The 52461-nt window shown below is 65.7% G+C and carries 65 protein-coding genes, 1 tRNA gene and 1 pseudogene (2 of these 67 only partly in view); 44 read left to right on the forward strand and 23 right to left on the reverse strand.

All coding sequences use genetic code 11. The features are described from left to right. Positions 1-554, reverse strand: partial view of a DUF8155 domain-containing protein gene (locus P1K32_RS09390; protein WP_276249475.1) — the 5' portion only. It extends 271 nt beyond the left edge of the window; the window shows 554 of its 825 coding nt (coding positions 1-554); it begins with the start codon at positions 552-554; the stop codon falls past the left edge of the window. 319 nt (positions 555-873) lie between these two features. Between P1K32_RS09390 and P1K32_RS09395 the strand changes: the two genes are divergently transcribed. From P1K32_RS09395 to P1K32_RS09405, 3 genes are all read left to right on the forward strand, one after another. Further along, entirely contained in the window at positions 874-1554 is a 681-nt protein-coding gene (locus P1K32_RS09395) for a lipoate--protein ligase family protein (protein WP_276249476.1), read from the forward strand. Positions 1555-1578: 24 nt separating this feature from the next. Beyond that, positions 1579-2883 carry a dihydroorotase gene (locus P1K32_RS09400; RefSeq protein WP_276249477.1) on the forward strand — a complete coding sequence of 435 codons (1305 nt, stop codon included), beginning with the start codon at positions 1579-1581 and terminating at the stop codon, positions 2881-2883. Between the two features lie 67 nt (positions 2884-2950). Then, positions 2951-3130 (forward strand): hypothetical protein, encoded by a 180-nt coding sequence (locus tag P1K32_RS09405; RefSeq protein ID WP_276249478.1) that lies wholly within the window; start codon positions 2951-2953, stop codon positions 3128-3130. On the opposite strand, the gene P1K32_RS09410 is transcribed toward P1K32_RS09405, so the two are convergent. Together P1K32_RS09410 and P1K32_RS09415 are read right to left on the reverse strand one after the other, a co-directional pair. Further along, on the reverse strand, positions 3127-3540 hold the full coding sequence (locus P1K32_RS09410; RefSeq protein WP_276249479.1) for a hypothetical protein: 414 nt from the start codon (positions 3538-3540) through the stop codon (positions 3127-3129). The genes P1K32_RS09405 and P1K32_RS09410 overlap by 4 nt on opposite strands. Beyond that, positions 3530-4198, reverse strand: coding sequence for a DUF5806 family protein (locus tag P1K32_RS09415; RefSeq protein WP_276249480.1), 669 nt, complete (start codon positions 4196-4198; stop codon positions 3530-3532). The genes P1K32_RS09410 and P1K32_RS09415 overlap by 11 nt, the downstream gene beginning before the upstream one ends. A gap of 147 nt (positions 4199-4345) precedes the next feature. On the opposite strand from P1K32_RS09415, the gene P1K32_RS09420 reads away from it, so the two are divergent. Next, a complete protein-coding gene (locus P1K32_RS09420; RefSeq protein ID WP_276249481.1) occupies positions 4346-4717 on the forward strand; it encodes a universal stress protein in 372 nt (123 codons plus the stop codon). Next, on the forward strand, positions 4714-5235 hold the full coding sequence (locus P1K32_RS09425) for a GNAT family N-acetyltransferase (RefSeq protein WP_276249482.1): 522 nt from the start codon (positions 4714-4716) through the stop codon (positions 5233-5235). The genes P1K32_RS09420 and P1K32_RS09425 overlap by 4 nt, the downstream gene beginning before the upstream one ends. On the opposite strand, the gene P1K32_RS09430 is transcribed toward P1K32_RS09425, so the two are convergent. Beyond that, a complete protein-coding gene (locus P1K32_RS09430; protein WP_276252183.1) occupies positions 5232-5669 on the reverse strand; it encodes a universal stress protein in 438 nt (145 codons plus the stop codon). The genes P1K32_RS09425 and P1K32_RS09430 overlap by 4 nt on opposite strands. Before the next feature lie 105 nt (positions 5670-5774). On the opposite strand from P1K32_RS09430, the gene P1K32_RS09435 reads away from it, so the two are divergent. The 3 genes from P1K32_RS09435 to P1K32_RS09445 all read left to right on the forward strand — a co-directional run bounded on the left by P1K32_RS09435 (position 5775) and on the right by P1K32_RS09445 (position 7987). Further along, positions 5775-6245, forward strand: a complete 471-nt coding sequence (locus P1K32_RS09435) for a universal stress protein (RefSeq protein ID WP_276249483.1) — start codon at positions 5775-5777, stop codon at positions 6243-6245. Positions 6246-6408: 163 nt separating this feature from the next. Further along, positions 6409-7500, forward strand: a complete 1092-nt coding sequence (locus P1K32_RS09440) for a DHH family phosphoesterase (protein ID WP_276249484.1) — start codon at positions 6409-6411, stop codon at positions 7498-7500. A 46-nt stretch (positions 7501-7546) separates the two neighbouring features. Then, entirely contained in the window at positions 7547-7987 is a 441-nt protein-coding gene (locus tag P1K32_RS09445; protein ID WP_276249485.1) for a hypothetical protein, read from the forward strand. 1 nt (position 7988) lies between these two features. On the opposite strand, the gene P1K32_RS09450 is transcribed toward P1K32_RS09445, so the two are convergent. Beyond that, positions 7989-8420 (reverse strand): DUF5807 family protein, encoded by a 432-nt coding sequence (locus tag P1K32_RS09450; protein ID WP_276249486.1) that lies wholly within the window; start codon positions 8418-8420, stop codon positions 7989-7991. An 82-nt stretch (positions 8421-8502) separates the two neighbouring features. Here P1K32_RS09450 and P1K32_RS09455 point away from each other — a divergent pair, with 82 nt between their 5' ends. Next, on the forward strand, positions 8503-8925 hold the full coding sequence (locus P1K32_RS09455) for a dCTP deaminase/dUTPase family protein (RefSeq protein WP_276249487.1): 423 nt from the start codon (positions 8503-8505) through the stop codon (positions 8923-8925). A 31-nt stretch (positions 8926-8956) separates the two neighbouring features. Here P1K32_RS09455 and P1K32_RS09460 read toward each other — a convergent pair whose 3' ends face one another. Continuing rightward, complete coding sequence (locus P1K32_RS09460) at positions 8957-9217, reverse strand: hypothetical protein (RefSeq protein ID WP_276249488.1); 261 nt, start codon at positions 9215-9217, stop codon at positions 8957-8959. 157 nt (positions 9218-9374) lie between these two features. Between P1K32_RS09460 and P1K32_RS09465 the strand changes: the two genes are divergently transcribed. The 3 genes from P1K32_RS09465 (at position 9375) to P1K32_RS09475 (ending at position 11307) form a co-directional block, all read left to right on the forward strand. Continuing rightward, a complete protein-coding gene (locus P1K32_RS09465; RefSeq protein ID WP_276249489.1) occupies positions 9375-9761 on the forward strand; it encodes a 30S ribosomal protein S6e in 387 nt (128 codons plus the stop codon). Between the two features lie 79 nt (positions 9762-9840). Continuing rightward, positions 9841-10269 carry a DUF7112 family protein gene (locus P1K32_RS09470; RefSeq protein ID WP_276249490.1) on the forward strand — a complete coding sequence of 143 codons (429 nt, stop codon included), beginning with the start codon at positions 9841-9843 and terminating at the stop codon, positions 10267-10269. 159 nt (positions 10270-10428) lie between these two features. Further along, the gene (locus P1K32_RS09475; protein ID WP_276249491.1) at positions 10429-11307 is read left to right on the forward strand and encodes a CheF family chemotaxis protein; all 879 of its coding nucleotides are present in this window, start codon (positions 10429-10431) and stop codon (positions 11305-11307) included. A 238-nt stretch (positions 11308-11545) separates the two neighbouring features. Here P1K32_RS09475 and P1K32_RS09480 read toward each other — a convergent pair whose 3' ends face one another. Continuing rightward, positions 11546-12472: a thiamine-phosphate synthase family protein gene (locus P1K32_RS09480; protein WP_276249492.1), complete on the reverse strand. Its 927-nt coding sequence runs from the start codon at positions 12470-12472 to the stop codon at positions 11546-11548. Between the two features lie 104 nt (positions 12473-12576). Here P1K32_RS09480 and tenA point away from each other — a divergent pair, with 104 nt between their 5' ends. From tenA to P1K32_RS09495, 3 genes are read left to right on the forward strand one after another with little or no spacing between them, the layout of a single operon-like run. After that, on the forward strand, positions 12577-13242 hold the full coding sequence (gene tenA, locus P1K32_RS09485) for a thiaminase II (protein ID WP_276249493.1): 666 nt from the start codon (positions 12577-12579) through the stop codon (positions 13240-13242). After that, complete coding sequence (locus P1K32_RS09490; RefSeq protein ID WP_276249494.1) at positions 13239-13991, forward strand: TenA family protein; 753 nt, start codon at positions 13239-13241, stop codon at positions 13989-13991. The genes tenA and P1K32_RS09490 overlap by 4 nt, the downstream gene beginning before the upstream one ends. Continuing rightward, positions 13991-15553 (forward strand): sodium:solute symporter family transporter, encoded by a 1563-nt coding sequence (locus P1K32_RS09495; protein WP_276249495.1) that lies wholly within the window; start codon positions 13991-13993, stop codon positions 15551-15553. The genes P1K32_RS09490 and P1K32_RS09495 overlap by 1 nt, the downstream gene beginning before the upstream one ends. Positions 15554-15677: 124 nt before the next feature. Here P1K32_RS09495 and cmk read toward each other — a convergent pair whose 3' ends face one another. The 6 genes from cmk to P1K32_RS09525 all read right to left on the reverse strand — a co-directional run bounded on the left by cmk (position 15678) and on the right by P1K32_RS09525 (position 22437). Next, positions 15678-16292, reverse strand: coding sequence for a (d)CMP kinase (gene cmk / locus P1K32_RS09500; protein ID WP_276249496.1), 615 nt, complete (start codon positions 16290-16292; stop codon positions 15678-15680). A 115-nt stretch (positions 16293-16407) separates the two neighbouring features. Continuing rightward, complete coding sequence (locus tag P1K32_RS09505; protein ID WP_276249497.1) at positions 16408-17277, reverse strand: CheF family chemotaxis protein; 870 nt, start codon at positions 17275-17277, stop codon at positions 16408-16410. A 75-nt stretch (positions 17278-17352) separates the two neighbouring features. Then, a complete protein-coding gene (locus tag P1K32_RS09510) occupies positions 17353-18585 on the reverse strand; it encodes a HEAT repeat domain-containing protein (RefSeq protein ID WP_276249498.1) in 1233 nt (410 codons plus the stop codon). Next, positions 18582-19388 (reverse strand): CheR family methyltransferase, encoded by an 807-nt coding sequence (locus P1K32_RS09515; protein ID WP_276249499.1) that lies wholly within the window; start codon positions 19386-19388, stop codon positions 18582-18584. The genes P1K32_RS09510 and P1K32_RS09515 overlap by 4 nt, the downstream gene beginning before the upstream one ends. Further along, positions 19385-21364 (reverse strand): chemotaxis protein CheA, encoded by a 1980-nt coding sequence (gene cheA / locus P1K32_RS09520; protein WP_276249500.1) that lies wholly within the window; start codon positions 21362-21364, stop codon positions 19385-19387. The genes P1K32_RS09515 and cheA overlap by 4 nt, the downstream gene beginning before the upstream one ends. Further along, a complete protein-coding gene (locus tag P1K32_RS09525) occupies positions 21364-22437 on the reverse strand; it encodes a protein-glutamate methylesterase/protein-glutamine glutaminase (protein ID WP_276249501.1) in 1074 nt (357 codons plus the stop codon). The genes cheA and P1K32_RS09525 overlap by 1 nt, the downstream gene beginning before the upstream one ends. A 170-nt stretch (positions 22438-22607) precedes the next feature. Here P1K32_RS09525 and P1K32_RS09530 point away from each other — a divergent pair, with 170 nt between their 5' ends. The 16 genes from P1K32_RS09530 to flaJ all read left to right on the forward strand — a co-directional run bounded on the left by P1K32_RS09530 (position 22608) and on the right by flaJ (position 36239). Then, on the forward strand, positions 22608-23042 hold the full coding sequence (locus P1K32_RS09530) for a chemotaxis protein CheW (RefSeq protein WP_276249502.1): 435 nt from the start codon (positions 22608-22610) through the stop codon (positions 23040-23042). A gap of 74 nt (positions 23043-23116) precedes the next feature. Next, positions 23117-23842, forward strand: coding sequence for an RAD55 family ATPase (locus tag P1K32_RS09535; RefSeq protein WP_276249503.1), 726 nt, complete (start codon positions 23117-23119; stop codon positions 23840-23842). 142 nt (positions 23843-23984) lie between these two features. Continuing rightward, on the forward strand, positions 23985-24320 hold the full coding sequence (locus P1K32_RS09540; protein WP_276249504.1) for a helix-turn-helix domain-containing protein: 336 nt from the start codon (positions 23985-23987) through the stop codon (positions 24318-24320). 104 nt (positions 24321-24424) lie between these two features. After that, entirely contained in the window at positions 24425-24700 is a 276-nt protein-coding gene (locus P1K32_RS09545; RefSeq protein WP_220588634.1) for a DUF7521 family protein, read from the forward strand. A gap of 284 nt (positions 24701-24984) precedes the next feature. Continuing rightward, complete coding sequence (locus tag P1K32_RS09550; protein WP_276249505.1) at positions 24985-25596, forward strand: archaellin/type IV pilin N-terminal domain-containing protein; 612 nt, start codon at positions 24985-24987, stop codon at positions 25594-25596. Between the two features lie 235 nt (positions 25597-25831). Continuing rightward, entirely contained in the window at positions 25832-26449 is a 618-nt protein-coding gene (locus tag P1K32_RS09555) for an archaellin/type IV pilin N-terminal domain-containing protein (RefSeq protein ID WP_276249506.1), read from the forward strand. A 76-nt stretch (positions 26450-26525) separates the two neighbouring features. Then, positions 26526-27089, forward strand: a complete 564-nt coding sequence (locus P1K32_RS09560) for a DUF7500 family protein (RefSeq protein WP_276249507.1) — start codon at positions 26526-26528, stop codon at positions 27087-27089. Positions 27090-27225: 136 nt separating this feature from the next. Then, complete coding sequence (gene cheY / locus P1K32_RS09565; RefSeq protein WP_276249508.1) at positions 27226-27585, forward strand: chemotaxis protein CheY; 360 nt, start codon at positions 27226-27228, stop codon at positions 27583-27585. Next, positions 27586-28803: a chemotaxis protein CheC gene (locus P1K32_RS09570; RefSeq protein WP_276249509.1), complete on the forward strand. Its 1218-nt coding sequence runs from the start codon at positions 27586-27588 to the stop codon at positions 28801-28803. Continuing rightward, positions 28803-29324, forward strand: coding sequence for a chemotaxis protein CheD (locus P1K32_RS09575; protein WP_276249510.1), 522 nt, complete (start codon positions 28803-28805; stop codon positions 29322-29324). The genes P1K32_RS09570 and P1K32_RS09575 overlap by 1 nt, the downstream gene beginning before the upstream one ends. 253 nt (positions 29325-29577) lie before the next feature. Then, positions 29578-31176, forward strand: coding sequence for a FlaD/FlaE family flagellar protein (locus P1K32_RS09580; RefSeq protein ID WP_276249511.1), 1599 nt, complete (start codon positions 29578-29580; stop codon positions 31174-31176). After that, positions 31160-31588 carry an archaellum stator protein ArlF gene (gene arlF / locus P1K32_RS09585; protein WP_276249512.1) on the forward strand — a complete coding sequence of 143 codons (429 nt, stop codon included), beginning with the start codon at positions 31160-31162 and terminating at the stop codon, positions 31586-31588. The genes P1K32_RS09580 and arlF overlap by 17 nt, the downstream gene beginning before the upstream one ends. A gap of 1 nt (position 31589) precedes the next feature. Next, positions 31590-32042 carry an archaellum stator protein ArlG gene (gene arlG / locus P1K32_RS09590; RefSeq protein WP_276249513.1) on the forward strand — a complete coding sequence of 151 codons (453 nt, stop codon included), beginning with the start codon at positions 31590-31592 and terminating at the stop codon, positions 32040-32042. After that, positions 32039-32800: an archaellum protein ArlH gene (arlH, locus tag P1K32_RS09595; RefSeq protein ID WP_276249514.1), complete on the forward strand. Its 762-nt coding sequence runs from the start codon at positions 32039-32041 to the stop codon at positions 32798-32800. The genes arlG and arlH overlap by 4 nt, the downstream gene beginning before the upstream one ends. Positions 32801-32814: 14 nt before the next feature. Beyond that, positions 32815-34488, forward strand: coding sequence for a type II/IV secretion system ATPase subunit (locus tag P1K32_RS09600; RefSeq protein WP_276249515.1), 1674 nt, complete (start codon positions 32815-32817; stop codon positions 34486-34488). Between the two features lie 2 nt (positions 34489-34490). Then, positions 34491-36239, forward strand: coding sequence for an archaellar assembly protein FlaJ (gene flaJ / locus P1K32_RS09605; protein WP_276249516.1), 1749 nt, complete (start codon positions 34491-34493; stop codon positions 36237-36239). Positions 36240-36465: 226 nt separating this feature from the next. On the opposite strand, the gene P1K32_RS09610 is transcribed toward flaJ, so the two are convergent. Both P1K32_RS09610 and P1K32_RS09615 read right to left on the reverse strand, forming a co-directional pair. Next, on the reverse strand, positions 36466-36663 hold the full coding sequence (locus P1K32_RS09610; RefSeq protein ID WP_276249517.1) for a DUF8144 family membrane protein: 198 nt from the start codon (positions 36661-36663) through the stop codon (positions 36466-36468). Between the two features lie 215 nt (positions 36664-36878). Beyond that, positions 36879-38852: an aconitate hydratase gene (locus P1K32_RS09615; protein WP_276249518.1), complete on the reverse strand. Its 1974-nt coding sequence runs from the start codon at positions 38850-38852 to the stop codon at positions 36879-36881. A gap of 135 nt (positions 38853-38987) precedes the next feature. Here P1K32_RS09615 and P1K32_RS09620 point away from each other — a divergent pair, with 135 nt between their 5' ends. The 4 genes from P1K32_RS09620 (at position 38988) to P1K32_RS09635 (ending at position 41335) form a co-directional block, all read left to right on the forward strand. Beyond that, on the forward strand, positions 38988-39452 hold the full coding sequence (locus tag P1K32_RS09620; RefSeq protein ID WP_276249519.1) for a deoxyuridine 5'-triphosphate nucleotidohydrolase: 465 nt from the start codon (positions 38988-38990) through the stop codon (positions 39450-39452). A 385-nt stretch (positions 39453-39837) separates the two neighbouring features. Further along, positions 39838-40500 (forward strand): helix-turn-helix domain-containing protein, encoded by a 663-nt coding sequence (locus P1K32_RS09625; RefSeq protein WP_276249520.1) that lies wholly within the window; start codon positions 39838-39840, stop codon positions 40498-40500. Positions 40501-40636: 136 nt separating this feature from the next. Further along, positions 40637-40903 (forward strand): HalOD1 output domain-containing protein, encoded by a 267-nt coding sequence (locus P1K32_RS09630; RefSeq protein WP_276249521.1) that lies wholly within the window; start codon positions 40637-40639, stop codon positions 40901-40903. Positions 40904-40948: 45 nt separating this feature from the next. Beyond that, entirely contained in the window at positions 40949-41335 is a 387-nt protein-coding gene (locus P1K32_RS09635; protein ID WP_276249522.1) for a methylglyoxal synthase, read from the forward strand. 60 nt (positions 41336-41395) lie between these two features. Here P1K32_RS09635 and queC read toward each other — a convergent pair whose 3' ends face one another. The 3 genes from queC to P1K32_RS09650 are packed head-to-tail and all read right to left on the reverse strand — an operon-like array spanning position 41396 to position 43348. Continuing rightward, positions 41396-42094 (reverse strand): 7-cyano-7-deazaguanine synthase QueC, encoded by a 699-nt coding sequence (queC, locus tag P1K32_RS09640; protein ID WP_276249523.1) that lies wholly within the window; start codon positions 42092-42094, stop codon positions 41396-41398. Between the two features lie 19 nt (positions 42095-42113). Further along, positions 42114-42899: a 7-carboxy-7-deazaguanine synthase QueE gene (locus P1K32_RS09645; protein ID WP_276249524.1), complete on the reverse strand. Its 786-nt coding sequence runs from the start codon at positions 42897-42899 to the stop codon at positions 42114-42116. Next, a complete protein-coding gene (locus P1K32_RS09650) occupies positions 42899-43348 on the reverse strand; it encodes a 6-pyruvoyl trahydropterin synthase family protein (RefSeq protein WP_276249525.1) in 450 nt (149 codons plus the stop codon). The genes P1K32_RS09645 and P1K32_RS09650 overlap by 1 nt, the downstream gene beginning before the upstream one ends. Positions 43349-43446: 98 nt before the next feature. Between P1K32_RS09650 and P1K32_RS09655 the strand changes: the two genes are divergently transcribed. Further along, positions 43447-44139, forward strand: a complete 693-nt coding sequence (locus tag P1K32_RS09655; protein WP_276249526.1) for a hypothetical protein — start codon at positions 43447-43449, stop codon at positions 44137-44139. On the opposite strand, the gene P1K32_RS09660 is transcribed toward P1K32_RS09655, so the two are convergent. The 5 genes from P1K32_RS09660 to gnd all read right to left on the reverse strand — a co-directional run bounded on the left by P1K32_RS09660 (position 44127) and on the right by gnd (position 47815). Further along, positions 44127-44843, reverse strand: coding sequence for a DICT sensory domain-containing protein (locus tag P1K32_RS09660; protein ID WP_276249527.1), 717 nt, complete (start codon positions 44841-44843; stop codon positions 44127-44129). The genes P1K32_RS09655 and P1K32_RS09660 overlap by 13 nt on opposite strands. Continuing rightward, positions 44843-45241, reverse strand: a complete 399-nt coding sequence (locus P1K32_RS09665) for an ArsR/SmtB family transcription factor (protein ID WP_276249528.1) — start codon at positions 45239-45241, stop codon at positions 44843-44845. Before P1K32_RS09665 ends, P1K32_RS09660 begins: the two co-directional genes overlap by 1 nt. Before the next feature lie 882 nt (positions 45242-46123). Then, positions 46124-46196, reverse strand: a tRNA-Arg gene (locus P1K32_RS09670). 34 nt (positions 46197-46230) lie between these two features. Then, complete coding sequence (locus P1K32_RS09675) at positions 46231-46812, reverse strand: 2Fe-2S iron-sulfur cluster-binding protein (RefSeq protein ID WP_276249529.1); 582 nt, start codon at positions 46810-46812, stop codon at positions 46231-46233. 103 nt (positions 46813-46915) lie between these two features. Beyond that, on the reverse strand, positions 46916-47815 hold the full coding sequence (gene gnd, locus P1K32_RS09680; RefSeq protein WP_276249530.1) for a phosphogluconate dehydrogenase (NAD(+)-dependent, decarboxylating): 900 nt from the start codon (positions 47813-47815) through the stop codon (positions 46916-46918). A gap of 88 nt (positions 47816-47903) precedes the next feature. On the opposite strand from gnd, the gene P1K32_RS09685 reads away from it, so the two are divergent. From P1K32_RS09685 to P1K32_RS09720, 8 genes and pseudogenes are all read left to right on the forward strand, one after another. Then, a complete protein-coding gene (locus tag P1K32_RS09685; RefSeq protein WP_276249531.1) occupies positions 47904-48986 on the forward strand; it encodes an aminopeptidase in 1083 nt (360 codons plus the stop codon). Positions 48987-49333: 347 nt separating this feature from the next. After that, positions 49334-49822, forward strand: coding sequence for a ribosomal protein S18-alanine N-acetyltransferase (gene rimI, locus P1K32_RS09690; protein ID WP_276249532.1), 489 nt, complete (start codon positions 49334-49336; stop codon positions 49820-49822). 88 nt (positions 49823-49910) lie between these two features. Next, positions 49911-50291 (forward strand): DUF5810 domain-containing protein, encoded by a 381-nt coding sequence (locus P1K32_RS09695; RefSeq protein WP_276249533.1) that lies wholly within the window; start codon positions 49911-49913, stop codon positions 50289-50291. Between the two features lie 24 nt (positions 50292-50315). Further along, entirely contained in the window at positions 50316-50729 is a 414-nt protein-coding gene (locus tag P1K32_RS09700) for a DUF5809 family protein (protein ID WP_276249534.1), read from the forward strand. Beyond that, on the forward strand, positions 50729-51217 hold the full coding sequence (locus P1K32_RS09705; protein WP_276249535.1) for a hypothetical protein: 489 nt from the start codon (positions 50729-50731) through the stop codon (positions 51215-51217). The genes P1K32_RS09700 and P1K32_RS09705 overlap by 1 nt, the downstream gene beginning before the upstream one ends. Then, positions 51214-51756, forward strand: a complete 543-nt coding sequence (locus P1K32_RS09710; RefSeq protein WP_276249536.1) for an NUDIX hydrolase — start codon at positions 51214-51216, stop codon at positions 51754-51756. The genes P1K32_RS09705 and P1K32_RS09710 overlap by 4 nt, the downstream gene beginning before the upstream one ends. 178 nt (positions 51757-51934) lie before the next feature. After that, positions 51935-52396 (forward strand): NUDIX hydrolase, encoded by a 462-nt coding sequence (locus P1K32_RS09715; RefSeq protein ID WP_276249537.1) that lies wholly within the window; start codon positions 51935-51937, stop codon positions 52394-52396. A 40-nt stretch (positions 52397-52436) separates the two neighbouring features. After that, positions 52437-52461: pseudogene (locus tag P1K32_RS09720) on the forward strand (rhodanese-like domain-containing protein); its annotated part runs 329 nt beyond the window's last position; the annotation flags it as partial.

Genomic DNA, 52461 nt, shown 5'->3' on the forward strand with positions numbered 1-52461 from the left:
CCGGCCCCGCCAGCCGCCAGCCCGACGAATCGCTCGCCCGGCGCGGGATGTGTGGGGCTGTCCAGGCGCGCCCAGGTCTCGCCGGTCTCGGCGACGGTGCCCGTGCCGTCCCACGCAAGCGGCTCCACGTCGACGCCGGCCTCGACCGGGAGGGAGCCCGCCGCCCGATAGGGGTTCGCGTCGGCGGCCCTGAAGCCCAGATGGATGTGGTTGGGGACCCAGGGCGCGAAAAAGCCCGCCCGGACGAGTTCGCCCAGGTCCTCGCCCACGGCGACGCGGTCCCCGGCCTCGACCCCCGGTTTCACGTGGAGCAGGCGCGCGACGTGGTCGCCGGTGTCGACCAGAATCAGATAGTCGTGCTCGGCGGCGTAGGCTTTCGGCGGCGCCCGCACCGTCTTCGTGTCGAGTATCTCGCCGGCGACCGGCGAGGGCGCTCTGGCTCCGTCGGGATAGAGGTCGATGGCACAGCCCTCGTCGTGGGCCTCGAAGGGTGAGTTGTACAGCGAGAACCGGTAGTACTGATAGAGTACGTCCGGCGGGACAGTGACGGCCATTGCCCCCGGTTAGGAACGGGCCAGTATGTGCCTATCGTCCGAGCGTTCATACGTGATGGCGGGGCCAGGGCCACGTATGCGCTAGGAACCGCCGTGGCGGGTCCAGCGGGAGTGCGACACAGGCGAGGTTTCGAACGAAGTGAGAAACCTCGGATAGCGAGCGGAGCGGGACCGCTGGTCCCGCAGGCAGTCGGGCGGCTGTGCCGCCCGACGACGGGGAACGGAAGTGACCCGCGAGCAGAGAGTCCGTCACGGTTTTCGAGTGTCGCCTGTTCGCTATCGACGTGAGTGTTTAGTCCGCCTACCGCATACACCGGCTATGCGACTCCTGCGGGGCCGGGCGAGCGACCACAAGCGCGACTACGACCGCACTCGCGAGCTGGTCGCCCGCGTCGCCGACGACGGCGAACCCGCCCTCCGAGTCTGGCGTCCCCACCGGCAGGTCGCCTTCGGTCGACGGGACCGGCGCGCCGAGGGCTACGACCGGGCCCGCGAGGCGGCCACGGAGCGAGGCTACGGCGTCCTCGAACGCGAGGTCGGCGGCCGCGCCGTCGCCTACACCGGCCAGACCGTCGCGTTCGCGCTGGCTGAGCCCACCGCCGACGGACGCGAAGGAATCGGCGACCGGTACGACCGCGTCAGCGGGGCGGTCCAGCGCGCACTCGAAGCCGTGGGCGTCGACGCCAGCGAGGGCGAACCGACCGACTCGTTCTGTCCCGGTGCCCACTCGCTGCAGGCCGACGGCAAGCTCGTCGGCATCGCCCAGCGCGTCCGGCAGGACGTGGCGCTTTCCGCCGGTGTCGTGATTGTGCGGGACCACGACGCTATCGCGGCGTTGCTCGCCCCCGTCTACGAGGCACTCGGGGTGCCGTTCGCCCCCGGTTCCGTGGGGAGTGTGACGCGGGCTGGCGGGGACGCGGCCGGCGTGGTCGAGGCGCTCGTGACCGAACTCGTCGGCGCTCGAACCGTCACCGCCCGCGACAGCATCCGAGACACTTAGGGGCTCGCCCGGTCCAGGGAGGGTATGCTCATCCGCAACGCCACACTCGCGGACGGTCGACAGCGAGACGTCCGGGTGCGCGGCGAGACCATCGCCGAGGTGGGTCGGGGTCTCTCGGACGATGACGAGCGCACTATCGACGTCTCGGGCAAACGGCTGTTCCCGGGGATGATAGACGCCCACGTCCACTTCCGACAGCCGGGATACCCCCACAAGGAGACGTGGGAGACGGGCTCCCGCGCCGCGGCCGCCGGCGGCGTGACCTGCGTGGTCGACCAGCCAAACACCGATCCGCCGACCGTCGACGGCGCCGCCTTCGACGACAAGGTCGAGTTCGCCGCGGACTCGATAATCGACTGGGGTATCAACGGCGGCGTCACGGCTGACTGGGACCCAGAGAGCCTCTTTTCGCGCCGGCTGTTCGCGCTGGGTGAGGTGTTCCTGGCCGATTCGACGGGCGATATGGGTATCGAGCGCGAGCTGTTCGAAGACGCCCTGGCCGCGGCGACCGACGCCGGCGTCACGGTGACGGTCCACGCCGAGGACGCCGACTATTTCAACGACGACGCGACGGTCCGGGACGACGCCGACGCCTGGAGCGCCTACCGGACGGCCGAAGCCGAGGAGCGGGCCGTCCGGCGGGCCTGCGACGCCGCCACCGAGGTCGGTGCCCGCATCCACATCGCCCACACCTCGACGCCGGAGGGCATCGACGTCGCCGCCGACGCGGGGATGACGACGGAGGTCACCCCACACCACCTCCTGCTCTCCCGGCGGGACCTGCGCGAGCTGGACACCTACGGCCGGATGAACCCGCCGCTGCGCCGCGAGAAGCGACGGCGAGAGGTGTACGACCGGGTCGCTGACGGGACCGTCGACATGATTGCGACCGACCACGCGCCCCACACCGTCGAAGAAAAGGACGCCAGCATCTGGGACGCCCCGTCCGGGGTGCCAGGCGTCGAGACGGTGCTCCCGCTGTTGCTCGCGGAGGCAGCCGACCCCGACACCGACCTGGGCTACGAGCGGGTGCGGGACCTGACCGCGGCCAACCCCGCGCGGGTGTTCGACATCCCCCAGAAGGGTGCCATCGAGCCCGGCAAGGACGCCGACCTCGTGCTGGTCGACACCACGGAGACGACCGAGATTCGGGCCGACGAGCGCCACACCGACTGCGGCTGGACCCCCTTCGAGGGGTTCGACGCCGTCTTCCCGGAGTGGACGATGGTCCGGGGGACGATGGTTTTCGAGCGTGATTCAGAGGGCGACGTGTTCTACGACCACGCGGGCGAGAACGTCCGCGACGCCGACGGCGAGCTGCTCGACTAGTCAAACTATGTGCATCGATGGTGCACGACCCCGATGTGTTCTTGCTGCACACTGACCGATACCGGGTATGGTACGCTGTGTTAACTGTGACAGGGAGTACGAGCACGAACACGAACTCGACCACGAGGTGGTCGACGAGGTCGAACTGGTCGAGCAGGACGACGGCCCGCCCCGGATGCAGATAGGCGTCGATTCCCACGACGTCTGGCGCTGCAAGGGGTGTGGCAAAGTGCTCGGCGTCCGCTAGGGCTGCTCCGTCTCGACTGTCTCTTCCGGCTCCTCGTCTTTTTCGAGTCGATAGGCCGGGACTGGCAGAAAGAAGCCGTAGACGGTCCGGTAGACGACGACCCCGGCGCCGCCGCCGGTCAGCGCCGCCGCGCTGACGACCGCGGTCGGGGCCGCCAGCACGAGGGCGAAGCCGACGCCGACGGCGACGGTCAGGAGGAAGGCCGCGACCGAGGCTACCTCGGGGTAGACCCCCGGGACCACGTCGTGTTCCGCGAGATACACCGAGACGGCGATGCCGGCGGCGATGGTCACCCCCACCACCGGCACCGCCCGGACGGCCTCGCCCCCCCCGCTGAACAGTCCGGTGCCGAGCATGATGGCCGCCAGGAACAGGTCCGACTTCAGGACCGAGAGGCCCTCACTTCTCATCGACACCGAACTCGTGGCCACACTCGGGGCAACACACCTCGTCGTGGCGCAGTGCCGCCGAGTGTTCGCGCACTTCGCGCATCACCGTCGAGATGCGGTCCTCGGCCGCCATCTCCTCCTCGACGGCGAGGTCGACGCCCTCGACCTCCAGGAGGAACTTCGCGACCTCCGTCGACTCGTACATCACGTCGTCTAACTCCTCGGCGGTGAAGAAATCCGACATCGCGCCATAGAGGAAGGTCGCCCCGGCCTTGCGGACTTTCTCCTCGAAGGACGCACGAGCCTGGTTGACCGCCTGGGGCGTGTAGGTGTCGGTCATGAACGGGACCAGTTCGGGGAGGTTCTCGCCTATCTTGGTCATCTCGACGCCGGTCTCGGTCCGGAAGTCCGCACAGAGGCGGGCGATGGCCCACTCGCGGGCGGTGATGTAGGTCCGCTCGCGCAGGAACTCGTTGGCGCGGTCGTAGGTCCCACTCTCTATCTTGGTGAAACGTTCGTACTTCCGGACGTCCTCGGGGACTGCGGCCGGGTCCGTCGCGTCCGACCCGTCCGGCGAGGGTGACTGTGGCTCATCGGGCTCGCTCTCCTCGCCCGCGTCGTCGGGCTCGTGGGGCGAGACGACCCGTGTCGGCTCCTCGTCTTCCGGCGGCGGTGTCATGGCTGTCCGTGTGTGCCCCCGGCGAAAAAGCGTATCGCCCCGCTCCGTCGCCTGACTTCCTCGCCCGGCCGAGACCCCGGGTAACGTGTCGCACAGCCTGCAGGACGTGCCACAGGGATTTTTGACAGATGACGGGAATGGCCCTACATGGACATTCTGCTCGGTGTTGGTGGGAGTGAGCTGTCGTACCACGCACTGGAGGAGACCGTCGAACGCGCACAGGCAACCGGTGACGAACTGACCGTCGCGATCTTCCACAACGAGGAGGTGAGCGCGGACGCTGAGGAGATACGGGAGCGTGTCGAGACGACACTCGCAGAGACAGACTTCGACGCGACGATACGCCGACTGGAGGGCGACTCGCCCGGGAGCGAACTCGTCTCGATGGCCGAGAGCGACGGGTTCGACCGAATCGTCCTGGGCGGCGGCGAACGGTCGACGCTCGGCAAGATACAGCTCGGCGCTATCGTCGAGTTCGTGCTGTTGAACTCCCAGACCCCGGTGACTCTCATCCGATGACGCGCGACTATCCGGACGAACCGGCCGACAAGTTCCCGGGACCGCCCCGGACCGTCACCGACCGGGAGGGCCGCGAGGTGGAGCTACTGGCGGCCGACGCCAGCGACCACGACGGCGTCCTCGAGATGTACCTCTCTTTCGACCCGGCCGACCGGGCACAGGGCATCCCGCCGGCCCGGGAGGAGGCTATCGAGGACTGGCTCGACACCATCCTCGGCGAGGACACGCTGAACGTCGTCGCGGTCCACGAGGGCAGCGTCGTCGGACACGCGACGCTGGTGCCGGACCGCCACGGCGAGCACGAGCTCGCCATCTTCGTCCTCCAGCCCTTCCAGGGGGCCGGTATCGGCACCAACCTCGTCGAGACGCTGCTGGGGCTGGCCCAGTCCGAGGGGCTGGAGAAGGTGTGGCTGACTGTCGAGCGGTGGAACGACCCCGCGGTCGCGCTGTACAAGAAGGTCGGGTTCGAGACGACCGAGGCCGAGAGTTTCGAAATCGAGATGAGTATCCTGCTCTAGACGGACAGCACCGGCTGGCTGGCGTATTCGAGCACGTAGGTGGCCGCGCGGCCGACGGCGTCCTCGCTGTTTGGAGACCGCGGGATGACCAGGAAGTCCGCCTCGACGTCTTCGGCCACGTCGAGGACGACGCTGCCGGGGTTTTGCATCAACCGCTTCTGGGAGAACGCCGTCGCCGTCGAGGTGTCGAGCGTGACGTCGTGGCCCAGTTCGTGGGAGCGCTCGCGCACCCGCTGGCTGAACGCCCGGTGGTCCTGTGCGACCGACTCGGCGTCGACGGTCCCCTTGTCGATGTCTCGCCGGAGCCGTTCGTCCAGCACGAACAGGAGGTGGAGGCTGGCGTCGTACCGCTCGGCGATAGCGGTCGCGTACTCCGCGGCTTGCTCGGACCGGTCGCTCCCGTCGACCGGGACGAGCACGAGGTCGATGTCCATCATAACAGTCTGTGACCGGGCCGGGCAAAAAGCCATCCATCGCTCGCAGCGGGCCGTGGCGACCGATGAGGTGGCTTTTTGCCCGTCGGCCGACCAGAGACAGGTATGTTCGATACGGTGGTCATCGCGACGGACGGCTCGGGGAGCGCACAGCGGGCCGTCGAAGCCGCGCTCGACCTCGCGGGGAAGTTCGACGCGACCGTCCACGCGCTGTACGTCGTCGACGAGGGCGAAGTCGAGTCCACGCCCGACGACGTCCGCGACGTGCTGGAACGGGCCCTCGCGACGACCGGCGGCCGTGCGCTCTCTTTCGTCCGGGAGGCGGCGACGAGCGACGGCGAGACCGAGGCCGACGTCGTCACCGCGGTCCGCGAGGGCGAGCCAGCCGCGGAGATACAGGCCTACGCCGAGGAGGTCGAGGCCGACCTCATCGCGACCGGGACCCGTGGTCGCCACGGCGAGCACGCGTTCCTCCTGGGAAGCGTCGCCGAGGAGGTCGTCCGCCACGCCCCGATGCCCGTGCTGTCGGTCCGCCAGCTGGAGGGCGAGGCAAACCCCGAACGCCAGGACGTCTGACAACAGGACCGCTGAAGACTCGCGACGCTCACCTTCGTGCTCCGGGGTTCGCGTGGCGAACCCTGGACCGCTGGCACGTCGCGTTGCTCCGTGCCATGCTCCAGCGTTCACACCACGAACGCTGGACCGCCGGACTCATTGCCGCTGACTGGCAGGTGTAGGCATGGACGACTGGCTCATCGACGACGACCGCCTCTCTATCGGCCGCAAATCAGTACTGCCCGGTGAGGGGTTTTTCTACCCGGATTCGTTCGAGGAGGAGAAGAGAGAAGCCGAAGCCGCCGAGACGCTCGCCGACGCCGGCGTCGTAGTCATCGCCGACCCGGACGCCGACGGGCTCGCCTGTACGGCGCTGGTTCGTGAGGCCCATGGTGAGGGTGCACTGCTCCCCGCGGGCCCGCACAACCTCCAGGAGGCGCTGGCGTGGGCCGCTGACTACGGCGAGCCCGACGCGACCGTCTACGTCTGTGACCTCTGTCCGGACAGCGAGGCGGACCTGGGCGCGCTCGACAATCTCGTCGAGCGAGTCGAGCACGTCGCCTGGTTCGACCACCACCAGTGGGACGACGCCCTCGGTGATATCGTCGACGACGCGGGCGTCGAGCGCACCGTGGGCGACTCCGAGGCGGTCTGTACGGCCGACGTGGCCCTCGAACAGCTCGACTACGACTTCGCCGACCAGTGGGCCGAACTCGCCGCGGTGACGCGTGACCACGACCTCTGGATTCGCGACGACGAGCGTAGCGACGACCTCGCCGACTTTGCCTACTGGGCCGAACCCGAGGAGTACATCGAGGCCGTCGCCGAGCACGGGCCCGACCTCTCGACGCCGGTTCACGACTTCCTCGCGGAGAAGCGCGTCGAGAAGGAGGCGCTCATCGAGAAGGCCGTCGAACGGGCCGAACTGCGCGACGTCGGCGAGTGGACCGTCGGTGTCACCTACGGCCGCTGTTCGCAAAACGAGGTCGCCGAGGCGCTGCGCGAGCGGGGCGCCGACGCCGCCGTCATCGTCAAACCCGCCGGCTCGGCCTCGATTCGGGGCACCGAGAACTTCGAGCGGGCCCACGAGGTCGCCCGGCAGGTCAACGGCGGTGGCCACCCGAAAGCGGCGGGCTGCAAGCCCGACATCTACGACGACATGATGGACTACGCCCACCACTGGACGACCAACGGGGCGGTCGCGAAACAGGCCATCGTCGACGCGTTCAAGCGGCTGCCCGAGGAGGAAGACGAAGGCGTGGATTCGGAGCGGTAGCCACGAAACACTGATATATGTCAAATTCGACATCAGCTACCACAAGATGTCGATTGCTCGTCTCCGGCGCCACGCCGACGGTGTGGACGTGGCTGGCACGTTCGTCAACGCGGCCGTCGTCGGCGCGACGCTGTACGTGCTCGACGGCTCCCCCCGCTATGCCGCCGTGACTGCCGCGGGCTTCCTGATACTCACTCTCGCAGCATCGCTCGCTGACGCCGTCGTCGGCGACTACGCCGGCAACGCGCTGTTCGGCGTCGTCGTCCTCGTCGGGGCCGTCTACTTCGCGACGCTCGGCTCGGTCTGGTTCCCCGTCGCGCTGGTCGTCGTCGGTGGGTGGCTGCTCATCGACGGCGTCCAGCATCTCCGTTATAGCGTGACCCGCGACGAGGTCGGCGTGCCGTACCGCCACGACGGGAGCGCGCTCACCGGACTCCCGAAAGCGCTGCTCGTGAGACTCGCCGAACCGTTCCTGCTGTCCGCGTAGCCTACCCCTCGACGACCCACTTGTCGGAGTAGCGCTCCCCGCAGGCACAGACCGCGTAGGCGTGGATGACGTCGCCCTCGGCATACAAGCCGCCGACCTCTTCGTTCTGTTCCTCGGCGAACGCGAAGACGAACTTCGTCGTGTGGTTCTCCTCGGGTTCCTCCTCGGCGATGGGGCAGTTCGCGTCGGTGCAGTCGTCGTGAACGTCGCCCTCGGTCTTCATCGCCTGCTGGGCCAGCCCCATCGGATCGATGCCGGTTGCCGACTGGAAGGCGTCACGACCGTTGTCGCCGGGTAGCACCAGCACCAGCCCGTCGTCGACCGGGTCGGCGTACTCAGAAAGCGCTCCGGGGTTCGAGACGGCGTCCTCGTGGAGGAAAAAGAGCACGTCGTCCGGTCGCTCGCCCGCCAGGAACTCGGCGTGGTTGCTCATACGGGTGAGAGTCGGCCACCGCCCAAAAGTCACCCGCTCTGGCCGCCCCCATAGTTTTGCCTCGACCGCCGGTAGACCGGGTATGTCCGAACTCAGCGACTACGTCACGGATATCGTCCACGAACCGACCCAGACCCAGGGGACGGGGGTCGACCTCACCGTCGCCAAGATATACGAGGTGGTCGCACCCGGTCGCATCGATTTCGGCGGCGGCGAACTCGAACCGGCTACAACGGTGCCACACAAGAGCGAGAAGCGCGACCCCGACGACGACTACGAGTGGTGGTCGCTGGACGCGGGCCAGTATCTCCTCGAGTACAACGAGTCACTGACGGGCGAGACGACCGTGACGGTCCAGCCACGGACCGAACTGCTTGAACGCGGGGCGACCCATCCGACGCTGCACGTCGAGGCGCTACCACGACTCCCGCTGACGGTCGGCGGCGCGGGGCTGAAACTGAAAGCGAACGCTCGCGTGAGTACTATCGTCGCCGCGGATACGTAGGCGACGAGCGCACCGGCGACGGTCGCAGTCGTCAGTCGTCGGCGGGAGCGAAGCTGTCCGAGGCCGACGCGCTCGTCGCGTCGACAGAGACTGGTTCTAGGTTGTCGGCGGCGCGGGTCAGCGACTCGGAGGCAGCGCGCTGGGTCTCGCCACAGCGCTCCGTCGACAGCTGGAGGTCGTCGACGGCGCGGTTCAGCGCCCGGACGCTCCGGCTCAGTCCGTCGGCGGAGTTCGAGAGCGACGTCAGGGTGGTTCCGAGGGTTTCGTGGTCGGCGTCGGTAGTGTGAGTCATCGTAATACCTACTTGTCACTGCAGGTGCCTGCCGGTTACACCTAACTAGTAAGCAAATATGGCGGCTAGACAACATTATTTGTCATGCTTTCAGCTGTTCTCCCGCTCTCGCGGACGGTTCGATGCGTTTTTGACGCGCGATGGACTGGACTGACGTATGGCTGAATTCACGGTCGCCGTCTCCGATCCGGAGAGCGGCCACACGTATCAAGTCGAGGTCGACGGACAGGACGCGAACCGCTTTATCGGTCGCGAGCTCGGCGACGAGGTCGACGGCGGCGCCGTCGGTCTCGACGGCTACACGCTCGAACTGACCGGTGGCTCCGACACGGCGGGCCGACCGATGCGCCCGGACGTCCGCGGCGTCGCCACCAAGTCCATCATGTCCGACGGCGGCATCGGCTTCGAGCCGACCACCGACGGCGAGCGCAAACGCATCACCATCCGCGGTCGCGAGGTCAGCGACGAGACCCGTCAGATCAACGCGAAAATCGTCGGGCGCGGCAGCGACGACGTCGACGAGCTGCTCGGCGCCGACGAGTGAGCGGGACCGCTGTAGCCCGGTCCAGTACCGCAGCGACCGTCGGGTCGGCCCGTCCCGGGACGCCGGCACGCGTACGCCGATGAGCGAGCGCGTCCCCAGTGACCACGACGCGGTCGACACCCATCGCGTCGCCATCGAGGCCGTCGGCCGCACCGGCCGCCCGCGCGTTGTGCTCCCCGACGCTGTCGGCCTGGAGGACGGCGACGTCGTCACGCTCGCACTCGACGGCGACGACTACGAGGCCCGCGTCGAGACCAGCCTCGACGGCGACTTGGTCGTCACGCACGTCACCGACAACCGCCGGCTGGCCCGCGAACGCGACGGCGAGAACCGCCTCGCCGAGTGGGTCGCCGACGCCACGGTCTCGGTCGGCGGCTCGGCCCACTTCGACGTCGTCACCGAGTGCCACCAGTACGGCCTGCGAACGCCCGGCAAACGCGTCGTCTACACCGCGACCGAGGCGCCGGACTCGTCGCTTTCGGACATCGCGAGCGACCTCGACGGCTGAGACGGACTGTCCCGGTCCCGGGACTGCCGTCGCCGATGCACACCGACGATACTGACTCGTGTCGGCGCCAGGCCCGCTCCGTGCGCCGGTCGGCTCCGGTTTTTCGAGCTGATACTGGCGCGAAACTCTCAATATCCGGGCCGCTGTAGCAGGCATATCGTGTCGGAATCCGTCATCGCGGACTTCGTCGGCCAGTTCAACTCCGAGGTGGCCAGCCGCAGCGACCCCATCAAGGGGCGCGTGGTCCTCTCCCAGAAACGGCTGGTCCTGGCCGCCAGCGAGGACGACAAGCTGACGATTCCGCTGGACTCCATCTTCGATATCGCTATCGGTCAGGTGCCGCCGGACCTGGGCGATTTCTTCCAGTCGACGGTGACCGTCGCCTTCGAGCGGTCGGGGAAACGGCTCGTCGCCGCCATCGAGGCCGACGACGAGAAGATAGAGAAGTTCGGCACTGTCCTGTTCAAGGCCATCATCAACGGGACCGAGACCACGGTCAAGGAACGGGCCCGCGTCGGTGGCCGCGTCACCGACGAGGGGTTCAAGCGTGCGAACCTCTTTCTCAAGCCCGGCTCTGTCGAGTTCCGCCGGAACGACGGCAGTTTCGTCGTCGAGCTCCAGACCGTCTCGGACTTCGAGCGCACCACCCGCGAGATACAGGGCGCCGACCGGCCGGTGCTCGTGGTCCGGCACATGATGGACGGCACCGCCGTCACGACGGAGGCCGCCCTGGCCACGAGCCGGAAGATGTCCATCCTCGGGCGCTATCTCCGCCGGGAGTACTCCGAACTCATGGAGCAGCTCAAGAAGATCGAACTCACCAAGGGCAAAAAGGAGGTGCTCGTGGCCATCTACTCCACCGGCGATATGGAGGGGATGCCGCTGGCCTCCATCCTCGGGAAGGACTCCTCGGAGGTGTCCATGCTGTTGGCCGACCTCGAGGCGGACGGGCTCATCCAGGACGGCGCCGACGGGCCGACGCTCACACCCACGGGACAGGTCGTCGCGAGCCGGCATCTGGAGGACGTCAACGCGTAGCTACCACTTTTTGCACCGTCGCGAGCGTCGCTTCGCGACGCTCGCTCGGGCAAAAACTTGGGGAAAAATCGCGGCGTGCTCCTTTCGCGTGCCGGAGGCACGCTCCAGCCCGCGCGCCGCGGTAGAACCGGCGGCACAGCCGCCGGATGCTAACTGACCGCTTCTCTAGTTTCTACGACGGCAGCCCTGCCCTTCCCCGCCAGCGCGGCACAGAGGCCGCGCTCGGCCAGACCTACCGCTACTGTTCTGCCGCGTCCGCGACCAGTTCGGCCGCCAGTCGGGCGGCTTCGGCGCCCGTCTCACCGAGCACGTAGGTGATTGGTTCGATGCCGAACGCGCCCCGATGGTAGAGCACGTCCGGGACAGCCCCGCGCTCCGTGAACTGCTCCGTGAGCCGCTCCCCGCGGTCCTCGTAGTCGGCCTCGAACGCCATTCGGTCGAGACCGCGTGCGTCGGCCGCGTCCAGCAGGGTATCCTCGGTGGCGAGGTTGACCGCGCCCCGACGCTCGCCGTCGACGGCTATCGCGGCCAGAATCGTCGTCGCGACGTGTTCGGAGGCGCCGAACTCGGGGTTGGCGGGCACCTCGACGCTGCCGCCCATCTCGTAGATACGGCCCGGAATCGCGGCCACGTCTGCCACGTCCGCGGCGTCGGGTAAGGCGGTGCCGACGTTGGTGCCGACGTTGGGGACGGCGGCGGCGACGCCGGGGCTCGTCGCCAGCACCCGGGCGGCCTCGCGGACGTCGTCGAGCACGGCGCGCTCGGTCCGGAGGACCGGGTTCGCGCCCCGGACACAGAGGTCACAGCCGAGCCCTTCGAGGCCGGGCATCGCCTCCTCGTGGAGCTCACAGATGGGGCCGCGGTCCTCGAAGGCTCGCACCAGCTCCTGTACCTCGGCCAGCGCGTCGTAGCCGTCCATCTCACCGCTTGCCAGCCCCGCCGCAATCGACTCGACTGTCGCCTCGGTCCGGGGGTGCTCAGCGATGTGCGGTTCCAGCTCCGGTTCGCCGCTGACGTACGTCGAGACGGCCGCCTGCGTCACGCCGAGGTGGCCGGCCACTTCCTCCTGGGTCAGCCCGTGGGCGGCGAGTTCGCGGGCGAGCAGGGCACGCAGCGTCGGCAACACGTCCTCGACGACGATCTCGCTTGGCAGCCGGAGCGACATACCCCGCCGTTCGGGGAGCGGTGGCTTATATTGTCGGCCTGTCGACGTCGTATAAGTGGATTGTATCACTAGGTTATATTACGCTGGGCCGCCCAGCCACGCCCATGAGCTTCACCGACGAACTGGCCGACGTCGGCGACCCCATCTGGGACGCCATCGTCGCCCATCCGATGGTCGAACAGCTCGGCGAGGGCACACTCGACGAATCGCCGTTTCGCTACTGGGTCCGGCAGGACTACGTCTATCTCGTCGAGTACGCCCGCTTGTTCGCGCTGGGCGCGGCCAACGCCCCGGACCTCCAGCGGATGGGTACCTTCGCCGAACTGCTTGACAGCACTATCAATACGGAGATGGACCTCCACCGCTCGTACGCCGCGGAGTTCGGTCTCAGCGAGGCCGAACTCGAGGCGACCGACCCGTCACCGACCACGCAGGCGTACACGGACTTTCTGGTCCGGATTGCCGCGACTGGCACCTTCGGCGACCTCGTCGCCGCCCTGCTGCCCTGTATGTGGGGGTTCAACGAGACAGCGAAACACCTCGACGAACGGGGCCGCCCCGACCACGAGGGCTACAGTGAGTGGATAGGGATGTACGCCGGCGAGGAGTTCTCCGAACTCACCGAGTGGTGCAAGGCCCTGATGGACGACGTGGCCGAGGGCGCCACCGCGGCCGAACGCGAGCGCTACCGCGATATCTTCGAGACCTCCGCCCGCTACGAGTACCGCTTCTGGGACGCCGCCTGGCGCGAGGAGGGGTGGGGCATATGAGAAACGACGGCACCGGGACTGTGCCGGCCACCTACACCGACTACGCCAGCGACCGAACCGACCCCCGCTTTACCGACTGGCTCCGCGAGCGGTCGGGCGACGCCTGGGACGACGCGACGGCCCACGAGTTCGTCCGCGAGCTCCACGCCGACACGCTCTCCGACGTCGTCTTCCGGCGGTATCTCCTGCAGGACTACGCCTTCGTCGAGACGCTCGTCGGCGTCTTCGGCCACGCCGTCGGCGACGCACCGACGATGGCTGCGAAGTCTCGACTCGTCGACTTCCTGGGGACGGTCACCAGCGACGAGGACGACTACTTCCAGCGGTCCTTCGAGGCGCTGGACGTCCCCGTGTCCCGCTACGGGGACCCCCACCTGACGGAGGCCACGGCGGCCTTTCGCGACCTCCTCCTGCGGGCGGCCCGCGAGGGCGGCTACGCCGAGACGCTGGCCGTGCTGGTCCCCGCCGAGTGGGTGTATCTCTCGTGGGCCACCGACGACGACCTCGCTGCCGACGGCCCCGACCGCTTCTACCTCCAGGAGTGGATAGACCTGCACGCAGTTCCCGAGTTCGAGTCGTTCGTCGGCTGGCTCCGGACGGAACTGGACCGCGAGGGCGCCGCCGCCAGCGAGCGCCGCCAGGCCCGCCTGGCCGAACTGTTCTGTCGGACCGTCGACCTCGAGGTCGCCTTCTTCGATGCGGCCTACGAGGGGAAACGCTCCCGCGAGACCCTCGGGGGTGACCGCTGATGGTCGACAGCACGCTCGCGCTCGGGCTGACCGTGGTCACGATGGTGGCCTTCGCGGCCCTGGGTATCTGGTACACACGACAGCACGACCGCTCGACCGACGACTTCCTCACTGCCCGGAACTCGATGGGGCCGGGCCGGACCACGGCGACGCTGGTCGCCTCGTCGATGGGCGTCTGGATACTGCTGTCGGCGCCGGAAGCCGGCGCCGGATTTGGCATCGCCGCCGCCGTGGGCTACGGTATCGGTACCGCCGTGCCGATGTTCGTCTACTCGAAAGTCGGCCCCCGCGTGCGCGAACTGCTCCCCGAGGGCCACTCCCTGACGGAGTACGCCCACGCCCGCTACGGGTCGACGATGTACGGCTTCGTCGTGCTGGTCTCGGCGCTGTACATGTTCGTCTTCGTCGCCGCCGAGTTGACGGGAATCGCGGCCGCGCTCTCGCTGGTCGCGGGCGTCCCCCAGTGGCAGACCGCCGTGCTCGTCGGCGGCTTTGTCCTCCTCTATACGGGCTATGGCGGGCTGCGAGCGACCATCGTCACCGACACTGTCCAGGCGATACTGGTCGTCCCGCTGCTGGCCATCGTCGCCGGCGGCGTCGTTCTCGCCGTGGGCGGGCCGGGCGCGGCGGTCTCGGGCGTCACGGCAACGAACCCGGCGCTGCTGGATCCCACCAACGCCGCCGGCCTCCAGTTCGGCCTCGCGCTCGCCTTCGCCATCTTCGGGGCGGAGATGATAAACCAGACCTGGTGGCAGCGCGTCTACGCGGGCCGGGACAGCGAGACGGTCGCGGGCGGCTTCCGCAACGCCACGGTGCTCAACGGCGCCATAGTGGTCGTCGCCGCCCTGTTGGGCACCGTCGCCGTCGGCCAGGGCGGCGTGGTGACCGACGTGACCAGTTCGGCCTACAACGCCGACGTGGCCTTCTTCGTCCTCGTCGAGAGCGCCTTCGGCGAGGCCATCCTCCTCGGGGTCGTCCTGCTCGCACTGCTGCTCGTCGTCAGCTCCGTCGACTCGCTGTTCTCGGCGCTGGCCAGTCTGGTCACCGCGGACCTCCCCCGACTGCTTTCCGACCCCGACGACCGTACGCTCCGGCTTGGCGCTCGCGTCCTGACGCTCGTCGTGGCCGTCGCCGCCATCTACGTCAGCCTGCGGGCCCGCAGCGTCCTCCGCCTCTTTTTCTTCGCTGACCTGCTGGGGGCCGCCGTCGCCGTCCCGCTCGTCTACGGGCTCTACTCCCGGCGGCTCACCGGACGGGGCGCGCTTCTCAGCAGCCTCGCCGGGCTGGGGGTCGGGCTGGCCTTCTTCCCGGACTTCCGCGGGGTCATCACGGCCGTCCCGCTGCTTGGCGACGCGCTGCCCGCCGCCGACCCGCTGTATCTAACCTCGTTTGGCGGCGCCGTCGTCGTCTCGACGCTCGGGACGCTCGTCGCCGCCCGTCTCTCCTCGACCACGTTCGACCTCGACCGGCTCGCTGACGCCGGGACTGTGGCGATGGCCGACGGGGCGGGCGGGAGTGACAACCCGCACGCGACCGACGGCGGCGAGCAATCGAGCGACTGAGACTGGTGGCTGTCCGTTTGCACCGATGTTCGCGGTGGCGACTCACGTCAGTTTGTTCCAGCGAAAGCGTCATCGCACCTGCCTGTGACATTGAAAACGCTACGCCGCTCACGACCCCGCGGTGTTAAATCTCGAGGTCGGCCGTCTCGAAGGCTCCCTCGTCGATGTCTGGGTCGTACTCGCGGACGGCCGAGAGGACAATCTGGAGTGTCCCGGCCGGGCTCCAGCGGCCGGTGTTGACCACGAGGTCGTAAAACGAGCGGTCCGAGAGGTCGATATCGTAGTACGATTCGTAGCGCGACTCCTCGATGACCTCTCGGACCTGCATCTCGGCGGTCATCTCCTCGCGATCGTGGGTCCGGTCGGCGCGGACGTTCGCCGGCGCGTCGAGCCAGATACGGAGGTCCGCGCGGTTGCCGGCTATCCATCCCGCCAGCCGGGATTCGAGGATGAAGGCCTTGTTGGCAGCGCCCCACTTCTCGGAGATGGTCCGGAGCCGCCGGTCCAGCGCCCGGTCTATCTCGTCGGACTGGCCGGCCTCCGCGATGAGCTGTGTCAGGGTCATATCCCGCTCGTCGGCCATCTCCCGGAACACTTCCCCGCCCGAGACGTAGCCACAGTCGAGCGCCGACGAGAGCCCCTCACAGAGGGTGGTGACGCCCGACCCGGGTGGCCCCGAGACGGTCACGAAGAGATTCGAATCGCTCAACCGGTCCGAACCGCCGTCGGTGTCGGCCATATCCCCTCTGTCCGACCCGGTCTATATAAACGCGGTGGGCTCGCCCGGCGACCTGCTTCCCGGTCACTCCGCACGTGCCGTCCCGTTCGGCCAGGCGCCCTCGATTCGGAACCGGCTACTGGTCGGCGATGGCATCGCCGGCGATGGACCGCCCGCGGGCCTCCAGTTGCACCTCGCGACGGGTCCTGACCGGCTCTAAGATGTCGGCTTCCATCAGCCGGTCGTAGACGTCCTCGACCTCGTCGATGTCCATGTCGACGAAGTCGGGGATTTTGAACGGCGAGATGCCCGAGTACAGCGCCATCAGCACCTGTGTCTCCTCGGACGAGAGGTCGACGTCGTCGGCGGCGTTGCGCTGCTCGCCCTGCCTGACGAGCCCGCCGATGAGCGAGACGTGCCGGGGGGACCCGGAGATGTGGGTCTCGACTGACGTGCCGTCGATGGTGTGTTCGACCTCCAGCAACGGCCGTTCGGTGCCGCGTATCTCCTTCTGTTTCTGCTTGACGGTGCCCACGTCGTCGATGTCGAGTTCGACGAAGGTCCCGCTGGAGATAGCGATGTTGACGGTGTCCTCTTGCTCCTCGTCTAGCTTGAAGCGGGCCTTCTCCCAGGTGGCCTCCGTGACGACGCCGCCTTTCAGCGCCGGGTGTTTCACCAGGATGACTATCTGGTCGAGCAGCGTCTTGTACAGCTCTTCCTCGAACGCTTCGCTGGCTTTCGGTGAGACGAGCCACGCGTCCCGGCCGGCCTGGAGCTTGACGTAGCCGTCGACCTGCGCCAGCGACTGGTTCATCTGGCTGGCGGTGACGCTGGTCAGCTTCGAGAGCGCGATGGTGCGCTTGCCCTGGTTGGTCGCCAGCACGAGCCGTTTGTTCGAAAGCAGGATGCGGCCGGGTAGCCACTCGATGTCGTTTCGCTTGCGCCCGTCCTTGACGACCTGGACGAACTTGCCTTTGGTGTCGACCAGTGCGTGTTCCCCGCTCATCTACTCAGAGTATCCTATTTGCCCTCGTCGGTCTTAACGGGCTCGGCCGGGACGGGCCCGCGCGCTCTCGCTCGGTCATATCCGCCCTCCGAGTTTCGAGATGGCCGAGAAGGCCTTCTTCCGGACGATGTCGTGTTCCGCGTCGTCGATGAGTTTATCCAGTGTCTTCCGGGACCGCTCGCCGCCGACCTTCCCGAGCGTGAATATCGCTTGCCCCTTCACCTGCGGGTCGACGCCGTCGTCCTCGAGGAGTTTCAGCAGCCGCCGCTCGACCATGTTGTCCTCGCCGCCCAGCTCGGCCAGGCTGGTGGCGGCGAACTGGCGGAGCATCTGGTCGTCGTCTTTCAGCGCCTCGACCAGCGAGTCGAGGACTCGACTGCGCCCGTCGTCGCCGGCGACGCGACCGAGCAGCCAGGCGGTGTTGCGCCGCTGGGCGGCCTGTGTGCTCTCCTCTAGGATTTCGACCAGCGGGACGACGACGCTCTGGTCGTCTTCGCTCGAGAGCTTCTCGACGACCGTCTCGCGGATGTCGTGGCTCCGGTCGCTCGGGACGTTCGACAGCAGTTCGATGAGCGAGTAGACGGCGGTCCGGCGAACCGCGGCCGAGTCATCCGAGAGCGCCTCGACGAGGTAGTCGACGGGCTTGTCGTTCTCGAAGTTACCGAAGGCGCCGACGGCGATGCGTCGGACCTGCTCGTTGTCGTCTTCGTACATCGGCAACAGGGTCTGCAGCGCCTGTCGGTTCCCGATGTTACCGAGCGCCTCCGCGGCCTCCCGCCGGACAGCGCCTTTCGGGTCCGAAAGTAGCGACTCCAGCGGGTTGGTCGCCCGTGAGTCCCCTATCTTCCCGGCCGAGCGGGCCGCTCGGGCCCGGACTCGCGGGTCCGAGTCCTCGAACCGCTCGGTGAGCTTCGGGACGCTGTCTGCCTGTTCCAGCCGGCCCAGCCCGTTCGCGGCGGCCATCCGCAGCTCGGGGACCTCCGCGTCCAGGGCCTGCATGAACGCCTTGGCTTTCACCCAGTCGGCGGCGTCCGCGTCGAGGTCGACCCCGGCCATGCTCCCGATGAGCTGCTCGATAGCGTTGCCGCCCAGTTCGTCTAGCGAGTCGATGGCCGCCGCGGTCACCGCATCGCTGTCGCTTTCGGCCGCGCCCACCAGCGCGTTGACCACGTCCCGCCGGTCGTCGTGGTCGGGGAAGTTCCCGAGGAGTTGGGCGGCCCGGAGCTGTACTCGCTCTTTGTCGCTCTCGCGCAACACGCGGATGAGCTCCTGGACGTCCCCGTCGCGTTCGAGTTCGTAGAGGCTCATACCCGACGGTAGATACGGTGTTGCTTATCGACCGGCTCGAATGCGTCGCGACACTCCGCGGGCAGGGTCTCGGTCATCCCGATCATTAGATAGCCGCCCTGCTTGAGCGAGTCGCGGATGGTCTCGAAGATGGGCACCTTGAACTCGGCGTCGATGTAGATGAGCAGGTTCCGACAGAAGACGAGGTCGAAGTCCCGCTTGGCCCGGCCGCGGATGAGGTCGTGTTGCTCGAACGTGACCATCTTGGTGACGTTGTCTTTGACGCGGAAGGTGTTGCCCTCTTCCTCGACGTACTTCGCGTAGTCGGAAAGCGGCGCGAGCTCCTCGGCGATATCGGTGGTGTGGGAGGTCTCGTAGGTCGCCTTCCGGGCCGCCTTCAGGATGTCGGCGTTGATATCGGTCCCGAGTATTTCGACCCGTCGAGCGTTGATATCGTCGTCGTCGAGCGCGAGCATCGCCGCCGAGTACGGCTCGCGGCCGTCCGCGCTGGGGGCCGACCAGAGTCGCACCTGGCGGTTGTTCTCGGTCAGGTCCCGCAACACCGGTCGCAGCGCCTCCCAGGCTTCGGGGTTCCGGAAGAACCCGGTGACGTTGATAGACAGCGAGTCGAGCAGCGCCTCGCGCTCCTCGTCTTCGCGCTGGAGCAGCTGCTTGTAGGACTGGTAGCTGTCGGTGTCGGTCCGGCGCATCCGCGCCGTAATCCGCCGGTCGAGGTAGGCGTCGTTGTAGAAGCCCGACTCGAAGTCCATCTCGGACTCGATGAAGCCGAGCAGGCGCTGGAACTGTCTGTTATCGGCGCTCATAGGGTCACCACGTCGAGGATGTGGACGATGTTGCCGTCGCCCAGCACCGCGGTTCCCGACAGTCCCGGGGTTCCAGAGAGGATGCCCTCCAGGGGTTTGACCACGACCTCCTCCTGGCTGTTGACCGAGTCACAGTGCAAGGCGACCTGGCGCTCGGACTCCCGAATACGGACCAACATTCCGTCGCCGTTTGCCGTCTCGCCGGGCACGTCGAAGGTATCGTCCAGGTGGATGACGGGGTAGATGTCGTCGTTGTGTTTGATGACCTCGGTCCCGTTGACCTGCTTGACTGAGGAGGTGGCCGTAATCTCGTCGACGTTCTTGATGGGGACGCCGTACTCCTCGTCGCCCACCTCGACGAACAGCACCTTGACGATGGCCATCGTCACCGGCAGGCGCAGGGCGACGGTCGTCCCCTCGCCCGGCGTGGAGTCGACGTTGACCGAGCCGTCCAGTTGCGTGACGGTGTCGTGGACGACGTCCATCCCGACCCCGCGCCCGCTCGTATCGGTCACCTCGTCGGCCGTCGAGAAGCCCGGGTGGAAGATGAGGTCGTAGATGGCCGAATCGTCCATCGCCTCCAGCTCCTCGGGCGAGCGAACGCCCTTCTCGATGGCTTTGTTCTTGATGCCCTCGACGTCGAGGCCGGCGCCGTCGTCTTCGACCTCGATGATGACGTGGTCGCGCTCGCGGGACGCGCGCAGGGTGATGTGGCCGGTCGGCTCCTTGCCCGCGGCCTCTCGCTCGGCCGGCGACTCGATGCCGTGGTCGACCGAATTGCGCAGGATGTGCATCAGCGGGTCCGAGATCTCGGTGAGAATCGTGCGGTCGAGCTCGATGTCCTCGCCCTCTATCTCGAAGTCGATGTCCTTGTCGAGTTCGCGAGCGAGGTCCCGGACCAGCCGGGGGAACTTCCCGACGACCTTCTTCAGCGGGATGAGCCGCATGTCCATCACCGTGTTCTGGAGGTTCGCCGTTATCTTGTCCAGCTCGTTGAGCGTCTCGCCCGCGGAATCGAGGTCCTCGGTCTCGACGGACCGGCGCAGCTTGATGCGGCTGGTCACCAGCTGCTCGACCAGCCCGTGGAGGTCGTCGAGCTGGTCGACGTCGACGCGCACCGACTTTATCTCGTCGACGCTGTGTTCGTCCTCGCCGCCGCTGTCGGCTGTCCCGCCCGCATCGCCCGTTCCGGCCGCGGCTACGCCGTCGGTGTCGGGCGACGCCGCGGACAGGCTGTCGGTGACGTCCGTCGCGGTGAAGCGCTCGACCTTGCCGACAGCGTCCAGTTCGGCGTCGACCGTCGCGGCGTCGCTTGCGTCGAGATAGAGGTCGAACGTGTCCTCGAACTCGCCGTCCTCGATGTCCGCTCGGTCCGGCTCGAACGCGAGGATATCGAAGACGTCCTCGACGGCCTCAAGTGCCAGCATCGAGTCCACACCCAGCATATCCGAGTCGCCGACGTCGACGGCCACGTGGACCACGCGCCCGTCGGCCTCGTCCGGGTCGATATCGGGGTCGATATCGTCGGCAGCCGGGCCACCGTCGTCGTCCGCCGATTCGGCGGCCGCTGCCGACCCGTCACCGCCGGCAGCATCGGCTCCCTCTTCGAGGACGGTCCGCAGCTGGGCCACCAGTTCGTCGGAGTTCGTGGTGGACTCGCCCTCGGCCTCGATTTCGTTGACGATGACCTCTATCTGGTCGACACCGGCGAAGATGAGGTCCATCACGTCCGGGTTCACTTCCATCTCGCCCTGTCGCATGGCGTCGAGCAGGTCCTCCATCGCGTGGGCGAGGTTCGCCGCGTCGTCAAAGCCCATCGCGCCGAAGTTCCCCTTCAGCGTGTGCGCGGTGCGGAAGATGGAGTCCATCGCCGCCTCGTCGGCGGGGTCCGATTCCAGGTCGAGCAAGGAGTTGTTCAGCTCGGTTATCGCTTCCTCGCTCTCCCGAATGAATGCGTCTAGGTACTGGTCGTCCATTATGAGGTCACCTCGGTCGTTATCGTGTCGAGAATCCCACTCGGGATCTCCTCGATGGGCAACACGTTGTCCACGCAGCCGGTCTCGACTGCTCGCTTTGGCATCCCGTACACGGCGGACGTGGCTTCGTCCTGTGCGATGGTGCGTGCGCCCGCGTCTTTCATCCGCACGATGCCGTCGGCCCCGTCGCCGCCCATCCCGGTGAGGATGACACCGACGAGCGGGTCGTCGACGACGTCTGCGGCCGTCCGCATCGTCACGTCGACAGCCGGCCGGACGCTGTTTTCGGGCGGGTCCTCGGTCAGCTTCACCCGGAGCCGGCCGTTCCGGTAGTTCTTCACCTCCATGTGGCGGTCGCCGGCGGCGACGAGTGCCTCGCCCCCGCCGAGCCGGTCGCCATCTGCCGCCTCCCGCACGTCGTAGTCGCTCCGGTTGTCGATGCGCTCGGAGAACCGTCCGGTGAACCCCTCCGGCATGTGCTGGACGATGAGGACCCGGAAGTCCGCCTCCCTGGGGAGTTCGGCCATCACCTGTTCGACCATCTTCGGGCCGCCGGTCGAGGAGCCGATGACGAGCGTCGGGTCGCCGACGTACGACCGGCCCTGGGTCCCGGCCCCACTCGCTTGACCGCCGGCTCGGGACGGTGCGGACCGCGTCCCCCGCTTCCCGACGTCGACCTTTGCGACCGAGGTGACGATTTCGACGAGCTGGTCTTTCAGCCGCGACATCTCCATGGACACCTCGCCGCCCGGTTTCCGGAAGAAATCAACCGCCCCCTTGTCGAGCGCTTCGAAGGTCACGTCCGCGTTCTCGTCCGTGTGCGCGGACAGCATGAGGACGGGCGTCGGCCGCTCGGCCATGATCATCTCGGTGGCCTCGATGCCGTTCATCTCCGGCATCTCGACGTCCATCGTCACGACGTCTGGCTCGTGCGTGAGGACGGCCTCGACGGCCTCCCGGCCGTTTTTGGCCTCCGTGGCGACCTCGATACCCCCCTCCTCGAGGATGTCCGAGATGACACTCCGCATGAAATGAGAGTCGTCGGCCACCACTGCACGCGTCCCACCGGGCATCGTCAGCTCGGCCCCTGTGGGCTGTGTTTCGTGTGTGGGCGGAACATCTGCATAGCTACGCGGAACTCCCAACCGGCCCAAAATAAAGACTCCGCCCACGTAATCAAAGTTGATAGTCCAGCACACAGCCTTTTATAGACCTACCGACCAGGTTGAGATATCCAGCAGCTATGTCCGCACAGTCAACTACAACCGGCCAGGTGCTCGAATTCAAGCTCGGCGAGGAGACCTACTGTGTCAGTATCGGCTACGTCACCGAGATAGTCGACGTGGGAGAGCTGACACAGGTCCCCAACGCCCCGGCCCACGTCGAGGGCGTGATGGACTTGCGCGGACGGACGACGTCCATCGTCGACCCCAAGACCGTCTTCGGCATTCGCGACGACGGCGACGGCCAGCGGATAATCGTCTTCGACCCCGACATCGTCCAGGACCAGGGCGCGGCTGGCTGGCTCGTCGACGAAGTGTACCAGGTCGTCCAAGTGACGCCGGACCAGATAGACCAGTCCCCGGCAAACGACTCCGGGTCGATCCGCGGCGTCGTCAAGCGCGACGACGAGTTCGTCATCTGGGTCGACCCGGCGATGGTTCACAGCGCCCAGTGACGCCCCCGAGCGTGTCGGGCAACAAGAGTTTTTAACAACAGCGAACGACCAACAGGTATCCACCTCCGATCAATATGATACAGCTAACGAAAACGGGCATCGACGGTCTCGACGATATCCTCAACGGCGGCATTGTGAAAGACTCCACGACGCTGATAAGCGGAAATCCCGGCGCCGGGAAGTCGATACTCTGTCTCCAGTACATCTACAACGGCGTGGAGATGTTCGACGAGAAAGGCATCTACCTCTCCTTTGAGGAGAACGAAAAAGACCTCCGGGAGGCCGCCGAGTCTATCGGCTTCGATAAGTGGCCCGAGTACGTCGACAACGGCGATATCAAGGTGTACGACAAGCAGGTCCTGCTCCGTGAGAACGATTTCTCTTCCTCGCTGGAAATCCTCCTTGACGACCTCGAAGACGACGACTACGACCGGCTCGTGTTGGACTCGCTGGCGATGTTCCAGCTCTTCTTCGAGAACGAGAAGGAGAAACGCACGTACCTGCTGAAACTCACCGATATCCTCCGGGCGAACGGGCTGACGACCCTGATGACCAACGAGCAGGGCGCCGTCTTCCCCGACACCGAGATCGGTCTGGAGAACTATCTCACCGACGGGAACATCTATCTCATCCAGACCCCGACCGACTCCGGTGTCAGCCGGTACGTCTGGGTCGCCAAGATGCGCAAGCAGAACATCGAGACCGACATCTATCCGATGGAGATCGACTGGGGCGGTATCAAAGTCCACCAGAACGCAAGCGCCTTCTCGATGATGAGCGAAGAGGAATCGCCGATCTGACGCGTTATTACGACGTGAAATGGCACTCTAGAGCGTTCTATCGATTGAAATAAGCGTCTGTGAAGAAATCCTTTCACCGGTCGAACCGGCCAGTATCATTGCCGATAGCTTTATTAAAGTCTGAATTTATGTTTTGATAACGATGGCATCCGCGGAGCTTCTCCAGACGCTGGGAAACAAATATAGCGCCGAGATACTCGACGCGACTGACGAACCCATCTCGGCACAGGACCTGAGTGACGAACTCGAGATCCCAATCGCGACGTGCTATCGGCGGATTGACGAACTGACCGAACACGACCTGCTCGAACTCCACGACAATATCCTCTCCGACGACCGCCGACGCATCAAAGTCTACCGGCGCAACGTCGACGAGGTTCGGGTAGACTTCGACGACGGCCTGACGATAAACGTCGAGGAACGCTCCGAAGTCACGAACAAACTCGACGAGGCCTGGCGGACGCTCTCGGACAGATAGCCGCCGCCTGCGACCGATTATCAGCCGCTTCTACCCGATTATCAGCAGGGATATTCGCGAGCGTGGATTTAATACAGGTGTTCGCTTACCACCGTCTAGCGCCGATGATAGAACTTATTTACGCCATCTCGACGCTCGTGTTCGTCGTCGCCGGACTTACCATGGTCGGGATGGCGATGCGGGCGTACGTCCAGACGTCACGGCAGGCGATGCTCTACCTGTCGATCGGGTTCTCGCTTGCGGTTGCGGGTGCCGCTGCGACGATGATCAGCGCGTTCATCAACGATTTCGACGGAGCTCGGTCGCTCCTGCTGGTCAACAGCGGTCTGACGACGTTTGGTTTCCTGTTCGTGATGTACAGTCTCGTGACCTACGAGTGAACGACCGCCTCGGGGCCCAACTGTGAGACCGTGTGTCTCGCACCGGTCTCTCCGCTCGACGAATCTGTGCTAGACGGTGATGACCGCTGCCATGTGTACTGTGTCACTTAGCTCTGCGGGACCCGCTCGCAGGCCGGCTGCGTGTCGGTGTTGTGACTCACTCTATCTTCAAAAACCGACCTAGAAACCCTCAAACCCTTGTTATCAGCAAAGATATTTCGGGGAGAGGTATTATTACTGGTGAAAGATAGCTTCTGATAGGGTCAGACAGACCTGAACTACCAATGTTCGACAAATTACGTAACGACGAGGACCGCGGGCAGGTCGGTATCGGCACGCTCATCGTGTTCATCGCGATGGTGCTGGTGGCGGCCATTGCCGCGGGCGTCCTCATCAACACGGCCGGATTCCTCCAGAGCGGTGCCGAAGAGACCGGACAGCAGAGTAGCGACCAAGTGACCAACCGACTGCAGGAAGTGAGTTCGGTCGGTGCGGTCTCGAACAACAACGTCAGTACGGTCAACATGACCGTCAAGAAGGCTCCCGGAGCGAACAATATCGACCTGAGCACGACGACGCTCCAGTTCGTCCACTCCAGTGGCTCGACTGACATGACCTACCGGGAGAACGCCTCGAATGTAGATGAGAGCTCCGAGTTCACTGTCTCTGCAGTTCAAGACGAGGGCGGCGAGTCGATAGTGGATGGCTCACCAGTTCTGAACGACCCGGCCGACCGGGCCCGAATCACGCTCAACACCTCCCAGATCGTTGGCGAGGGTGGACTGAGTGAGGGTGACACGGCGACGATCCAGCTGAACACCCAGTCCGGTGGGAACACCGAGATCCGACTGGTCGTTCCCGAGACGCTGTCTGGTGCCGACTCGGTCACCCTCTAAGCCTGCGCGCCTCTCTTTTTACGCTCTCAGCTTCCGACCAGCGACGGCACCGCCCAGCAAGCCCGGGCGGCTGGTCTCGCGCTCGTGGGTATCTCTTGGGTGTTTCTCCCCACTCGGGGGATAAAACGGAACTAGAGGCCTCTAGACGCTTGTTATCAGCAAAGATATTTTGGGGAGAGGTATTATTACTGGTGAAAGATAGCTTCTGATAGGGTCAGACAGACCTGAACTACCAATGTTCGACAAATTACGTAACGACGAGGACCGCGGGCAGGTCGGTATCGGCACGCTCATCGTGTTCATCGCGATGGTGCTGGTGGCGGCCATTGCCGCGGGTGTCCTCATCAACACGGCAGGATTCCTCCAGAGCGGTGCCGAGGAGACCGGCCAGCAGAGTAGCGACCAAGTGACCAACCGACTGCAGGAAGTGAGTTCGGTCGGTGTCGTGGCTGATAACGGTAGCGCTGACGGCAACGTCAGCACAGTCAATCTCACGGTGAAGAAAGCCCCCGGGGCGAACAACATCGACCTGAGCACGACGACGCTCCAGTTCGTCCACTCCAGTGGCTCGACTGACCTGACGTATCTAGACGGCGCTGCGAACGATACGAGGTTCAGTGTCAGCACGGTTCAGGACGAGGGCGGCGAGTCGATAGTGGATGGCTCACCAGTTCTGAACGATCCGGCCGACCGGGCCCGAATCACGCTCAACACCAGCGCGATTATCGACGACTACGGTCTGGCGGAAGGTGACACGGCGACGATCCAGCTGAACACCCAGTCCGGTGGGAACACCGAGATCCGACTGGTCGTTCCCGAGACGCTGTCTGGTGCCGACTCGGTCACCCTCTAAGCCTGCGCGCCTCTCTTTTTCGTTCTCGACCTCGACCAGCGACGGAATTATACCGCTTCCTCACACACTGTAGTACATGAGCCGGGGGCCCGACGAACCGAATCCGGAAGACGGCAAGATTCTCTCCCCCGAAGAGCTCGAGCTCGGAGACGACGAACACGTCACCCAGATCGACGAGGGTCGATACGTCGTCTCGCCGGACGTGCGCGACGACGACGACAGCTACGGCGGCACGCCGTCGATGCCGGAGCCGGACCCCGAGCCCCCGTCGGAACCCCAGACCCCGGAGTTCACCGATGGCAACGTCCACGAGTGGCTCGCAGAGCAGATGGCCGACTCGAACGCCCGCTACGGCTTCGACGTGACCGCGAAGTTCGACGGCGAGGTCGACCAGCAGCGGCTCACCTCAAACGACATCGTCACCGTCTTCGAGACGCTCATGCTCTGGTACGGCCGCCAGATGGACGGCTCGACGGACGTCCAGGACGTGCTCGGTATCCTGCTCTCGGAGTCGAACGTCCCGGTGAAGTACCCGCCCGGCAGCATCAAGACGCTGGCCCGCTCGACCGGTCTCAGTCCCGACGACTCCATCGCGGACCTCATTGACGCCATCGAAGAGCGCGACGGCGCGAAGCTGTAGCGACGGTCGGTCGTTCGGGGTGCCATTGTGGCCCCTCGTGTCGACGGCACGACTTGTTCAACCGGTCGCAGTCGGTGGTATCACACGCGATAATTTACGGGTCACATTTATCCCGGTCATGACGGTAGTAGCGGTCATGCCAGACGTACTGATTGCCGACGACTCGGAGTTCATGCGGAACCTCCTGCGGGAGATCCTCGAAGAGGACCACACTATCGTCGGGGAAGTCGAGAACGGCGTCGAAGCGGTCGAAGTGTACAAGGAACAGACCCCGGACCTGGTGATGATGGACATCGTGATGCCCATCCGGGACGGTATCGAGGCGACGAGCGAGATCAAGGACTCGAACCCGAACGCGAACGTCATCATGTGCACCAGTGTCGGCCAGGAAGAGAAGATGAAAGAGGCGGTCAAGGCCGGCGCCGACGGCTACATCACCAAACCCTTCCAGAAACCCAGCGTGATGGAGGCTATCGAGGACGTCGTCCCCTCATAGATGAACGTCGATATCCAGTCGCTCGGCACGTTCAACCAGCTCGCCCACGAAGGGGCCAAGCAGGCCACCCAGTCGCTGGCCCAGATGACCGGCATCGACGCCGTCGTCGACGTGACCAAGATCACGCTGCTTGACCGCGCCGACATCGGTGAGGACCTCGCGGGGCGAGACTTCGTCGGCGTGCAGTTCGAGTACGAGGGCGTCCTGGAGGGCGACACGGTTCTGGTCTTCGACGCCGAGTCGGCCGACACCATCGCCGACGCGTTGATGGCCGGCGCCAGCGACGACCCCGGGATGGCCCAGAGCGCCGTCAAGGAGATCGGCAACATCATGATGAGCGGTTTCATCGACGGTTGGGCCGACTACCTGGACTCGACTATCGACCACTCGCCGCCCGAATACATCGAGAAGTCGGGCGCGGCGGTGCTCCCTGAGGCCCCCGAGACCGGCGACCACCGCCAGGTGTTCGTCTTCAAATCCGAGATCGAGTGGGTCGGTGAGTCGGTGAACTTCTACATCTACATGCTCCCCGAGTACGAGCCGCTCGCCGAGGCGATGGTCGAGAGCGTCGACACCGAGGGCGACGCTATCCCCATCGACAAGCTCCAGACGTTCAACGAGATGACGACGAAGGGGACCCAGCAGGCCGCCGACAACGTCGAGATGATGACGGGGATTCCGACGGAGGCCGAGGTCACCCAGATAAGCTTCGCGCCCATCGAGGACGTGCCAAAGCAGATCGGGACCGACACTTACGTCGGCACGGTCGTCGAGTTCACCGGCGTCCCCAGTGGCTACCTCATGGTGCTCTTTGACGAGGTCTCGGCCGTCAACGTCGCCGAGGCGATGATGCCCGTCGAGATGGACGGCGACGGTCTTGACGACCAGCACAAGGCCGCCATCGAGGAGCTAGGCAACATCATGACCAGCGGCTTCGTCGACGGCTGGGCGAACGTCCTCCAGACGTCAGTCGACCACACGCCGCCGAAACTCGTCCACGACATGGGCCGGGCCATCGTGGACCCGCTTGCGGCACAGGTCGGCCAGCACCAGGAGCACGCCTTTATCATCGACTCGAAGATGCAGACCGACGATATCGAGTTCAGCGCGGAGATACACGCGCTCCCGAACGAACAGGAACTTCGGGCGGCGCTCGACGACCTGGACGTCGACCGGGCCGACGAGACCGAGGCCGACGTCGAACAGATATTCGAATAATGAAAGTCTACGACGGCAGCCAGACGGAGTCGGGCGAGGAGGCCAAGCCCGAGCGATTGAAAGTCGGCATCGCGGAGTACGAGGTGACGACCGACTCGGCGGTGTTGACGACCAGCGGCCTGGGCTCCTGTATCGGTATCGCGCTGTACGACGAGCCGACGGGTGCTGCCGGACTGGTCCACATCATGCTGCCCACTGCCGAGGACGTCGAGGGGGGCAACCGGGCGAAGTTCGCCGACACTGGCGTCACCGAACTGGTCGAGGCGCTCGAGGCCGTCGGCGCCTCGGCGGAGACCATGCAGGCCAAGATCGCCGGCGGCAGCGATATGCTTGACTTCTCGGAGAACGGCTCCTCTATCGGGTCGCGCAACCTCGACCAGGTTCGAGCGACGCTCTCGGAGTTCGACATCCCCATCGCCGGCGAGGACGTCGGTGGGGACCACGGCCGGTCGCTCAGGCTGGAAGCAGACTCCGGCGATCTCGTCGTCAAGAGCGCAAACACCGAGTCGGTCGTTCTCTGATTTCCGCGACTGAAACTGGGGCCCACTGTCGAGCGCCGTGTCGCGTCAGACGGATGGCAGTCGTGTGTCTGCTTCGAGCGCGACTCTCAGACGCTCTATCGGCACATCTCCAGTCGAAACGGTGGCTGGTATCGCCAATCCAGCAAAAAGTTACTTGATTTAACAACCCAAGGAGTTTAACTAACGGTTTTGTTATCAACCATGATAAGCTAGACGGAATATTCAAGGGTATCTGCAGGAATCGTTATAGACGATGAGTAGTTTCGCTCTCGTGCCGACGCTACAGGCACTCGCTCCGGACGTGGCCGCGCTGGTCCCAGCGCTCGTTGTGCTGCTCTCCGGGGGCCTGGTCGGGATGAGCATCAAGAACATGTTCGACTCGATCATGTCGGACGACGAGAGCGACGACGACAGCGGTGGCGGTGACGAGATGGGCGGTGGCGGGCTGATGGGCGACGACGGCGGCGACGGCGGCGACGACCTCGGTGGGCTGGGCGGCCTCGACGGCGACGACGACATGGGTGGGTTCGGCGACGACGAGTTCGGCGACATGGAGGACGCCACCGGTCCCGACACCGACGAGCTTGAACACCGGCTCGACGAACTGGAAAACGAGGTCGGGAGCCTCTCCTCGACGGTCAACACCGTCCGGACGGAAAACGAGTCCATCTCCGAATCCGTCGACGAAGTCCAAGAGAACGTCCGGAAGCTGCTTGACATCTACGAGATGGTCACGCGCGGCGTGAACCCCTTCGCCGACGACGTCGACGCCGGTATGGGCGGTGGGGGTATGGGCGATGGCTCCTTTGGCCTCTTCGACGACGACGGGGACGACGACGAGGGCGAGGACATCGACGACGACGTCGCCTCAGCCGACGCTGAGGGGTTCTTCGACGAGGACCTCGTCGAGGACGACGGGATGGCGATGGACGACGAGATGTCCCTGGACGAGGGCGACGATATGTTTGGTGACGACCTCGACGACGGTTTCGAGGACGACGGCGGTGAGTTCGACGAGGAGTTCGAGGAGGAAGACGACATGAGTATGGACGACGGGCTCGGGATGGACGAGGAGGACAGCGACGACGGGGACTCTGACGGCGGCAAATCCTTCGCGGAGCTGAAAGACGAGTACGAGTCGGGCGACGCGGAGTGGGCCGACGGCGACGGCGAAGACCTGCTGGAGGACGACGAGGAGTTGCTGGACGACGACGGCGACGACGATATGCTCGACGGCGGGGGCTTCGACGCCGACGATGGCGGTCTCGAAGACGACGACCTCTTCGACGAGGTCATCGAGGACGAGGGCGAGGAGGCTGCTGCCGACGGGATGGACGCTGTCGAAGCGGAGCCTGAGCCTGAGCCCGAACCGGAGCCAGAGCCCGAACCAGAACCCGCGGCTGCACCCGAGCCGGAACCCGAACCGGAACCCGAACCGGAGCCAGAGCCTGTGGCTGAGCCCGAGCCCGAGCCGGCGACTGACGCCACCTCGGACACGGACGCCGAGAGCGACGACGGCAAACCCTACCTCTCGACGATGCCGGAGGGCTTTGCGGCGGACCTGATAATCATCGAGTGGCTGGAGTTCCTGACGAGCCAGGCCGGCTACCGCGAGACGTCCCGTGCGATCGACTACTACGAGACCATCGGCTGGATCGACGCCGACGTGGCCGACGACCTCGCGGACTACCTGCGGGGATTCGACGACGTGGCTGATTCGGGTGACGGTCTCACCATCGACCACCACACCGAGAGCCTGCGCTACATCTCGCAACTCGACGAGGACAGCGGCGCGGAGGCCGTCGCGCTCTCGAAGCTCGTGGGAGGTGGCTCGGATGGGATTCAGCGTTAGCGGCTCGGCTGCCCTCATCTTCGTGGCCGCCTTTATCGGCTTCGGGATGTTCTACTCGGCGGCGGCAAACAGCACCGAGATGGTCAACGACGCCCGCGAGGACCGCTCCGACCAACAGCTCGAACGGACGAACACCGAAATAGAGATTACCACTGTGAACTACAACGTGACCTCGAACTACCTGAACGTGACCGTCGAGAACACCGGTTCGACGGAGCTCGCCGTCAGTGACGTCGACGTCCTCGTCGACAACAGCTACCAGACGGGCTACCGGACGGCCGTTGAGGGCGAGACGGGGACGGATCTCTGGCTCCCGCGGGAGACGCTGGCGATCAACACGACAGTCGACACGACGCCCAGCGCCGTGAAAATCGTCACCGGACCCGGCGTCGCCGCGACGGAGGTGGTCTGACGTGGCGAGCGTCTCTGCGTCGCATCTCATCCTGTTTATCGCCTCGATGATGATCGCCGCGAGCGTCGCCGGCGTGTTCACCGACAGTATCGGCCAGCTGAGCGGCGCCATCTCCGAGCAAGGGTTCGACGTCAGCAGCGACGTCCGAACCGACGTGGAGGTGATATCGGACAGCGGGAGCGACGCTATCTACAACAGCACGTCGGCGACCATCACGCTGTACGTGAAAAACACCGGCACAGAGCGGTTAGCCGCCGAACCCGGCGAGCTAGACGTCCTCGTCAACGGCCAGTTCGTCACCGACTACACGGTGACCCGGGCCGACGGTGACGGTGACTGGCAGCCCGGCACCGTCGTCCGGCTGGACATCCAGCGGTCGCTGGCGCTCGATGAGGACCACCGGGTCCAGCTCACCGTCAACGGTGATCAGGAGGTGTTTGAATTCCGAACATGAGCATCGCAAGTACTGACCTGTTCTCGCTTGGACTGGACGACCACGACCGACTGAACAAGGAACTGGGTGGCGGTATCCCGCCGGGCAGTATCATCCTCGTCGAGGGTGACTACGGGGCCGGCAAGTCCGCAATGAGCCAGCGGTTCACCTACGGGCTCTGCGAGGAGGGCCACGACGTGACCTACCTCTCGACCGAACTCACCGTCGGGAGCTTCCTCGACCAGATGCACTCGCTGTCCTACGACATGGTCGACCACATCTTAGACGAGAACGTCCTGTTTCTCCACGCCGACATCGGGGACTCGAACACGTTCTCCGGCGGCGACGAGAAACAGGAGCGCAAGGAGCTACTCCGCCGGCTCATGGAGGCCGAGGTGATGTGGGATGCAGACGTCATCGTCATCGACACCTTCGACGCTATCCTGCGCAACGACCCCAAGTTCGAGGCCCTGGTCCGCCAGAACGACGAGCGCCAGGCCGCGCTGGAGATCATCTCGTACTTCCGTGACATCATCTCGGAGGGCAAGTGCATCATGATAACCGTCGACCCGTCGACGCTGGACGAGGAGGCCATCGGCCCGTTCCGCGCCATCGCCGACGTGTTCATCGAACTCGAGATGATAGAGGTCGGCAACGACACTCGCCGCCAGATCAACGTCCTGCGCTTTGCCGGCATGGGCGAGCAGGTGGGTGACACCGTCGGCTTCTCGGTGCGGTCGGGCACTGGTATCGTCATCGAATCGCGGAGCGTCGCCTAGGGAGAGATCAAGCTATGACCGACCACGGACGTGCGAAACCATCGGACGAACTGCGCCAGATTGCAGCCCGGCGGCCCCACCTGCGGGACCACCTCAAGAAGTTCAAGCAGATTACCGGGGAGTTCCCGATGCTCATCGACGAGGCCGACGGCGAGTACGAGTCCGACCGGCCCAACGTCCTCTATCCGGTCGGGGGCCCCATCTTCTGTCACGTCTACGGCGACATCGGCCAGGACACAAAGTACTACGCCATCGAACCGGAACTGGACGAGGACGAGGGCGTGGTCTTCGACAAGGTGCGTAACCGACTGCTCCAGAAGAGCGTCAACAAGCCCGCCCCCGAGAGCGAATCCGAATACGACGACCGGATCGAGGAACTCCTTCAGGAGACCACCCGCATCCGCAACGAGGATAGCGACAGCGGCGTCCTCACGCGGCTCCAGAACATCACCGACGTCGGCAGCGTCGAGGTGACCCAGTCGACCTACGAGAACATCCTCTACCGACTCAACCGCGACATCGTCGGGCTCGGCCCGCTCGAACCGGTGATGCGTGACCCAGCCAATGAGGACATTCACGTTATCGGCCGCAGCGAGTGCCACGTCGACCACGGCGTCTACGGAATGCTGGAGACGACCGTCGAGTGGCAAAGCGAGGAGGCCTTCGACCAGTGGCTGCGCAACATGGGCGAGCGGATGGGCGACCCCGTTTCCGACTCGGACCCCATCGTCGACTCGACCCTGCCTGACGGCTCCCGCCTGAACCTCATCTACTCCGACGACGTGAGCCTCAAGGGCCCCTCGCTCACCATCCGGCAGGGCGACGAGATTCCCCTCTCCATCTTCCAGATTACGAAGTGGATGACCCTCTCGCCCGAACTGGCGGCGTATCTCTGGCTCTGTCTGGAGAACGAGCAGACCGTCTTCGTCGTGGGCGAGACCGCCTCGGGGAAGACGACGACGCTGAACGCCATCACCTCGTTCATCCCCGACGACGCCAAGATATACACCGCGGAGGACACCGCAGAGGTGCTGCCCCCGCACAACACGTGGCAGCAGCTCCTGACCCGTGAGGGCGAGGACGAGGGGACGAGCATCGACATGTTCGACCTCGTCGCCGCCGCGTTGCGTTCCCGCCCCGACTACATCATCGTGGGTGAGGTTCGTGGTGAAGAGGGGCGGATGGCGTTCCAGGCCGCCCAGACCGGTCACCCGGTGATGCTGACCTTCCACGCGAGCGACATCGTCTCGATGATCCAGCGCTTTACCGGCGAACCCATCAACGTCCCAGAGACGTTCATGGACGTCGCCGACGTGGCGCTGTTCCAGAACCGCGTCAAGCAGGGCGATAAGGTCCTGCGCCGTGTGACGTCCGTTCAGGAAATCGAGGGGTACTCCAAGGAGATGGACGGCGTCGTCACCCGGCAGGTGTTCAACTGGGACCCCGTCGAGGACGAGATCGTCTTCCAGGGGATGAACAACTCCTTCGTCCTCGAAGAGCAGATCGCGACGCTGCTTGGCTACGAGGACACGCGTGACATCTACGACGACCTCCGCTTTCGCGCCGACATGATCGAACGCGCCATCCAGGAGGGTATCACCGGCTACCACGAGGTCAACGACTTCATCTCGGACTTCCAGCGCGACGGCGTCGAAGGGATTCCGTTCAACATCTCCCGGCCCGACTGACCATGGCCCAGAGCGAAGCAGACAGCGGCATCGAACTGACGATTACCGAGACCATCCAGGGGCTCGTCGAGTCGTACCGCCAGATGACGATTCCCCTGGAGCGGTACCTCTTCTTTATCCTGATCCCCTCCATCGTGTTCTTCCTCCTCTCGGCGGTGGCAGCCGTCCTGCTCGACCTGCCGATGATGGTCCGGGCGCCCATCCCGATGCTTGGCTTCCTGGCGATGACCTCCGCTATCTTCTACCCGAAGATACTGCTCTCACAGCGCAAGCGCGAGCTCAACAACCGCTTTCACCTCATGATTACCCACATGACGGTGCTGTCGACGACGAAGATCGACCGCATGGAGGTGTTCCGCACGCTGGCCCAGGAAGACGAGTACGGCGAACTCGCCATGGAGATGCACCGCATCGTCCAGCTGGTCGACACGTGGAACCAGAGCTTAGACGACGCCTGCCGCCGCCGCGCAAAGCAGGTGCCAAGCGAGGCCTTCGCCGATTTCCTCGACCGACTCGCCTACACGCTCGGGGCCGGGCAGTCCCTGGAGGACTATCTGCTCTCAGAGCAAGAGCAGATCATCCAGCACTACACGACGGTCTATCGCTCCTCGCTCGACAGTCTGGAGGTCATGAAGGACCTCTACCTCTCGATGGTCCTCTCGATGACGTTCGCGCTGGTCTTCGCCGTCGTCCTGCCGGTGCTTACGGGGACGAACCCGACGATGACCGTCAGCGCCGTCATCGTGATGTACATCTTCGTCCAGTCCGGGTTCTATCTCGCCATCCGGTCGATGGCGCCCTACGACCCGGTGTGGTTCCACCCCGAGGAGTACCCCTCGCCCATCGAGGAGCGCCTCGACAAATCGATGTACGTGGGTGTCGGGCTCTCGGCGGTCTTGCTGTTCGTCACGGTCGGCGGGATGTTCGGCGTCTCGCCCATCGCGCTCGAGGACATCTTCTTCTTCCTCGATTCGGTCCCCCTGCCGTTTTACGCCGTCGTCCCCATCACACCGATGATAATCCCCGGCATCGTCTTCCGGCAGGAAGAACAGCGGGTCAAGAGCCGCGACGAGGCCTATCCGAGCTTCATCCGCGCGCTCGGCGCGACCGAGGGCGCGAAACAGTCGACCACCGGCCAGGTGCTTCGCACCCTCCGCAAGAAGGACTTCGGGGCGCTGACCCCCAACATCGACGACCTCTATAAGCGACTCAACATGCGTATCGAACCGACCGCCGCGTGGCGCTTTTTCACCGCCGACTGTCGCTCCTATCTCATCCAGACGTTCTCGGAGATGTACCTCATCGGCCGCGAGATGGGTGGCTCGCCCAAACAGCTCGGTGAACTCATCGCCGCCAACATGAACCAGGTGCTCCAGTTGCGCCAGAAGCGCAACCAGGCGACCACGACGATGGTCGGCCTGCTGTACGGAATTACCGCCGCCTCCACCTTCGCTTTCTTCATCGGCCTCCAGGTCGTCAACATCCTCGCCGATATGTCCTTAGACCTCAATGCCGGCAGCCGACTGGACGTCAACTCCCTCATCAACACCAGCGTCTACAACATCCCACTCATCGAGTTCCTGCTCGTCGTCATCATCATGTTCTCGGCCATGCTGTCGGCCCTGATGATTCGAACCATCGACGGCGGCCACAAGGCCAACACCTACCTCCACTTCGTGTTGCTGTCCTGGATTGGCGGGGTGACGGGCACCTTCACGAAGTGGATGGTGTCGCAGTTTCTCTCCATCTGAGACCACTTTTTGCACCGTCGCTCGCGCCGCTTCGCGGCGCTCGCTCGGGCAAAAACGTGGGGAAAAATCGCTGCGTGCTCCTGCCGCGCCGCAAAGCGGCGCGTTAGTCCGCGCGCTGCGGTCGAACCTAGCTCGCTTTGCTCGCTCGGATGCTGTCATCAGCCTGCCCTCCCCCATCTTCGCTCGGGAACGCCGATGGCGTTCCACTCGCTCACGGCCACAGCAATCAGCGGCCGTACAGTAGATACGAGAGTGCCAGAAACGTTCCCACCGCACCGGCGGCAAACCCGAGGAGACCGAACAGATACTGGCCATCGCCGGCAGCTATCGACCCGGTTACGAAGCCGACAATCGCGCTGGCGAGGACCAGGACGGCGCCCGTCTGCCACTCGTTGACAAACTCGCCGAAAGATTGGCCGGACATGCGGTCATCTCCCAAACTAAGTTACAAATAGTTGCTGTCTCTCGACAGCGCAGACGCTCACGGACTCTGCAAAAGAAAACTGAGTTCGGAGTCTCCGAACCCTCGCGGCTTCGCCGCTCGGGTATCCGAGGTCGCTTCGCGACCTCGCTCGTCTCGCGGGTCACTTCGTTCCCCGCTCGACCTGTAAGAGACTTCTCGCTGCGCTCGAAGTCTCTCTAGTCGTCGGCAGGCGCGGCGCCGCCCTCGTCGTGCTGCATCTTCGTGTGGGTGAGCTTCCCGCCGGCGGCGAGGATCTCGCGCTCTCGCTCGGAGGCGTCGAGCGTGGCGCTCGCTTCCCAGTCACCGTTGATGGAGATGGTGAACTCCTCTTTGCCCGAGCGGACGGCCTCGGCGACATCGTCGACGATCTGGATGTCGTCGCCCTGCTCGATCTTCTCGTAGGTTTCGGCGTCGATTTCGAGCGGGACGATACCGAAGTTGAACAGGTTCGCCTTGTGGATGCGGGCGAAGCTCTGGGCACAGACCGCTTCGATGCCCAGATACATCGGACAGAGCGCCGCGTGCTCGCGGGAGGAGCCCTGGCCGTAGTTTTCGCCGGCGACCAGCACGCCGCCGTCGGCGTCCAGCGCGCGCTGGGCGAACGTATCGTCGATTCGCGAGAGCGTGAACTCCGAGAGCTTCGGGATGTTCGACCGGTACATCAGGATGTCCTGCGTGGCCGGCATGATGTGGTCGGTGGTGATGTTGTCCTCCATCTTCAGGAGGGTCTCACCGCCGACTTCGGTCTCCAGGGGGTCTTTCAGCGGCACATCGGCGATGTTCGGGCCCTTGATGAGCTCGTCGTCGACGGCCTCGTCGGGGGCGATGAGGTCCGATTCGGAGTTGCCGATGTACTGGTCGGGCATCTCCAGGCCGGGGGCCTCGAGGTCGCCGAGTTCGTCGGCGAGGTCGCGCGGGTCGACGATTTCGCCCTTGATGGCCGCCGCGGTGGCGACCTCCGGCGAACAGAGGTAGACGTTGTCGTCCTCGATACCCGAGCGGCCCTCGAAGTTGCGGTTGAAGGTCCGCAGCGACACCGAGTCGCTGGCGGGGACGTGGCCGATACCGATACAGGCACCACACGTCGCTTCCGAGAAGTTGACGCCGGCGGCCATCATCTCCGCGGTCCAGCCCTCGCGGGCCAGCATCTCGGAGGCCTGCTTGGAGCCGGGGGCGACAATCATTTCGGTCGTCTTGTCGATGTTGCGGCCCTCGAGCATCTTCGCGCCGGGGAGGATGTCCTCGTAGGCGCCGTTGGTACAGGAGCCGATCATCACCTGGTCGACGTCGACGCCCTCGACCTCGCTGACCGGGACGACGTTGTCCGGCATGGAGGGCTTGGCGATGAGCGGTTCGATCTCCGAGAGGTCGACGACGATCTCGTCGGCGTACTCGGCGTCCTCGTCGGGGCCGATTTCGACGTACTCGTCCTCGCGGTCGAGTCGGCTGAGGTAGTCTTTCGTGTTCTCGTCGGTCGGGAAGATAGAGGAGGTCGCACCGAGTTCGGTCCCCATGTTGGTGATGGTGGTCCGCTCGGGGACGGTCAGCGTCTCGACGCCGGGACCGGTGTATTCGAGCACCTTGCCGACGCCGCCCTTGACCGTCAGCCGGCGGAGCAGCTCGAGGATGACGTCCTTGGCGGTGCCCCACTCGGGCAGTTCGCCTTCGAGGCGGACGTTGACGACCTCGGGCATCTCGATGTAGTAGGCGCCGCCACCCATCGCGACGGCGACGTCGAGCCCGCCCGAGCCGATGGCGAGTTCACCCAGCCCACCGGGCGTGGGCGTGTGCGAGTCCGAGCCAAGCATCGTCTTGCCGGGCGCGGCGAAGTTCTCCTTGTGGACGTTGTGGCAGATACCGTTGCCCGGGCGCGAGAAGTGCGCGCCGAAGGTACCGGCCGCCGAGCGGAGGAAGCGGTGGTCGTCCGTGTTCTTGAAGTCGAACTGGTAGGTCTGGTGGTCGCAGTACTGCGCGGCCAGCTCCGTCTGGACCTCTTCGAGTCCAAGCGCCTCGAACTGCAGCCAGACGAGCGTTCCCGTCGTGTCCTGTGTGAGCACCTGGTCGATCTCGATACCGATCTCCTCGCCGGGGGTGAGTTCCCCTTCGACGAGATGGTCGTCGAGAATTTTTTCCGTGAGCGTCTGTCCCATAACGTCCGACAATCGACGGCGCGCGGGTATAAATCCCGCGTATCCCGCCCTATTTTTCATCATCCGTCACCAGCCGACGGTTGTTCCTCAGGGTTCGAACAGCAGTGTTTTCGCTGTGGCGGTGCCAGCGACGGTATGTTCAAGAGCGGGCAGTTCGTGGCCGAGCGCCTCGACGACCTCACTGGCGCACAGATTCAGCCAAACGGTGTCGACCTTCGGCTGGGTGCGGTGTACGAACAGGTCGACCCCGGCCGTATCGGCCGGGAGGGCAAGACTGTGGGTGACCGGCGCGAGGTCGAGCCCGAGGACGACGTCTACGCGCTCGACGTGGGCGGCTACGTCGTCGAGTACAGCGACCGCGTGGTCATCCCGGAGGGCCACGTCGGCTTCCTCTACCCCCGGTCGTCGCTGTTGCGGAACTCCTGTATGCTGGATACGGCGGTGTGGGACGCGGGCTATGAAGGACGGGGCGAGGGGCTGCTGGAGGTTCACCATCCAATCGAACTGGAAGCTGGCGCGCGCATCGCCCAGTTGGTCCTCGCCGAGGCGGCCCACGAGGGGACCTACGAGGGGAGTTATCAGGGCGAGAATCTGGACTAGCGAGGCGTGAACGAAGTGAACGCCTCGTTACAGACGAGCGGTGACCAGAGGGAACCGCGAGTAGCGAGGCGTGAACGAAGTGAACGCCTCGAGGTGGAACGGGGAGCGATAGCGAGGCGTCGACCGACGGGAGACGCCTCGAAAGCGAACGGTGAAACCGTGAGCGAAGCGACCCGTGGGCGCCGCGTAACGCGGTCGAAACCATGGTATCACCTGGCATACCGTGCTACGCATTTAAATACCATCGACGAGTAATATCGGCTGGTGGTGGCGACGTCGGGCGACTGGTGCCTCTGACAGCTCTCGTCTCGACTCGCCCCACATAGTCCGTTCGGCCGGCGTCGTTTGCCAGAGTTTTATATAAGTTGCAGTCGCAATCTGTTACGTGATAGTCACATTTCACATAGAGACAGGGTTCCTTCGAGAGGCCGCGGGGCGACTCCCCGACGGGGCCGTCTCGATACAGCGGCTGCACCGCACCGAGGGTGGCTGCCGGGCGGCAGTCTGGGTCGACGTCGCCGACCGTGACACCATCGACACGGCGCTGGCCACCGACGACACCGCCGGCCCGACGTCACATCTGGGGCCGGAGGCAGAGGGGCACTGGTACGTCATCACGACGGTTGACGAACCGCTCGATGCGATGAGTCGCGGGTTGCTGACCGCCGACGGGATGCTGGTGCGGGCCGACCTCATAGAGGACGAATGGGTCGTTCAGGCCCGGTTCCCCGACCGCAGTTCCTTGCTCACGTTCCGCGAGGACCTCGTCGCCGACGGCTTCGACGTGGAAGTCAAGCAGATGCGCGAGGACGAGGACGAGGCGTCGACGCAGTTCGGCGTGACCGACCCACAGCGGGAGGTCCTGCTGCTCGCGCTGGAGCGGGGCTACTACACGGTCCCCCGCAACGCCTCGCTCTCGGACCTGGCCGCACAGCTGGACATCTCCAGCCAGGCCGCTTCTGAGCGGCTCCGGCGGGGGACCCAGACGCTCGTCGCGAACACGCTGGCTGCGCCCGCGCGCCCGTCTATCGGGTCACACCAGCACTGAAACCGGAACACACAGGGGTCGTCGCCGACGGCAGCGACCTCAGGGGGGTCACCAGCCGCTGCTCCATCTCTCGGGTTGTTTCACGCTCTGAAACCGCTCGTACCACGTTATATGAGTAAGGTGTGTACATCTGCATATGAAATCGGAGAACGGAACAGTGTACATGATACGGGGTCACGACGACGACGAGTGGGTCAGCCCCGAACCTGCAGAGGCCGTCATCACCGAGGCGCTGTTCGACGCGACCGACCTCACCGAGGACGACATCGACTACATCGGCTCGTACGTCGACGCGGCGAAGCTGCGGGCCGTCGTCGGCGACGGCGACGACGACACGATCACGTTCGACGTCGAGGGCAACGAGATCACGGTGACGGCCGGCGGCGACGTGACAGTGGCCTGATCGCCATCCAGTACGCATATATTTCCACGCGGTGACCCGCCGGCTGTGACCCGAGTCGCGCTCATCGCCCACGACGACGAGAAGCCGACGATGATAGACCTCGTCGAAGCATACGAGGACGTTCTCTCGACGTTCGAGCTGGTCGCGACTGGCACGACCGGCCAGCGCATCGCGACCGAGACGAGCCTGGACGTCGAACGCAAGGAGAGCGGCCCCGTCGGCGGGGACACGCAGATCGGTGCGGAGGTCGTCGAGGGCGAGGTCGACGGTGTCGTCTTCCTGCGGGACCCGATGACGGCCCAGCCACACGAGCCGGACATCGGGGCCCTGATTCGTATCTGTGACGTCCACGACGTGCCGCTGGCGACGTGTCGGTCGGCCGGTGAGTACGTCATCGAGGGACTCGCCCGCGACGCCGACGCGGCTACTTAATCCCGGTAGTCGGGCCGCTGTTCGTACTCGATAGGGTCTCGCCCGGCGCCGTGGCCCACCTCAGGCGGTGTGGTCCGGGCGCCGGTCGTACTCGATAGGGTCTCGCTCGTCCAGTGCCTGGAACGCCCCCAGCCGGAACGCACAGGCGTCACAGGTCCCACACGCGGGTTCGTCGCTTCGATAGCAGCTCCACGTGTCTTCGTAGGGCACGCCCAGGTCCAGGCCGCGCTCGGCGATGTCGGTCTTCGACCACTCGACGAAGGGGGCCAGCAGTTCGATATCGGTGTCGGGTTTCGTCCCCACGTCGACGACCTGCTGGAACGCCTCGAAGAAGGCGGGCCGGCAGTCGGGATAGCCCGAGAAGTCCTCGCTGTGGGCACCGATAAACACCGCCGTACAGTCGCTGGCCTCGGCGTACGAAACGGCCATCGAGAGTAGATTGGCGTTCCTGAAGGGGACGTAGGAACTGGGAATCTCGTCGCTGTCAGTGTCGGCTTCTTCGACGGCCATCTCGTCGTCGGTGAGCGACGAGCCGCCGATCTGCTGGAGGTGGCTCGTCTCGACGTGACAGAGGTCGGCCGCGTCGACGTGGTCCGCGAGTGCGCGGGCACAGTCGTACTCGCGCTGTTCGGTGTTCTGGCCGTAACTCGTGTGGAGGAGATACAGCTCGTCGTAGCCGCGTGCCTGTGCCTCGTAGGCCGCCGTGGCGCTGTCCATGCCGCCGGAGGCGAGCACGACAGCGCGGTCGTTGGTGGTCATAATTGTCGGGAGTGGGTGTCTAGGTGCCCGGCGCGTCGTTCCAGAGGTCAACGTGGAGCCGCGGCGTGTACCGGTACCCGTACTCCAGGGCCAGGTCCGCGACGACGCGGCGGCTCTCGTCCAGCTGGTCGCGGGTCTGTCCTTCCGGCATCAACAGGACCGCCTCGTCGGGGACGGGCGCGTCGGCCGCCCCGCGTACGTCCTCGACCAGCGCCTCGATTTCGGTCATGTCCTCGGGTCCGGTGACGACGAACTTTAGCTGGGTCTCGTACTTCTCGACGAAGGTCGCCAGCACGTCCACGTCGAGCCGGCGGTCCTCGTGGCGGTCGGCCCACTCGCCGTCGCCCTTCGGGTCCCGCTCGGGGGTGGGCGTGCTCGATTCGAGTTTGGGACTCACGCTCGCCAGGTCGATAGGGGCGTCGGCGGAGATGGTACCGTTGGTCTCGACGGTCGTGTGGTACCCCCGGTCGGCGAGCGCCTCCAGCAGGTCCGCGCTTTTCTCGTGGACCAGCGGTTCGCCGCCGGTCAGGACGACGTGGTCGGCGTCGTACTCGGCCACCGCGGCGACGATATCGTCGACGCCGTACCAGTCGCCCGTGGGCTCCCAGGAGGTGTGATAGGAGTCACAGAACCAGCACCGGAGGTTACAGCCGCTCGTGCGGACGAAGACGCTCGGTACGCCGGCCAGTCGCCCTTCGCCCTGGAGCGAGCAGAACAGCTCGTTGATGGGGAGGTCACCTTCGGCTGCGTCCGCACTTCGCTCGACAGCCTCGTCCAGCCCGTCGGTGTCGCTGGCGACCGGCATCAGCGGGTACAGAGTTCGCTGGTCTCCCGAACCGTCACGCGCACGTCCGAGACGGTGTCCGGGAGCCGGTCGGTCAGCCGCGATTCCAGCACGGTGGCCATCACTTCGGCCGTAGGCGGATGGTCCAGCACCACCAGCGCGTCGCCGTCGCCGCTCGCCTCGAAGGCCTCGACCAGCGGGTCGCCGTCCTCGACCAGGAAGCGGTGGTCCCACTCGTCGATGACGCTCGTGACCTCGCCTTTGTCGACGACCCACCCCTCCTCGGTGAGCTCGCCCGAGAGCCGGACGGTGACCTCGTAGTTGTGGCCGTGGGGGCGCGAGCACTTCCCGTCGTGGTGCATGAGCCGGTGACCCGCCGAGATGCGGATGGGTCGGTCACCGCCGACGACGAGCGCTCGCTCACCCGCCGCGGCGACGGGGTCCGCCGACTGCGATATTCGCTGGGGCATATCCTGTGATTATCGGACGCCGACATAAGTCGTTCGGCAGGCCCGGACCGTGGGAGTTTGGCACAAACGATAGGACGATGGAGTCCACAGAGGCGTCTATGACCCGAGACGCCGTCGAGCAGGGGTTCGAGCGCTACCTCTCGGACCTCGTAGACGAGACGTACGAGGCCTTCGACGTGGCGGCCGTGCTTCGTGGGTCCCGAAGCGGCAGTTCCCGCGCGGTGAGCAAGCTCCTGAAGAACAGCCGGCCGCTGGAACGACACGTCGTTCGCCCGAAGCTCCGCGAGTACCAGCGGACCATCCTCCGGCAGTTCGACCCAGTGCTGGACTACGCCGCCGACACCGATTCGGACTTTGCGGCCTACGCCGACGAGGTGCTCGCCCGGGACCTCTACTGGGACACGCTCAGGCGGGATATCCGCGGGCAGCGCCGCGAGGAAATCAGGGAGCGGCTGCTGGCTCGCCAGCGGGCCTTCGGCGACGCCCTTGCGCCGCTGGTGGCGGCCGACAGCGACGACTTCTTCGGGGCTGTGGTCGCGGCCTACGACCGCGAGGCGGCGCTGTCGATGGTCGAGGAGCACTTCGTGTTCACCACGCCGCTGCAGGAGGAACGGGAGGCCTTCGCCTTCGAGCTGGCTATCGACCCCGGCGACGTCCTGGGCGGGCTCGCTCGCGCGCTCCCGAACCTGGAAGTCGACTTCACTGACGAGGCGCTGCGGTCGATGCGCCGGGCCGAGAAGCGGGTCATCCCGCAGGCGAAGACGGACATCGAGCAAGCCTACGAATCGTAGCTACTGACGGCTTTGAACGCCTCTTCGACGAGCGCCTCGTTGTACGTCCACAGGCCCCGGTAGCGACCGCCGTCGGTCTCGCGGGCGATGAGCGCGCAGTTCTGGGCGCCGCTGTCGCCGTCGTCGAACAGGATGAACCAGTAACGGTCCCGCTCGCCGTTTCCTGTGTGGAGCGTCAGCGGCGTGTCCGTGAGTGGGTCCCCCGTGACCCCGCCGGGGACGTACAGATGGATGTCGATATCGGTCGTCGACAGCTCCTGGTAGACGGTTCGCTGTGCCTCGAACGCGTCGGCGCGCTGGAACCCCGCGTGGAGGCGGCCGTGGCCGGTACGCCACGCCCGGTCTTCCAGCTCGCGGGACGTGGCAAGCAGCTGCCGGCGGTCAAGCGAGACGAAGACGGTGTCGTCGAGCAGTTCGTACACGATACGGTGTTTCCGGGCGAGCGAGTCCAGGTCCTCCGGGCGGCGGATCGGCGGGGTGAGAAAGGAAAGCAGGTCCGCGAGCGAGAGCGCCCCCTGGAACTCCCCGTTGTCTCTGACGATGACGAAGGCCTCGCTACTGATAGCCGGGAGCTGCCGGTGGTCGACGGTCAGGTTGCGCGTCGCCAGCACGTCCGCGAGTTCGCTCCCGCTATCGTCGGGCGCGTAGACGATGACCTGCTTTTGCCGGCTGGCGACGTCCGAGAGAATCCGCCCGAAGCTCATCAGGCGAGTTCGGTCTCCGCGACCGCCGAGTCGTACTCTCCGGCGAACGCCACCAGCTCCTCGATCGGCTCCGGATAGGTGGTGCGCGCTATCTCCTCGTCTTCGTAGGTGACGAGCCCGGCGTCGGCCAGCAGCGGGAGGTGGGCGTGGACGAGTTCTATCTTGACTTTCGCCCACTCGTCTGGTCCCGCGGGCCCGTCGGTGGTGCTCTGCCAGCCGACGAGGATATCGGTGAGTTCGTCCAGCGTCATCGCCGACTCGGCCGGCAACGCCGCCAGTAGACGGCGTCGTTCGCTGCTGGCCAGCGCCCTGAAGAGGTCGTCGGGCGGCGGGTAGTCGACGTCACTACTGCTGGCGGAGAAATCCAGCTCGGTCGCCTGGTTTTCCTTGGCGGTCATGGTATCGTTGTCTCCGTTTTGACTGACACCGCTAATATATGTTATTCAAAAAGAATTATTGGCTTACCGTCCTACTGGTGGCAGATAGTTACCGGCACTGCACCAGTACTGTCGCGCGCAGTCGGCACGAAGGAGGGTTTCTGAACGTCTTGGACGGATCGCCGATACCGCGTGTGATGTCACATATCTCACCGGAATGAACCGGTTACTGTGGCGTGCGCGCCCGAGGCGGTGGCGATTCGTCCACCCGCGGCCGTGTGACTGTGGGGCGCCCAGGCGCGACGCGGGTTGAGTCGAACGAATGGGCGGGCGTCCGGTCGCTAGTGTCGGGTCCGAACGGCTCGAACCCGGCGACAGCTGACTCGACGACTCGTACCTTCGACTCGCAGTGTCTCACCGGTGTCGGAACTCCGTTCGACCGCTCGGGCTACTGCCAGGCGTCGAGTTCGACGACGGCGTCCGAGGAGAGCCACTCGCCGTCGTGTTCGCTCTGCAGAATTGCGCGCTGGTCTTGCTCTTCGTAGCGTACTTCGTCCATCTGTACGTTATCCGTCGCGATATTGGGACTTGTCCACATCCCCTAACTAGTGGGGTAGCTCGCTGGCCGCTGGACCGAAACCGCATGGCTGCGTGCAAACGGCACAGCACCTGGCGGTGAGGGATTGCTCCCAACGAACCGCGAGCGGTCGCGAGGAGCGACAGCGGGCGGCGAGGGATTCGAACCGAGTGGAGACATTCCGGGTCACTCGCTCCGCTCGTTTCCCGGGCTGTGGCTCCCCGGGTTCGAATCCACGGGCCGTTTGCACGGCTCACTGTTGTTCGCGGTTTCACCGCTCACTACTCCGAGACGTTCTCCGGTCACGTCTCGCAATCGCCGGCAAACGGGCGGCGAGGGATTCGAACCCCCGACCATCTGGTCCGGAACCAGGCGTTCTGTCCACTGAACTAGCCACCCACGACCGCCACAGGAACACGAAAACGACGTCAGCTTACGGGGATTCGCTCGTCTCGAGAGTGAACTCCTCGGTGGGGTAGGCCACACAGGTCAGGCAGTAGCCGTCCTCCATGTCGTCGTCCATCAGCGAGTCGTTGTTGCTGTGGCGGATGTACTCCTCGGCGGGCCCGTCGGTAATCTGGCCCGCACAGGAGATACACTGCCCCTCGCGGCAGGCGTAGGGGAGGTCCCACCCCTCCTCTTCGCCGGCCTCGAGCAGGTTCTCGTTGCTGGCGACCTCGATGGTCTCTCCCTCTTTCGCGAACTCGATTTCGTAGTACTCGACCTCGTCGTCGGCGATATCGTCGGGGTCGAAGCCGGCTTCTTCCTCTTCTGCCTCGGACTCGCCGAGTTCGCCCTCGGCCTCGCCGGCCGGAATCGCCGCCGCGCTGCCGCCACCGATACCGCGGTTGTACGGCTCCGGGAAGTCGGTCTCCGGAACCGATGCGGCCCGCTGTTCGAGGACCTCCTGCGAGATGTCCTCCGGTGCCTCCCAGCCGGTCCCCTTCGCGTAGTGTAAGGCTACGACGATGAGGGTAAGCGTGAGCCCGGAGAGGACGCCTACGAGTGATACCATATCGGTGGCTTTGGAGTACTGATTTAATTAGCTGTTGTTTTTTCGGTCGCCGCAGTGTCCCGATACCGGTGCGGGGCCGGCATTCGCGAATCTGCGGTTCTCCTCACTCCCGCCGGGGAACCTCGTGGCGACCGAAGCCGTAGCGCAACCGGTTGGCGAGCCGTCGCGAGAAGCGGCCGTCGTCGGCCCGCGAGCCGAAGCGCTCACCGAGCGCCTGGTAGATGAGCGGCACCGGCACTTCCTGTTCCAGTGCCTCCTGGACGGTCCAGGTCCCGGTGGAACCGCCCTCGACTCGGTCGGCCACGTCGCCCAGGTCCGTCCCTTCCTCGCGGAACGCCTCCTCGCACAGTTCCAGCAGCCACGAGCGGATGACGGCGCCGTTGTTCCACGTGCGCGCGACGGCTTCGAGGTCGAGGTCGTAGCGGCCGTTGGCCAGCAGTTCGAACCCCTCGCCGTAGGTCTGCATCAGCGCGTACTCGACGCCGTTGTGGACCATCTTCACGTAGTGGCCCGAGCCGGCGGGTCCCATGCGGTCGTGGCCCTCGGGCCCGGTCGCGACGGCGTCGAAGACCGGGACGAGCTCGTCGTAGGCCCACTGCTTGCCGCCGACCATCAGCGAGAAGCCCAGCTCCGCACCTGCGGGTCCGCCGGAGGTCCCGCAGTCGAGATACGCCGCCTCGGTCTTCGCCGCTCGGCGAATCGAGTCCTCGAAGTGTGAGTTGCCCCCGTCGACCACGACGTCGTTGCGGTCGACGTGCGGTTCCAGTTCGTCAAGCGCCGCATCGACGGGGTCACCGGCGGGGACCATCAGCCAGATGCGCTTGTCGCCCGACAGCGACTGTGCGAGGTCCGGGATAGAGTCCGCCGGCCGTGCCCCCGCGTCGGCGGCGTCGGCCACCGCTTCCTCGTCGATATCGAAGACGACCACGTCGTGACCCGCGTCCAGCACGCGGTCGACGACGATGCGTCCCATGCGTCCGAGTCCGATGACGCCTAGTTCCATACTCTGGCCTCAGCGAGCGGGCAGGTAGGGATTGCGGTTCGGGCCGCCGGGCGGTACCCTTTCGACCCCGGCCACCCTCTCCCCGTCCATGGACGAACGGATACGGGACCACGCACGCACGCTCGTCGAGTGGAGCGCTCGAATCGAGGCCGGCGACGACGTCGTCCTCGAGGTCGGCGAGGGCGCTCACGACCTGGGTGTCGCCGTCGCCGAACAGCTCGGCGAGAAAGGCGCGAACCTGCTTTCGACGTACCGCTCGCCGGAGCTCCAGCGGGCGTACCTGCAGGCCCACGACGGCGCCTTCGAGTCCGACCCCGACCACGAACTGGCGCTGTACGAGGCCGCCGATAGCGTCCTGATTCTGAAGGGGTCGAACAACACTGCCGGCAGCGCGGACGTGCCCGGTGACGTTCGACAGGCCCACTCGAAGGCCCGCCAGGCCATCCGGGAAGCCCGGCTCGACACCGACTGGGTCTCGACCCAGCACCCGACGCGGGCGATGGCCCAGCAGGCCGGGATGGCCTACGCCGAGTATCAGGACTTCGTCTACGACGCGACGCTGCGGGACTGGGAGGCGCTGGCCGAGGAGCAAGCACGGCTGAAGGACATCCTCGACGACGGCGAGACCGTCCGTATCCGGAACGAGGGGACGGACCTCACGCTCGATATCACCGACCGCATCGCGGTCAACTCCGCCGCCAGCGTCGCCTACGACTCCCACAACCTCCCGTCGGGGGAGGTCTTTACGGCCCCCGCCGACACCGCCGGCGTCGTCACCTTCGACGTGCCGATGACCATCCAGGGCCGTCGCGTGCGGGACGTGAAACTAACCTTCAAAGATGGCGTCGTGGTCGACTACGCGGCCACACAGGGCGCCGACGTCATCGAGGAGGTTCTGGAGACCGACGGCGGCTCGCGCCGGCTGGGCGAGTTGGGCATCGGGATGAACCGCGGCGTCGACCGGGTCACCGACAACATCCTCTTCGACGAGAAGATGGGCGGCACCGTCCATCTGGCGCTGGGGCGGGCCTACGACGCCTGTCTGCCCGAGGGCGAGTCGGGCAACGACAGCGCGGTCCACGAGGACCTCATCACCACGATGGGCGAGGGCTCCCGGCTGGAGGTCGACGGCGAGACGGTGCAGGTCGACGGGCAGTTCGTGTGGGACTGAGCAAATCCGTAGGATTTGCGAGGGTCGAGAGACGCCGCTGGCGTCTCTCGGAAGTGAGCAACCACGGAGTGGTTGCGAACGCCGATGGACGGAGTTCATCGGAAGTGAGCGGAGCCGCAGGTGACGGGAACACCGCGGGACGCCAGCGCCGTCGCTCCGACGTATCTATTTAAATCCGCGAAAGGGGTGGGGGGTTGGGGGTGGTGGCACCCAAAGTGGGTGCAGTCGGTGCTTCGACAGTGGTGGTAAAGAAGGTTCCGGCCGAGGTGTTGCGATTTTCGTTACTCGGCTGACGAATTGTCCCCGCGGCGATAACACCTATGTGCCGCCACCCCATACCACTGCCCGTGACGACGGTGTCGTCGGACGGCGCGGACGGCGCCGCCGATATCCGTATTCGCACGGCGGAACGGGCGGACCTGCTGGCGATACACCGCATCGAGCAGTCGGTGTTCCCCCAGCCCTGGCCGTTCTCGGCGCTGGAGAGCTATCTGGGGGAGTCGGGCTTTCTCGTCGCCGAGACCGACACCGACGAGGCCCGCGTCGCCGGCTACGTCATCGCCGATACCGTTCCCAACCACGGGACACCGCTGGGTCACGTCAAGGACCTCGCGGTCCGCGAGGAGCACCGCCGTGAGGGCGTCGCGACGGCGCTCTTGCGTCGGGCGCTCTCCCAGCTCGAGTCGGTCGGCGCGGCCTCGGCCAAACTGGAGGTCCGGGCCGAAAACGAGGAGGCACTCCGGCTCTACCGCCAGTTCGGCTTCGAACACCGCAAGACCATCCCGAACTACTACAGCAACGGCGAGGACGCGCTGGTGATGGTCCGGTTGCTGTAGTCGTCGCTGGCTGAACACGCGATGCCCGCAGTCGAGCGGTCGCCGAACCCGACCCGATTTATGACGGCAGCCCCTCCACACAGCTACCATGGGATACGCCTGTCCAGTCTGTTCGGACCCACAGGCCGACGCCACGCATCTGGCGAACCACCTCGCCTTCACGGCGCTGACCGGCGGTGACGACCACGAGGCGTGGCTTGACGAGCACGTCCCCGAGTGGGGGCAGTTCGGCGAGACGGAACTGGCCGAGCGCGTGGTAGACCACGCCGAGGAGCGGGAGTTTCCGCAGGTGTTCGAGGAGAGCGGGACGGGCGAGCACAACCACGCCGACGACCTGCCGCCGGGGGCCGACAGCCACCGCGGCGCGGCGTCGGTGAGTGACGAGGACGCCGAAGTGCTCGCGGAGGCCCGCGAGCTGACGAAGGAGATGCTCGAGGACGGGGACGCGGCCGAAGACGAAACCCAGTAATCCCGCGAGTTCCTACGAGCGGGCATGGAGACCGAGGGGCAGTTCTCGCCGCCGACAGCTGCCGCGGCGCGTGACCGCTACGAGTCGCTGGGCTCGACCGCACAGGTCGTCGTCAAGGAGGTCGCCAAGGCGATGGGCCTCGACGCCGAGGCGTACCGCGAACGGGTCACCGGCGAGGTGGTCGAGACGGCCCGGGACGTGCTCTTTGCCGAGTCGCTCGCGGTGACGGTGGGGAGCCGCGAGGAGTTCGACGAGTGGCGAGAAGAGACGGACCAGGAGGTCGAGGTCATCGGTGCGGACAACGTCGACAACGTCGTCTGGCACGCGCCACCGTTCGCCGAGACGGCCGTCGCCGCGACCTACCAGTCCGAACGCGACGCCGCCGTCGGGACCCTCCGCCGGCAGGCCTTCGGTCGCATCTACAGCGAGGTCGTTTGATGCGCCGGGTCACCCGGAACTTCCTGCTGGCGATGGCTGTTATCGCCGTCCTCTTGCTGGCGCTGGGGGCCCTGCCGAGCTACCTCAAGAGCGGTGACCCCTACTACATGACCGCGACGCCCGTCGGCGAGGTCGGTAACGGCACCGCGAACGCGACTGGCGAGGCTGGGACCACTGCGACGCCCGGCGGGACCGCCACTGCCGCGACAGCCAGCGCCGAGAACGCGAGCGTCGTCGACGCGGGGACCCTCTCCGAGCGGCGCTACCCCTACACCACCGAGGCGCTGGAAAACGCGACCGCCGACACCGCGGGCCAGTCGACGGCCTACTACCGGGGGCCGGTCGGCATCAAGGGCGCTTTCACCCACTCGCCGTTCGACGAGTACGATTCGCTCGCCCAGCAGTACCCCGCGGCCGTCGACGGTGACGCTGTCCGCGTGAGTCACGACGGAACCGTTTACCGGCTGGCGGTGACACAAGAGCCATGAGCCGCGATCCGACCCACGAGTGGCCCGTCCTCGAGAGCAAGGCCGAATACGAGACCGGCTGGTACACCGGCGGCTACGACCGCGTGCGCCAGCCTGACGGCTCCGAGAAACAGTACTACTGGGCCGACTTGCCCGACGCCGTCGTCGTCGTCGCCCGCACCGGCGACGAGCTGGTATTCGTCGACCAGTACCGGCCGACCATCCGCCAGCAGTGTCTCGAACTCCCCGCCGGTATCGTCGAGGACGGTGAGTCCTACACGACCGCCGGCGCCCGGGAACTGCGCGAGGAGACCGGCTTCGAACCCTCGGGCGTCTCCCTTCTGGAGGAGTTCGACTGTGCGACCGGCGTCTTGCGTCATCGGCGAGGTATCGTCTTCGCCGAGGGGCTCACCCCGACCGACCAGGAGCTCGACGACAACGAGTTCCTCTCGGTGACCACCGTCCCCATCGACGATGCGCTCGACGTCGCCCGGCGCGAACCGGCCAACGACGCCACCATCGAGGGTGTGCTGCTGGCACAGGCCGAAGGGCTGCTGTGACCGACTCGGGCGACGAGGCGGATGGCGAGGCGGCGGATAGCGAGGACCCGGCTGCGGCGGCTGGCGACTACCCGCCCGGAACGGGCCGGCGGCACCGTGGACCACCGACGACCCCGCGTGGCCGGTCCACGAGACGGCCGTCGCTTGGGAGACGCCGTTCTTCATCGCCGGCCAGGACGTGGTCGAGCGCCCGTCCGGCGAGCGCGCCGACTACTACTGGCTGGAGCCGGCCGACGCAGCGACCGTCGTCGCCGTCGACGATGGGGACCTGCTGTTCGTCCGGCAGTACCGGCCCCGTCACCGGACGACGACGCTGGAGCTCCCGACCGGCGGTGTCGACCACGGGGAATCACCGCGACAGGCTGCTCGCCGCGAGCTCCGGGAGGAGACCGGCTTCAGCGCCGACTCGGTGACCCACCTCGAGTCGTACATCCCCTCGGGGTGGCTGCGCTATCACCGCCACGTCTTCGTCGCTGACGGGTTGACGCCCGGCGAGACCGAGCTCGAGGCCGGCGAAGCCATCGAGACGGTCCGGCTACCGGCGTCGACGGCCCTCTCACGCGCGCGGGCCACCGACGGCGAGGTGATGGAGAACGCGCTGACGCCCATCCTCCTTGCGCAGGCCGACGGTCTGCTGTAGTCCGGTGGGGATTTACTCTTTCGACCGCTACGCCTCGCACATGGACGGCGAAATCGGGAACGAAG

The organism is Haloarcula rara, assembly GCF_029338235.1.
In the GTDB taxonomy this organism is placed as follows: domain Archaea; phylum Halobacteriota; class Halobacteria; order Halobacteriales; family Haloarculaceae; genus Haloarcula; species Haloarcula rara.

What these genes read in the sequence shown, in the direction of transcription:
- P1K32_RS09395 (WP_276249476.1), top strand. Translation starts at nt 874, where the DNA reads ATGCGACTCCTGCGGGGCCGGGCGAGCGACCACAAGCGCGACTACGAC.
- P1K32_RS09400 (WP_276249477.1), top strand. Translation starts at nt 1,579, where the DNA reads ATGCTCATCCGCAACGCCACACTCGCGGACGGTCGACAGCGAGACGTC.
- P1K32_RS09405 (WP_276249478.1), top strand. Translation starts at nt 2,951, where the DNA reads ATGGTACGCTGTGTTAACTGTGACAGGGAGTACGAGCACGAACACGAA.
- P1K32_RS09410 (WP_276249479.1), bottom strand. Translation starts at nt 3,540, where the DNA reads ATGAGAAGTGAGGGCCTCTCGGTCCTGAAGTCGGACCTGTTCCTGGCG.
- P1K32_RS09415 (WP_276249480.1), bottom strand. Translation starts at nt 4,198, where the DNA reads ATGACACCGCCGCCGGAAGACGAGGAGCCGACACGGGTCGTCTCGCCC.
- P1K32_RS09420 (WP_276249481.1), top strand. Translation starts at nt 4,346, where the DNA reads ATGGACATTCTGCTCGGTGTTGGTGGGAGTGAGCTGTCGTACCACGCA.
- P1K32_RS09425 (WP_276249482.1), top strand. Translation starts at nt 4,714, where the DNA reads ATGACGCGCGACTATCCGGACGAACCGGCCGACAAGTTCCCGGGACCG.
- P1K32_RS09430 (WP_276252183.1), bottom strand. Translation starts at nt 5,669, where the DNA reads ATGGACATCGACCTCGTGCTCGTCCCGGTCGACGGGAGCGACCGGTCC.
- P1K32_RS09435 (WP_276249483.1), top strand. Translation starts at nt 5,775, where the DNA reads ATGTTCGATACGGTGGTCATCGCGACGGACGGCTCGGGGAGCGCACAG.
- P1K32_RS09440 (WP_276249484.1), top strand. Translation starts at nt 6,409, where the DNA reads ATGGACGACTGGCTCATCGACGACGACCGCCTCTCTATCGGCCGCAAA.
- P1K32_RS09445 (WP_276249485.1), top strand. Translation starts at nt 7,547, where the DNA reads ATGTCGATTGCTCGTCTCCGGCGCCACGCCGACGGTGTGGACGTGGCT.
- P1K32_RS09450 (WP_276249486.1), bottom strand. Translation starts at nt 8,420, where the DNA reads ATGAGCAACCACGCCGAGTTCCTGGCGGGCGAGCGACCGGACGACGTG.
- P1K32_RS09455 (WP_276249487.1), top strand. Translation starts at nt 8,503, where the DNA reads ATGTCCGAACTCAGCGACTACGTCACGGATATCGTCCACGAACCGACC.
- P1K32_RS09460 (WP_276249488.1), bottom strand. Translation starts at nt 9,217, where the DNA reads ATGACTCACACTACCGACGCCGACCACGAAACCCTCGGAACCACCCTG.
- P1K32_RS09465 (WP_276249489.1), top strand. Translation starts at nt 9,375, where the DNA reads ATGGCTGAATTCACGGTCGCCGTCTCCGATCCGGAGAGCGGCCACACG.
- P1K32_RS09470 (WP_276249490.1), top strand. Translation starts at nt 9,841, where the DNA reads ATGAGCGAGCGCGTCCCCAGTGACCACGACGCGGTCGACACCCATCGC.
- P1K32_RS09480 (WP_276249492.1), bottom strand. Translation starts at nt 12,472, where the DNA reads ATGTCGCTCCGGCTGCCAAGCGAGATCGTCGTCGAGGACGTGTTGCCG.
- tenA (WP_276249493.1), top strand. Translation starts at nt 12,577, where the DNA reads ATGAGCTTCACCGACGAACTGGCCGACGTCGGCGACCCCATCTGGGAC.
- P1K32_RS09490 (WP_276249494.1), top strand. Translation starts at nt 13,239, where the DNA reads ATGAGAAACGACGGCACCGGGACTGTGCCGGCCACCTACACCGACTAC.
- P1K32_RS09495 (WP_276249495.1), top strand. Translation starts at nt 13,991, where the DNA reads ATGGTCGACAGCACGCTCGCGCTCGGGCTGACCGTGGTCACGATGGTG.
- cmk (WP_276249496.1), bottom strand. Translation starts at nt 16,292, where the DNA reads ATGGCCGACACCGACGGCGGTTCGGACCGGTTGAGCGATTCGAATCTC.
- P1K32_RS09505 (WP_276249497.1), bottom strand. Translation starts at nt 17,277, where the DNA reads ATGAGCGGGGAACACGCACTGGTCGACACCAAAGGCAAGTTCGTCCAG.
- P1K32_RS09510 (WP_276249498.1), bottom strand. Translation starts at nt 18,585, where the DNA reads ATGAGCCTCTACGAACTCGAACGCGACGGGGACGTCCAGGAGCTCATC.
- P1K32_RS09515 (WP_276249499.1), bottom strand. Translation starts at nt 19,388, where the DNA reads ATGAGCGCCGATAACAGACAGTTCCAGCGCCTGCTCGGCTTCATCGAG.
- cheA (WP_276249500.1), bottom strand. Translation starts at nt 21,364, where the DNA reads ATGGACGACCAGTACCTAGACGCATTCATTCGGGAGAGCGAGGAAGCG.
- P1K32_RS09525 (WP_276249501.1), bottom strand. Translation starts at nt 22,437, where the DNA reads ATGCCCGGTGGGACGCGTGCAGTGGTGGCCGACGACTCTCATTTCATG.
- P1K32_RS09530 (WP_276249502.1), top strand. Translation starts at nt 22,608, where the DNA reads ATGTCCGCACAGTCAACTACAACCGGCCAGGTGCTCGAATTCAAGCTC.
- P1K32_RS09535 (WP_276249503.1), top strand. Translation starts at nt 23,117, where the DNA reads ATGATACAGCTAACGAAAACGGGCATCGACGGTCTCGACGATATCCTC.
- P1K32_RS09540 (WP_276249504.1), top strand. Translation starts at nt 23,985, where the DNA reads ATGGCATCCGCGGAGCTTCTCCAGACGCTGGGAAACAAATATAGCGCC.
- P1K32_RS09545 (WP_220588634.1), top strand. Translation starts at nt 24,425, where the DNA reads ATGATAGAACTTATTTACGCCATCTCGACGCTCGTGTTCGTCGTCGCC.
- P1K32_RS09550 (WP_276249505.1), top strand. Translation starts at nt 24,985, where the DNA reads ATGTTCGACAAATTACGTAACGACGAGGACCGCGGGCAGGTCGGTATC.
- P1K32_RS09555 (WP_276249506.1), top strand. Translation starts at nt 25,832, where the DNA reads ATGTTCGACAAATTACGTAACGACGAGGACCGCGGGCAGGTCGGTATC.
- P1K32_RS09560 (WP_276249507.1), top strand. Translation starts at nt 26,526, where the DNA reads ATGAGCCGGGGGCCCGACGAACCGAATCCGGAAGACGGCAAGATTCTC.
- cheY (WP_276249508.1), top strand. Translation starts at nt 27,226, where the DNA reads ATGCCAGACGTACTGATTGCCGACGACTCGGAGTTCATGCGGAACCTC.
- P1K32_RS09570 (WP_276249509.1), top strand. Translation starts at nt 27,586, where the DNA reads ATGAACGTCGATATCCAGTCGCTCGGCACGTTCAACCAGCTCGCCCAC.
- P1K32_RS09575 (WP_276249510.1), top strand. Translation starts at nt 28,803, where the DNA reads ATGAAAGTCTACGACGGCAGCCAGACGGAGTCGGGCGAGGAGGCCAAG.
- P1K32_RS09580 (WP_276249511.1), top strand. Translation starts at nt 29,578, where the DNA reads ATGAGTAGTTTCGCTCTCGTGCCGACGCTACAGGCACTCGCTCCGGAC.
- arlF (WP_276249512.1), top strand. Translation starts at nt 31,160, where the DNA reads ATGGGATTCAGCGTTAGCGGCTCGGCTGCCCTCATCTTCGTGGCCGCC.
- arlH (WP_276249514.1), top strand. Translation starts at nt 32,039, where the DNA reads ATGAGCATCGCAAGTACTGACCTGTTCTCGCTTGGACTGGACGACCAC.
- P1K32_RS09600 (WP_276249515.1), top strand. Translation starts at nt 32,815, where the DNA reads ATGACCGACCACGGACGTGCGAAACCATCGGACGAACTGCGCCAGATT.
- flaJ (WP_276249516.1), top strand. Translation starts at nt 34,491, where the DNA reads ATGGCCCAGAGCGAAGCAGACAGCGGCATCGAACTGACGATTACCGAG.
- P1K32_RS09610 (WP_276249517.1), bottom strand. Translation starts at nt 36,663, where the DNA reads ATGTCCGGCCAATCTTTCGGCGAGTTTGTCAACGAGTGGCAGACGGGC.
- P1K32_RS09615 (WP_276249518.1), bottom strand. Translation starts at nt 38,852, where the DNA reads ATGGGACAGACGCTCACGGAAAAAATTCTCGACGACCATCTCGTCGAA.
- P1K32_RS09620 (WP_276249519.1), top strand. Translation starts at nt 38,988, where the DNA reads ATGTTCAAGAGCGGGCAGTTCGTGGCCGAGCGCCTCGACGACCTCACT.
- P1K32_RS09630 (WP_276249521.1), top strand. Translation starts at nt 40,637, where the DNA reads ATGAAATCGGAGAACGGAACAGTGTACATGATACGGGGTCACGACGAC.
- queC (WP_276249523.1), bottom strand. Translation starts at nt 42,094, where the DNA reads ATGACCACCAACGACCGCGCTGTCGTGCTCGCCTCCGGCGGCATGGAC.
- P1K32_RS09645 (WP_276249524.1), bottom strand. Translation starts at nt 42,899, where the DNA reads ATGCCGGTCGCCAGCGACACCGACGGGCTGGACGAGGCTGTCGAGCGA.
- P1K32_RS09650 (WP_276249525.1), bottom strand. Translation starts at nt 43,348, where the DNA reads ATGCCCCAGCGAATATCGCAGTCGGCGGACCCCGTCGCCGCGGCGGGT.
- P1K32_RS09655 (WP_276249526.1), top strand. Translation starts at nt 43,447, where the DNA reads ATGACCCGAGACGCCGTCGAGCAGGGGTTCGAGCGCTACCTCTCGGAC.
- P1K32_RS09660 (WP_276249527.1), bottom strand. Translation starts at nt 44,843, where the DNA reads ATGAGCTTCGGGCGGATTCTCTCGGACGTCGCCAGCCGGCAAAAGCAG.
- P1K32_RS09665 (WP_276249528.1), bottom strand. Translation starts at nt 45,241, where the DNA reads ATGACCGCCAAGGAAAACCAGGCGACCGAGCTGGATTTCTCCGCCAGC.
- P1K32_RS09675 (WP_276249529.1), bottom strand. Translation starts at nt 46,812, where the DNA reads ATGGTATCACTCGTAGGCGTCCTCTCCGGGCTCACGCTTACCCTCATC.
- gnd (WP_276249530.1), bottom strand. Translation starts at nt 47,815, where the DNA reads ATGGAACTAGGCGTCATCGGACTCGGACGCATGGGACGCATCGTCGTC.
- P1K32_RS09685 (WP_276249531.1), top strand. Translation starts at nt 47,904, where the DNA reads ATGGACGAACGGATACGGGACCACGCACGCACGCTCGTCGAGTGGAGC.
- P1K32_RS09695 (WP_276249533.1), top strand. Translation starts at nt 49,911, where the DNA reads ATGGGATACGCCTGTCCAGTCTGTTCGGACCCACAGGCCGACGCCACG.
- P1K32_RS09700 (WP_276249534.1), top strand. Translation starts at nt 50,316, where the DNA reads ATGGAGACCGAGGGGCAGTTCTCGCCGCCGACAGCTGCCGCGGCGCGT.
- P1K32_RS09705 (WP_276249535.1), top strand. Translation starts at nt 50,729, where the DNA reads ATGCGCCGGGTCACCCGGAACTTCCTGCTGGCGATGGCTGTTATCGCC.
- P1K32_RS09710 (WP_276249536.1), top strand. Translation starts at nt 51,214, where the DNA reads ATGAGCCGCGATCCGACCCACGAGTGGCCCGTCCTCGAGAGCAAGGCC.